The sequence below is a fragment of the Amycolatopsis rubida genome (genome assembly GCF_900115345.1).
GTDB lineage: Bacteria > Actinomycetota > Actinomycetes > Mycobacteriales > Pseudonocardiaceae > Amycolatopsis > Amycolatopsis rubida.
The window spans coordinates 56,533-112,224 of sequence record NZ_FOWC01000001.1 but is presented as its reverse complement, the minus strand read 5'-3'; the positions used below and the strand labels follow the sequence as shown (position 1 = coordinate 112,224).

General features: G+C 68.5%; 63 protein-coding genes (2 of these 63 cut by a window edge). 53 read left to right on the top strand and 10 right to left on the bottom strand.

Annotated elements, in window-relative coordinates:
* Both BM362_RS00600 and BM362_RS00595 read left to right on the top strand, forming a co-directional pair.
* Positions 1–2,814 carry the 3' portion of a DNA-directed RNA polymerase subunit beta' gene (locus BM362_RS00600; protein ID WP_067583634.1) on the top strand. Its footprint begins 1,098 nt before the window's first position, so 2,814 of the gene's 3,912 nt are visible here — the last part of the coding sequence; its start codon lies beyond the left edge, outside the window; it ends in the stop codon at positions 2,812–2,814.
* A 776-nt stretch (positions 2,815–3,590) separates the two neighbouring features.
* On the top strand, positions 3,591–4,229 hold the full coding sequence (locus tag BM362_RS00595; RefSeq protein WP_244287002.1) for a zinc ribbon domain-containing protein: 639 nt from the start codon (positions 3,591–3,593) through the stop codon (positions 4,227–4,229).
* Between the two features lie 4 nt (positions 4,230–4,233).
* Here the strand turns inward: BM362_RS00595 and BM362_RS00590 are convergent, their stop codons facing one another.
* The 5 genes from BM362_RS00590 to BM362_RS00570 form a co-directional block, all read right to left on the bottom strand.
* Positions 4,234–5,733 (bottom strand): hypothetical protein, encoded by a 1,500-nt coding sequence (locus BM362_RS00590; protein ID WP_093571872.1) that lies wholly within the window; start codon positions 5,731–5,733, stop codon positions 4,234–4,236.
* Between the two features lie 11 nt (positions 5,734–5,744).
* Complete coding sequence (locus BM362_RS00585; protein WP_093571871.1) at positions 5,745–7,223, bottom strand: hypothetical protein; 1,479 nt, start codon at positions 7,221–7,223, stop codon at positions 5,745–5,747.
* A 133-nt stretch (positions 7,224–7,356) separates the two neighbouring features.
* Positions 7,357–8,520: a hypothetical protein gene (locus BM362_RS00580; protein ID WP_093571870.1), complete on the bottom strand. Its 1,164-nt coding sequence runs from the start codon at positions 8,518–8,520 to the stop codon at positions 7,357–7,359.
* Positions 8,521–8,533: 13 nt separating this feature from the next.
* Positions 8,534–8,869, bottom strand: a complete 336-nt coding sequence (locus BM362_RS00575; RefSeq protein WP_093571869.1) for a hypothetical protein — start codon at positions 8,867–8,869, stop codon at positions 8,534–8,536.
* Complete coding sequence (locus tag BM362_RS00570) at positions 8,866–9,456, bottom strand: YbaB/EbfC family nucleoid-associated protein (RefSeq protein WP_425285679.1); 591 nt, start codon at positions 9,454–9,456, stop codon at positions 8,866–8,868. Before BM362_RS00570 ends, BM362_RS00575 begins: the two co-directional genes overlap by 4 nt.
* 610 nt (positions 9,457–10,066) lie before the next feature.
* Between BM362_RS00570 and BM362_RS00565 the strand changes: the two genes are divergently transcribed.
* The 5 genes from BM362_RS00565 to BM362_RS00545 all read left to right on the top strand — a co-directional run bounded on the left by BM362_RS00565 (position 10,067) and on the right by BM362_RS00545 (position 14,945).
* A complete protein-coding gene (locus tag BM362_RS00565; protein ID WP_232791708.1) occupies positions 10,067–11,929 on the top strand; it encodes a selenium-binding family protein in 1,863 nt (620 codons plus the stop codon).
* Between the two features lie 98 nt (positions 11,930–12,027).
* Complete coding sequence (locus tag BM362_RS00560; RefSeq protein ID WP_093571868.1) at positions 12,028–13,788, top strand: hypothetical protein; 1,761 nt, start codon at positions 12,028–12,030, stop codon at positions 13,786–13,788.
* A gap of 40 nt (positions 13,789–13,828) precedes the next feature.
* Positions 13,829–14,143, top strand: coding sequence for a hypothetical protein (locus tag BM362_RS00555; protein ID WP_067583657.1), 315 nt, complete (start codon positions 13,829–13,831; stop codon positions 14,141–14,143).
* 18 nt (positions 14,144–14,161) lie between these two features.
* Positions 14,162–14,395, top strand: a complete 234-nt coding sequence (locus tag BM362_RS00550) for a hypothetical protein (protein WP_067583659.1) — start codon at positions 14,162–14,164, stop codon at positions 14,393–14,395.
* 64 nt (positions 14,396–14,459) lie between these two features.
* The gene (locus BM362_RS00545; protein WP_067583662.1) at positions 14,460–14,945 is read left to right on the top strand and encodes an MmpS family transport accessory protein; all 486 of its coding nucleotides are present in this window, start codon (positions 14,460–14,462) and stop codon (positions 14,943–14,945) included.
* On the opposite strand, the gene BM362_RS00540 is transcribed toward BM362_RS00545, so the two are convergent.
* A complete protein-coding gene (locus tag BM362_RS00540; protein WP_425285678.1) occupies positions 14,938–15,417 on the bottom strand; it encodes a GNAT family N-acetyltransferase in 480 nt (159 codons plus the stop codon). The genes BM362_RS00545 and BM362_RS00540 overlap by 8 nt on opposite strands.
* 83 nt (positions 15,418–15,500) lie before the next feature.
* Here BM362_RS00540 and BM362_RS46045 point away from each other — a divergent pair, with 83 nt between their 5' ends.
* The 40 genes from BM362_RS46045 to BM362_RS00345 all read left to right on the top strand — a co-directional run bounded on the left by BM362_RS46045 (position 15,501) and on the right by BM362_RS00345 (position 39,822).
* Positions 15,501–15,653, top strand: coding sequence for a hypothetical protein (locus tag BM362_RS46045; RefSeq protein WP_101436018.1), 153 nt, complete (start codon positions 15,501–15,503; stop codon positions 15,651–15,653).
* A gap of 633 nt (positions 15,654–16,286) precedes the next feature.
* Complete coding sequence (rpsL, locus tag BM362_RS00535) at positions 16,287–16,661, top strand: 30S ribosomal protein S12 (protein WP_003102113.1); 375 nt, start codon at positions 16,287–16,289, stop codon at positions 16,659–16,661.
* A complete protein-coding gene (gene rpsG, locus BM362_RS00530) occupies positions 16,661–17,131 on the top strand; it encodes a 30S ribosomal protein S7 (protein WP_007031033.1) in 471 nt (156 codons plus the stop codon). Before rpsL ends, rpsG begins: the two co-directional genes overlap by 1 nt.
* 75 nt (positions 17,132–17,206) lie before the next feature.
* Positions 17,207–19,306: an elongation factor G gene (gene fusA, locus BM362_RS00525; protein ID WP_067583665.1), complete on the top strand. Its 2,100-nt coding sequence runs from the start codon at positions 17,207–17,209 to the stop codon at positions 19,304–19,306.
* A gap of 127 nt (positions 19,307–19,433) precedes the next feature.
* Entirely contained in the window at positions 19,434–20,627 is a 1,194-nt protein-coding gene (gene tuf, locus BM362_RS00520) for an elongation factor Tu (RefSeq protein WP_037816270.1), read from the top strand.
* Between the two features lie 416 nt (positions 20,628–21,043).
* Complete coding sequence (gene rpsJ / locus BM362_RS00515) at positions 21,044–21,349, top strand: 30S ribosomal protein S10 (RefSeq protein ID WP_003102098.1); 306 nt, start codon at positions 21,044–21,046, stop codon at positions 21,347–21,349.
* Between the two features lie 30 nt (positions 21,350–21,379).
* On the top strand, positions 21,380–22,030 hold the full coding sequence (gene rplC / locus BM362_RS00510; protein ID WP_093571867.1) for a 50S ribosomal protein L3: 651 nt from the start codon (positions 21,380–21,382) through the stop codon (positions 22,028–22,030).
* A gap of 2 nt (positions 22,031–22,032) precedes the next feature.
* Entirely contained in the window at positions 22,033–22,722 is a 690-nt protein-coding gene (rplD, locus tag BM362_RS00505; RefSeq protein WP_067583674.1) for a 50S ribosomal protein L4, read from the top strand.
* Positions 22,719–23,030: a 50S ribosomal protein L23 gene (rplW, locus tag BM362_RS00500; RefSeq protein ID WP_009072304.1), complete on the top strand. Its 312-nt coding sequence runs from the start codon at positions 22,719–22,721 to the stop codon at positions 23,028–23,030. The genes rplD and rplW overlap by 4 nt, the downstream gene beginning before the upstream one ends.
* 15 nt (positions 23,031–23,045) lie before the next feature.
* Positions 23,046–23,879, top strand: a complete 834-nt coding sequence (gene rplB / locus BM362_RS00495) for a 50S ribosomal protein L2 (RefSeq protein WP_037816266.1) — start codon at positions 23,046–23,048, stop codon at positions 23,877–23,879.
* An 18-nt stretch (positions 23,880–23,897) separates the two neighbouring features.
* Positions 23,898–24,179: a 30S ribosomal protein S19 gene (gene rpsS / locus BM362_RS00490; protein ID WP_003102083.1), complete on the top strand. Its 282-nt coding sequence runs from the start codon at positions 23,898–23,900 to the stop codon at positions 24,177–24,179.
* A 28-nt stretch (positions 24,180–24,207) separates the two neighbouring features.
* Positions 24,208–24,621, top strand: a complete 414-nt coding sequence (gene rplV / locus BM362_RS00485) for a 50S ribosomal protein L22 (protein ID WP_067583679.1) — start codon at positions 24,208–24,210, stop codon at positions 24,619–24,621.
* Complete coding sequence (rpsC, locus tag BM362_RS00480; RefSeq protein WP_037816264.1) at positions 24,621–25,466, top strand: 30S ribosomal protein S3; 846 nt, start codon at positions 24,621–24,623, stop codon at positions 25,464–25,466. Before rplV ends, rpsC begins: the two co-directional genes overlap by 1 nt.
* 3 nt (positions 25,467–25,469) lie before the next feature.
* Positions 25,470–25,886: a 50S ribosomal protein L16 gene (gene rplP / locus BM362_RS00475; RefSeq protein ID WP_009072313.1), complete on the top strand. Its 417-nt coding sequence runs from the start codon at positions 25,470–25,472 to the stop codon at positions 25,884–25,886.
* Complete coding sequence (rpmC, locus tag BM362_RS00470; protein ID WP_009072314.1) at positions 25,886–26,131, top strand: 50S ribosomal protein L29; 246 nt, start codon at positions 25,886–25,888, stop codon at positions 26,129–26,131. Before rplP ends, rpmC begins: the two co-directional genes overlap by 1 nt.
* Entirely contained in the window at positions 26,128–26,406 is a 279-nt protein-coding gene (gene rpsQ / locus BM362_RS00465) for a 30S ribosomal protein S17 (RefSeq protein WP_067583685.1), read from the top strand. Before rpmC ends, rpsQ begins: the two co-directional genes overlap by 4 nt.
* A 75-nt stretch (positions 26,407–26,481) precedes the next feature.
* Positions 26,482–26,850 carry a 50S ribosomal protein L14 gene (gene rplN, locus BM362_RS00460; protein WP_004558867.1) on the top strand — a complete coding sequence of 123 codons (369 nt, stop codon included), beginning with the start codon at positions 26,482–26,484 and terminating at the stop codon, positions 26,848–26,850.
* Complete coding sequence (rplX, locus tag BM362_RS00455) at positions 26,850–27,164, top strand: 50S ribosomal protein L24 (protein ID WP_009072317.1); 315 nt, start codon at positions 26,850–26,852, stop codon at positions 27,162–27,164. Before rplN ends, rplX begins: the two co-directional genes overlap by 1 nt.
* Position 27,165: 1 nt before the next feature.
* Entirely contained in the window at positions 27,166–27,729 is a 564-nt protein-coding gene (gene rplE / locus BM362_RS00450) for a 50S ribosomal protein L5 (protein WP_067583688.1), read from the top strand.
* A 1-nt stretch (position 27,730) separates the two neighbouring features.
* Positions 27,731–27,916: a type Z 30S ribosomal protein S14 gene (locus BM362_RS00445; protein WP_009072321.1), complete on the top strand. Its 186-nt coding sequence runs from the start codon at positions 27,731–27,733 to the stop codon at positions 27,914–27,916.
* A gap of 106 nt (positions 27,917–28,022) precedes the next feature.
* Entirely contained in the window at positions 28,023–28,421 is a 399-nt protein-coding gene (gene rpsH / locus BM362_RS00440; protein ID WP_020662789.1) for a 30S ribosomal protein S8, read from the top strand.
* 16 nt (positions 28,422–28,437) lie between these two features.
* Entirely contained in the window at positions 28,438–28,977 is a 540-nt protein-coding gene (gene rplF, locus BM362_RS00435; protein ID WP_067583690.1) for a 50S ribosomal protein L6, read from the top strand.
* Positions 28,977–29,390 (top strand): 50S ribosomal protein L18, encoded by a 414-nt coding sequence (rplR, locus tag BM362_RS00430; protein ID WP_067583692.1) that lies wholly within the window; start codon positions 28,977–28,979, stop codon positions 29,388–29,390. Before rplF ends, rplR begins: the two co-directional genes overlap by 1 nt.
* Before the next feature lie 31 nt (positions 29,391–29,421).
* Positions 29,422–30,069, top strand: coding sequence for a 30S ribosomal protein S5 (gene rpsE / locus BM362_RS00425; protein WP_067583695.1), 648 nt, complete (start codon positions 29,422–29,424; stop codon positions 30,067–30,069).
* A 1-nt stretch (position 30,070) separates the two neighbouring features.
* Positions 30,071–30,256, top strand: coding sequence for a 50S ribosomal protein L30 (gene rpmD, locus BM362_RS00420; RefSeq protein ID WP_004558875.1), 186 nt, complete (start codon positions 30,071–30,073; stop codon positions 30,254–30,256).
* Positions 30,253–30,699 (top strand): 50S ribosomal protein L15, encoded by a 447-nt coding sequence (gene rplO, locus BM362_RS00415; RefSeq protein ID WP_009072329.1) that lies wholly within the window; start codon positions 30,253–30,255, stop codon positions 30,697–30,699. The genes rpmD and rplO overlap by 4 nt, the downstream gene beginning before the upstream one ends.
* Before the next feature lie 690 nt (positions 30,700–31,389).
* Positions 31,390–32,697, top strand: coding sequence for a preprotein translocase subunit SecY (gene secY, locus BM362_RS00410; RefSeq protein ID WP_067587886.1), 1,308 nt, complete (start codon positions 31,390–31,392; stop codon positions 32,695–32,697).
* The gene (locus tag BM362_RS00405) at positions 32,694–33,248 is read left to right on the top strand and encodes an adenylate kinase (RefSeq protein WP_067587888.1); all 555 of its coding nucleotides are present in this window, start codon (positions 32,694–32,696) and stop codon (positions 33,246–33,248) included. Before secY ends, BM362_RS00405 begins: the two co-directional genes overlap by 4 nt.
* Before the next feature lie 44 nt (positions 33,249–33,292).
* A complete protein-coding gene (map, locus tag BM362_RS00400; protein WP_067588151.1) occupies positions 33,293–34,069 on the top strand; it encodes a type I methionyl aminopeptidase in 777 nt (258 codons plus the stop codon).
* Between the two features lie 252 nt (positions 34,070–34,321).
* Entirely contained in the window at positions 34,322–34,543 is a 222-nt protein-coding gene (gene infA, locus BM362_RS00395) for a translation initiation factor IF-1 (RefSeq protein WP_004558881.1), read from the top strand.
* 37 nt (positions 34,544–34,580) lie between these two features.
* Positions 34,581–34,694 carry a 50S ribosomal protein L36 gene (rpmJ, locus tag BM362_RS00390; protein ID WP_004558882.1) on the top strand — a complete coding sequence of 38 codons (114 nt, stop codon included), beginning with the start codon at positions 34,581–34,583 and terminating at the stop codon, positions 34,692–34,694.
* A gap of 198 nt (positions 34,695–34,892) precedes the next feature.
* The gene (rpsM, locus tag BM362_RS00385; protein ID WP_009072337.1) at positions 34,893–35,273 is read left to right on the top strand and encodes a 30S ribosomal protein S13; all 381 of its coding nucleotides are present in this window, start codon (positions 34,893–34,895) and stop codon (positions 35,271–35,273) included.
* A complete protein-coding gene (locus tag BM362_RS00380) occupies positions 35,270–35,455 on the top strand; it encodes a hypothetical protein (RefSeq protein WP_009072338.1) in 186 nt (61 codons plus the stop codon). The genes rpsM and BM362_RS00380 overlap by 4 nt, the downstream gene beginning before the upstream one ends.
* Before the next feature lie 18 nt (positions 35,456–35,473).
* Positions 35,474–35,878 (top strand): 30S ribosomal protein S11, encoded by a 405-nt coding sequence (gene rpsK, locus BM362_RS00375; protein WP_009072340.1) that lies wholly within the window; start codon positions 35,474–35,476, stop codon positions 35,876–35,878.
* Between the two features lie 23 nt (positions 35,879–35,901).
* Entirely contained in the window at positions 35,902–36,507 is a 606-nt protein-coding gene (rpsD, locus tag BM362_RS00370; protein ID WP_067587891.1) for a 30S ribosomal protein S4, read from the top strand.
* 101 nt (positions 36,508–36,608) lie between these two features.
* A complete protein-coding gene (locus tag BM362_RS00365) occupies positions 36,609–37,682 on the top strand; it encodes a DNA-directed RNA polymerase subunit alpha (RefSeq protein WP_009072342.1) in 1,074 nt (357 codons plus the stop codon).
* Between the two features lie 42 nt (positions 37,683–37,724).
* Positions 37,725–38,270: a 50S ribosomal protein L17 gene (rplQ, locus tag BM362_RS00360; RefSeq protein WP_067587894.1), complete on the top strand. Its 546-nt coding sequence runs from the start codon at positions 37,725–37,727 to the stop codon at positions 38,268–38,270.
* Between the two features lie 72 nt (positions 38,271–38,342).
* Complete coding sequence (gene truA, locus BM362_RS00355) at positions 38,343–39,179, top strand: tRNA pseudouridine(38-40) synthase TruA (RefSeq protein WP_093571866.1); 837 nt, start codon at positions 38,343–38,345, stop codon at positions 39,177–39,179.
* 59 nt (positions 39,180–39,238) lie between these two features.
* A complete protein-coding gene (locus tag BM362_RS00350) occupies positions 39,239–39,442 on the top strand; it encodes a CopG family transcriptional regulator (protein ID WP_067587897.1) in 204 nt (67 codons plus the stop codon).
* The gene (locus BM362_RS00345; RefSeq protein ID WP_067587900.1) at positions 39,439–39,822 is read left to right on the top strand and encodes a type II toxin-antitoxin system death-on-curing family toxin; all 384 of its coding nucleotides are present in this window, start codon (positions 39,439–39,441) and stop codon (positions 39,820–39,822) included. The genes BM362_RS00350 and BM362_RS00345 overlap by 4 nt, the downstream gene beginning before the upstream one ends.
* Before the next feature lie 52 nt (positions 39,823–39,874).
* On the opposite strand, the gene BM362_RS00340 is transcribed toward BM362_RS00345, so the two are convergent.
* The gene (locus tag BM362_RS00340; RefSeq protein WP_067587903.1) at positions 39,875–40,594 is read right to left on the bottom strand and encodes a hypothetical protein; all 720 of its coding nucleotides are present in this window, start codon (positions 40,592–40,594) and stop codon (positions 39,875–39,877) included.
* A gap of 82 nt (positions 40,595–40,676) precedes the next feature.
* Complete coding sequence (eccE, locus tag BM362_RS00335; RefSeq protein WP_067587906.1) at positions 40,677–41,909, bottom strand: type VII secretion protein EccE; 1,233 nt, start codon at positions 41,907–41,909, stop codon at positions 40,677–40,679.
* Positions 41,910–42,668: 759 nt separating this feature from the next.
* On the opposite strand from eccE, the gene eccB reads away from it, so the two are divergent.
* From eccB to BM362_RS00315, 3 genes are all read left to right on the top strand, one after another.
* Complete coding sequence (eccB, locus tag BM362_RS00325) at positions 42,669–44,309, top strand: type VII secretion protein EccB (RefSeq protein WP_093571865.1); 1,641 nt, start codon at positions 42,669–42,671, stop codon at positions 44,307–44,309.
* Between the two features lie 91 nt (positions 44,310–44,400).
* Complete coding sequence (locus tag BM362_RS00320; protein WP_161269253.1) at positions 44,401–44,709, top strand: hypothetical protein; 309 nt, start codon at positions 44,401–44,403, stop codon at positions 44,707–44,709.
* Positions 44,706–45,731, top strand: a complete 1,026-nt coding sequence (locus BM362_RS00315; RefSeq protein WP_093571863.1) for a WXG100 family type VII secretion target — start codon at positions 44,706–44,708, stop codon at positions 45,729–45,731. Before BM362_RS00320 ends, BM362_RS00315 begins: the two co-directional genes overlap by 4 nt.
* A 112-nt stretch (positions 45,732–45,843) precedes the next feature.
* Here BM362_RS00315 and BM362_RS00310 read toward each other — a convergent pair whose 3' ends face one another.
* Both BM362_RS00310 and eccD read right to left on the bottom strand, forming a co-directional pair.
* Positions 45,844–47,502 (bottom strand): S8 family serine peptidase, encoded by a 1,659-nt coding sequence (locus tag BM362_RS00310; protein WP_093571862.1) that lies wholly within the window; start codon positions 47,500–47,502, stop codon positions 45,844–45,846.
* Between the two features lie 8 nt (positions 47,503–47,510).
* Positions 47,511–48,911 (bottom strand): type VII secretion integral membrane protein EccD, encoded by a 1,401-nt coding sequence (gene eccD, locus BM362_RS00305; RefSeq protein ID WP_093571861.1) that lies wholly within the window; start codon positions 48,909–48,911, stop codon positions 47,511–47,513.
* A gap of 327 nt (positions 48,912–49,238) precedes the next feature.
* On the opposite strand from eccD, the gene eccCa reads away from it, so the two are divergent.
* The 3 genes in view from eccCa to BM362_RS00290 are tightly spaced (at most 40 nt apart) and all read left to right on the top strand, a layout consistent with a single transcriptional unit that may run on beyond the window.
* On the top strand, positions 49,239–53,255 hold the full coding sequence (gene eccCa / locus BM362_RS00300; RefSeq protein ID WP_093571860.1) for a type VII secretion protein EccCa: 4,017 nt from the start codon (positions 49,239–49,241) through the stop codon (positions 53,253–53,255).
* Between the two features lie 40 nt (positions 53,256–53,295).
* Positions 53,296–55,323, top strand: a complete 2,028-nt coding sequence (locus BM362_RS00295; RefSeq protein ID WP_093571859.1) for a type VII secretion-associated protein — start codon at positions 53,296–53,298, stop codon at positions 55,321–55,323.
* Positions 55,324–55,337: 14 nt separating this feature from the next.
* Positions 55,338–55,692, top strand: the 5' portion of a protein-coding gene (locus tag BM362_RS00290; protein WP_093571858.1) for a hypothetical protein. 5 nt of this gene lie beyond the right edge of the window; 355 of the gene's 360 nt are visible here — the first part of the coding sequence; its start codon is at positions 55,338–55,340; its stop codon lies beyond the right edge, outside the window.

Sequence of the window (55,692 nt, the reverse complement as noted above, 5' to 3'; positions counted from 1 at the left end):
GTCAACAACGAGAAGCGGATGCTGCAGGAGGCCGTCGACGCGCTGTTCGACAACGGCCGCCGCGGGCGTCCGGTCACCGGCCCGGGCAACCGGCCGCTGAAGTCGCTGTCCGACCTGCTGAAGGGCAAGCAGGGCCGGTTCCGGCAGAACCTGCTGGGCAAGCGCGTCGACTACTCGGGTCGTTCGGTCATCATCGTCGGTCCGCAGCTGAAGCTGCACCAGTGCGGTCTGCCGAAGGACATGGCGCTTGAGCTGTTCAAGCCGTTCGTCATGAAGCGGCTGGTCGACCTGAACCACGCGCAGAACATCAAGTCCGCCAAGCGGATGGTGGAGCGGTCGCGGCCGCAGGTGTGGGACGTGCTCGAAGAGGTCATCACCGGCCACCCGGTGATGCTGAACCGCGCACCGACCCTGCACCGGCTGGGCATCCAGGCCTTCGAACCGCAGCTGGTCGAGGGCAAGGCCATCCAGCTGCACCCGCTGGTCTGCGAAGCGTTCAACGCGGACTTCGACGGCGACCAGATGGCGGTGCACCTGCCGCTGTCGGCCGAGGCGCAGGCCGAGGCCCGGATCCTGATGCTGTCGGCGAACAACATCCTGTCGCCGGCCTCGGGCCGTCCGCTCGCCATGCCGCGACTGGACATGGTCACCGGTCTGTTCCACCTGACCCGGCTGAACGAGAACGCCGAGGGCGCGGGCAACGCGTACTCCTCGCCCGCCGAGGCGATCATGGCGTTCGACCTCAAGGCGCTGAGCCTGCACGCCCCGGTCAAGATCCGTGTCACCGACCGTCAGCCGGCGAAGGCCGACGAGGCGCGGCTCGCGGAGGCGGGCTGGGAGCCGGGCAAGGCGTGGCTGGCCGAGACCACCCTGGGCCGCGTGCTGTTCAACGACCTGCTGCCGGCGGACTACCCGTTCATCAACGAGCCGATGCCGAAGAAGCGGCAGGCGGCCATCGTGAACGATCTCGCCGAGCGGTACTCGATGACGCAGGTCGCGCAGACGCTGGACAAGCTCAAGGACGCCGGTTTCTACTGGGCGACCCGCTCGGGCGTCACGGTCGCGATCTCGGACGTGCTGACCCCGGTCGGCAAGAAGGCCATTCTCGACGAGTACGAGGGCAAGGCCGACCAGGTCGAGAAGCGCTACCAGCGCGGTCAGCTGTCCCACGCCGAGCGCAACAACGAGCTCGTCAAGGTGTGGACGCAGGCGACCGAAGAGGTCCACAAGATCATGGAGACGGCGCTGCCGGACGACAACCCGATCGCCATGATCGTGAAGTCGGGCGCGGCGGGCAACATGACCCAGGTCCGTTCGCTGGCCGGCATGCGTGGTCTGGTGTCGAACCCGAAGGGCGAGTACATCCCGCGTCCGATCAAGGCGAACTTCCGTGAGGGCCTGTCGGTGGCGGAGTACTTCATCGCCACGCACGGCGCCCGGAAGGGGCTGGCGGACACGGCGCTGCGTACCGCGGACTCGGGTTACCTGACCCGTCGTCTGGTGGACGTTTCGCAGGACGTCATCGTCCGCGAGGTCGACTGCGGCACCACGCGCGGCATCATGATGCCGATCGGCGAGGACCTCGGCGACGGCAAGGTCGTGCGCGACCAGCACGTCGAGACGTCGGTGTACGCGCGGAACCTCGCGACGGACGCGGTGGACGCCAAGGGCAACGTCGTGCTGAACGCGGGCGACGACATCGGCGACCCGGCGCTGGACAAGCTGATCTCCAGCGGCATCACCAAGGTGAAGGTCCGCTCGGTGCTGACGTGTGAGTCGGCGGTCGGGGTGTGCGCGACCTGCTACGGCCGTTCGATGGCGACGGGCGAGCTCGTCGACGTCGGCGAGGCCGTCGGCATCGTCGCCGCCCAGTCGATCGGTGAGCCGGGCACGCAGCTGACGATGCGTACCTTCCACCAGGGTGGTGTCGCCGGTGACGACATCACGACCGGTCTGCCCCGGGTCACCGAGCTTTTCGAGGCTCGGGTGCCGAAGGGCAAGGCTCCGATCGCGGACGTCGACGGCCGCGTGCGGATCGAGGAGAGCGAGCGGTTCTGGAAGATCACCCTGATCCCGGACGACGGGTCGGAGGAGATCGTCTTCGACAAGCTGTCCAAGCGGCAGCGGCTCGCGAATACCCCGAGCGGCCCGCTGGGCGACGGCGACCACGTTGCGGTCGGCCAGCAGCTGCTTGAGGGCACGCCGGACCCGCACGAGGTCCTGCGCGTCATGGGCCCGCGCGAAGCGCAGATGCACCTCACCGACGAGGTCCAGAAGGTGTACCGGGCGCAGGGTGTGTCGATCCACGACAAGCACATCGAGGTCATCGTGCGGCAGATGCTGCGCCGCGTGACGATCATCGACTCCGGTGCCACGGACTTCCTGCCGGGCGAGCTGCCCGAGCGGACGAAGTTCGAGGCGACGAACCGGGCCGCGGTCGCCGAGGGCGGCGAGCCGGCCTCGGGCCGTCCGGTGCTGATGGGCATCACGAAGGCGTCGCTGACCACGGACTCGTGGCTGTCGGCGGCCTCGTTCCAGGAGACCACGCGAGTCCTGACCGACGCGGCCATCAACGGCCGCTCGGACAAGCTCGTGGGCCTCAAGGAGAACGTCATCATCGGTAAGCTCATCCCGGCCGGTACGGGCATCAACAAGTACCGGAACATCCAGGTGCAGCCGACCGAGGAGGCGCGGGTCGCGGCGTACGCGATCCCGTCCTACGACGACGGTTACTACACCCCGGACGTGTTCGGTTCGGGCACCGGCGCCGCGGTTCCGCTGGACGACTACGACTTCGGTCGCGACTTCCGCTGATCCGCTCCGCTTCGACGAAACGCCTCCGGCTTCGGCCGGGGGCGTTTCGCTGTGCGGGGGTCAGACTGCGGCGAGGACGTCGATCCGCTCCAGGAATTCGGCGATCAGGTCGATGCTGGCCAACAGGGTTTCCGGGGCGAGCTTTTCCCGATATACGGCCATAGCACCAGGCGCGGTCGAGACCGATGAGGTCCGGCAACTGGTCACGATTGCCGAGCAGCCAGTCCACGGTGTCCGGGGTGGCCGCCCGGGCGGCGAACTGCGGTCGCTGGTGAACCCGTTTCGGGCAGCGGACATTCGTCCCAGCGGCCGACCAGGCACCTCGGCGTCAAACGCTTCGTATCGGGCTTTCAGCCCACTCCTGGTTCGCCCGTAGATCCGACCCTCACGGCTCGGATACGCCTTGGCGATCCTCATGCCGGGAATCGACCCGTCTCGACGGAGCACTCGTACTCTCTCGGTTCCCTCGGCGCACATCGATCGCGACGTCGACCGCGGGCGATTCCTTGGCTGGCAGGTGACCGCAGTGCGGCGATCCTGGCTTGCTCCGCTTGTTTCTCTTTCCGGTGCGACCGATACCGGAAGTAGCCGGGAATCCCGAAGATCACCAGCATTCCCGCCGCGAGCTTCAGCATCGCGGACGGTATCCGGCTAAACACGGCAAACCGTAAAAATACCCGGCCGCGCGGCCCTGGTCACGGTCGCGGTGCGTAGCGGGTCCGGAGACGGTACTTGTGCGGTCGTGCGTTGTCTTCGGCTGGCATACCTTCGCGCGCGTGGCTGATGTCGTGCCGTTCACGGACAACTTCTCGGATCTCTCCAATGCCCAGGGCTACCAGTTCGAGTTCCGTTGCGAGCGCTGCGGAAACGGCTACCGGTCGGCGTTCCAGCGGGACGCGATGGAGACCGGGCGCAGCATGTTGCGCGCGGTGGGCTCGTTCTTCGGCGGGACGCTGCAGCAGCTGAGCAGCTCTGCCGACCAGTGGAAGTACGACCGGGCGACGAACTCGTCGGCGAAGGACCGCGCGCTGAGCGCGGCCGTCGAAGAGATCACCCCGCGCTTCCGGCAATGCCGGGGTTGCGGCGACTGGATGTGCGCGGATCAGTGCTGGAACGAGGAAATCGGCCAGTGTCTGCGGTGCTCGCCGAGCGTGGCCGAGGAGGTCTCGCGGGCGCAGGCGGCGGCGCAGCGGGAGCAGATCTGGGACAAGGCGCGCGAGAAGAACTGGACCGAGGACTTGGATCTGGGCACTCGCGCGAAGCTCACGTGCCCGGACTGCGGCCTGAAGGTGGACGGCGGGAAGTTCTGCACCGGATGCGGAAGCTCACTGGCCCCGACTGTCCACTGTGGAGAGTGCGGCAAGGAGTCCAAGGCGGGCGCGGTGTTCTGCGCGGATTGCGGGCACCGGCTCTGAGGTCTCAGACCTTGGCGAGGGTTTCGCGCCTCTTCTTCATCCGGCGGGGGACGCTGGGAAGGTAGGTGCGCTTGATCAGGAAGAGGCCTGGAACAAGCCAGATCAGCGAGCCGAGGAGATCGACGACTGAGAACACCGAGCCGACCTGATAGCCCGGATGCCCCCAGAACGGAGCGACCGCGACCTCGACGACGGTGCCGGGCGCGGGAAGCTCGCTCTTGTTCCAGTCGGCGGTGATCTCGTGGGTGCTGCCGTCCTGCTTGTAGGTCCCCTCGATCTCGGCCCGGTCCTCGGTGCAGGACAGGCCGCCGCTGGTGGTCACGCAGTGCCGGGTACCGCCCTCGCTGACCCGGGTAACGGTCGCTTGCACCTGCGGAGCCAGCCTCGTCAGCACGGAGATCGAGTTGCCTGCCGGTCCGATTCCGATGGCGATCAGGGCGAGCGCGATGAGCGTCCGCGCGGTCAGCGAAATCGAGGTAACCGGCTGCCGGTCCCGGGCGTCGCGCCTGCGGTTCAGCGGCGTGCGGAGGAACCCCCCGCGTTTGCCGATCCACGCGTCGTACGCGGTGTCCGCGCTGGTCGCGACAGAACGGAATTGCCGGTCGTTCGCCCATTTCGCCCAGATCGCCGGAGGGACAGCCGCGGCGAGCAGCGCGAGTTTGCGGGAGTTGTCGAACATCCGGTCTTCGGTCAGCCCGCCGGTGTCGGTGGTCCAGATCGCGTCCTGGCGGAAGGCCACCTGGTGCACGCGGAAGAACCGGTCGTTCAGGAGCAGCTCGCGGACCTCGCCAGTGAGCATCTCCCGGGCGAAGTCCGGGTCCGAGGTATAGACGGAGAACCGGCGGTCGAATTCGGGGTCGGTCTCGAATTCGCGCAGGGTGGTGTCCGGGCGCAGCCAGCTGAACTGGTTGCGGGTGATCCGCATGTCTTCGAGCGGAGTGAAGTGGTCCGGGGCGAAGGCTTTGGTCTTCGGCGAGATGGTCAGCGCGGGCACGTCCGGGACGCGCAGCTCCACGACCGAGCAGATCGAACCGAGCGCTTCGGCCAGCTTCGACTTCCGGCGGAAGTTCTCGTCCCGGTAAGGAGATTCGGTCGAATACTCGATGCCGAGCAGCCGGTGCCCGTGGTGCGTGAACTCGACCGTGGCGCGGCTCGGCCACGGATCGGGATGATCCCGCGGGACGGCGAGTCCGTGCCGGGGAAGAAAACCGAAGCTGGGTTCGCCGCTTGAGTCGACGCGGCTGGCCCAGTGCCGCGAGCGCCAGCCCCGCCAGGTGAGCAGCGCGGCGACGACCAGCGGTACCCCGTACCAGGCCAGCGCGGGCACGGTCAGGCTGGCGGAGAACCAGTAAAGCGTGGTGAGGGAGACAGTGATTCCGCAGAGCAGATGGAAAACCGCCGCCAGGACCGCGCTGCGACGTTCGGCCCAGGCGGCGATCCAGAGCAGCACGAAGGACAGCGCGTAGCCGCCGAAGAAATAGCCAGGGACAATCACGTCCGTCACCCGCTGCCGGGTCAGGCCGTGGCCAGGGCTTCGCGCGTCTTCCGGACCCGGCGCGACGCCCTCGGCCAGTAGGTCACCTTGACGATCAGCAAACCGAACAGCAGCGGGAACAAGCAGGTGAAAATGACTCCCTGCGCGGCGCTGCCGCTCTCGAAGATCGGGCTCCACCACAACGGTCCGAGCTGAACCTTGACGACGTCGCCCACTTCCGGCATTTCTTCGGACCACCGGGTAGTCGAGGTATAGGTGGAGCCGTCGAGCACGTAGGTGCCACGGACCCGAGCGGCGGAGCCCCCGGTGCATTTCCCCGCGCTTCCACGACAGACTGGCGCGGCACCGCGGTCGATCCAGGTGACCTTCAAGTCCACCTCGGTGCCCTGCCCGTTCATGACGAGAAGCGAATTGCTCATCGCGAGGACGGCGCTGACGATCATGACCGCCGCGATCAGGGAGCGCATCGCCAGCGAGGTGGACGTGACCGGCTGCCGGTCCAGCGCTTCCCGGCGGCGGTTCAGCTTGGTCCGGATGAGCCCGGCCCGGTTGCCGTACCATGCGTCGCAGCTTGTTTCGGCACGTGCGGTCACCCGGCGAAATTCAGCTGCTTCGGCGCTGTTCCACAAGCTGGGCGACAGCACCGCAGCGAGCATGGCGAGCCGCCTGCCGTTGCCGAGCATCCGCTCTTCGGTCAGCCCGCCCGATTCCGCGGTCCACATCGCGTCGTGGTCGAACACGACCTCGTGCACCCGGAACCACAGATCGGTCATGATCATCTCGCGGACCTCGCCGGTGAGCACCTGCCGCGCGAACTCCGGGTCGCTGGTGGTCACGGCGAACCGCCGGTCGAAGTCCGGATCCAGGTCGAACGCCGCCAGTTCCTCGCCGGGCTTTGGCGAACCGACCTGGTTGCGGGTGATCTTGGCGTCTTCGAGCGGGGTGAAGTGTTCCGGCTCAAAGGCCCTGGTCCGCGGGCTGATCACCAGCGTCGGCCCGGCGGGGACCCGCACCTCGACGAGAGTGTAGATCCCGTCGACCTGGTTGGCGACCGCATCGAGCACGCCGTCCGGCGCGCCGGACGAGTACTCGACTCCCAGGAATTGGTGCCCCTGGTGGTCGAACTCGACGGTGCGGCGGGTCCGCGGACGGTCCGGCTCGGCGATCGCGACCGTGCGGCCTCGCCGGGGAAGCACGCCGAAGGTCGGTTCCTCGACCGCGCCCAGCCGCCGGATCCAGAACCGCTGCCGGAGAACTCTCCAGGCCGCGAACCCGGCCATCGCGATCGGGATGCACACCCAGCCGATGGCAGGACCGTTGCTCTCGGTCCCCGCGGTCAGCCAGTACAGCGTGGTCCCGAACAGGGCGGCGATGCTGAGCGCTTCGCAGACGACGGTCTTGACCACGCTGCGGCTCTCGAACCGGCTGGCGAGCATCAGCAGGAGCAGCGTCAGGACGTAGCCGCCGACGATGTACCAGGGTTCGAGCAGTGCTGCCATTTTCGCGACTCCTGTACGCTGCTCTTCGGCACCCGGGTGAAGAGATTTCGTGCTCTGGCAGGGCGAGGGTAGTGCGTGCCGAACCGGATCGCGGCCGCGGGCGAGACGGCGCTGGCGACCTCGGCCCGGCCGGTCAGATGTCGAGGTCGTCCTTGGTTTCTTCGATGCTCTGACCGTTGCCGGGATGATCCTGTTTCAGGTTCGTGATCGCCTTGTCGGTCGCCTTGTACACCGACTTGGTGGTGTAGGCCGAGCCCTTCGACAAGTCGCCAGGGGCGACGCCGGTGGTCGCCTTGACTGTCTCGTCGAAAACCTTGCGCGGAACGCTGGTGAAAACGTCCTTCGCCGCTTGGCCGTATGCGGCACCCTGAGCGTTCAGGCCCTTGGCAAAGGCACCGGTGATCGCCTTCTCCTGGCCGGGGGTCATGCCGATCTTGCCTGCCTTGGTGAGCTTCGAGCCCTGCTTGACCAGGTCGTCGCTCCACTTCATGAGGAAGCCCATGAATTTGTCGAGCAGCTTGCCGAGCTTGCCGAGATGTTTGGTGATCTTGCCGAGTGCGCTCGCCGCCTTCGCGACGGATGCGGCCATCGCACCCGCGACCGACGAGCCGAAGCTCACGATCGACGCCGCCAGCGCAGGCAGCCAGATGTAGATGAGCCAGCTGACCAGTTCCGAGATGATCGCCTTGACGACCTCCTCGATGACGGTCATGACCATCGACCACATCTTCAGGGTGTCGGAGACCGACCCCGCGGCCGAGCCGATGCCGTTGATGCCCTGGGCGAACTCGGCCAGGGCCTTCTTGGCTGCCTCGCCGCCTTCGCCTTCCCAGTCCTTGAGGGCCTCGTCTCCGGTCTTGACGAAATCGTCGGCCAGCTTCACGAAACCCGTGCCGATCGAGACGAAGTCCCCTGCCGCCTTCTCCAGCGCGGGCCCGTCGCCGGTCACGAAGTGCAACGCGTCGTTGAGCGGCTGGATCAGGTCCAGCAGCATGTTCAGGCCGTTGCTGACCAGCCAGCCCACCGGGTCGAGCGCGAAGCTCGCCATGTCCATCGTCGCCCCGGCGACAAAACCCGCTCCGTCCTGCAGCAGCTGGCCGCTCGCCGCGGCGACGTCGCCGACGCTGTCAGCCTTGGAGAACTTGTCGTAGGCGTTGGAGATGGTGCTGACGCCTTTGCCGACGAACGGGGTGTGCTCGGTGGACTCCTTGGTCACGCGCAGGCCGTGCTCGAACGCGTTTTCGCCGCGGTGGTCGTCGTGGAGCTTCACCCCGTCGGCAATGCTGTCCTGTCCCATGGTTTCCCCCTGCTCAGCGCGGCCCGTCGATCTTCGTCTCGAATTTGCCGAACCTCATGACTGTGTCTTGTTCGTGGCCGTCGTAGATCTCGGCTGCCTTGCTGACTTTGCCTTGGAAGGATTCGACGCCGCTCTTGAGAAGTTCGAGCAACTCTTTCAGGTCGTCGAGCTTGCCGGTGTAGGTCTGCTTGACCGCCAGCCCGATCAGTCCCCAGGACTTGTCGGTCACGTCGGCGTGGTTGATGAGGTCGCCGAACTTCCCGGCTTCGCCCTTGTACCGGTCGAGCCCCGTGGAGTACTTGGCCAGTGCCGCGGTGTCGACCTTATGACCGCCGTTCGTCGGGCTCATCGGTGGTCCTCCTCGTCGTTGAACAAGTTCTTGAGGAACTGGTCGCCCGCCGAAGCCGAGGGTGGCGCCGGCGGAGGTGCCTGAGGCGTCCGGCGGTCGTCGCGAAGCAGGTCGTTGTTCGCGAAGTCATCGTCGTCCCGGTCCCGTGCTGCCTGCTGCGGCTGCTCCTCCGGCAGATTGGACTCCAGTTCTTCGACAGTGGTTCCCAAACCGGCGGCCTGTGCGTCGAGGACTTGCTCGGACACGTTCAGCCCGAAGGCCGTGCCCACGTGCTCGTCGACGATGCCCGCCTGCTTGCGGGCGGATTCGGCGACCGCCTTGTGCAGGGTCGCCAGGATCGAGGTCGCCAGCTGGTCCGGCTGCTGCCGGAGCGCGTCCGGGGTGAGCCGGAGATCCTTGATCGATCCGCTCGGGCCCGCGACGACGGTGACCGCTCGATCCGGCGACGTTACTTCGGCCTCGAGAGCGTTCAGCTCCTCCTGCATGTCGCCGACCTTCGCGAACTGCGCCTCGGCCTGCTTGAGCTTGGTCTGGAACTTGTCGAACTCCGCGACGAGCCGGTCCATCTCCGCCGACACCGACACCACACCCCTTCCCCTGATCCCTCACGTGATGTGCGGATTATGCCGCTTCTGTCAGGTTCGCGCCGCAGGGTCAGCGAATCCGGCCTGGCCGATTTCACCGGGCCCGGGCTCGAAAGTTCCCGGGATTCGGTCACGAAAAGATAACGAACATATCGGGCGAACAGCCCTGTCCCGGACGCCGAAGCGCCGAACATACTGTGGGCCGAACGGAGCATCGCAGGTCAGCGCCGCCGTTCCAGCGGGGCGCGAGGCGCGGACCGGGCAAGTCGGCCCAGTTCGTGGGATATTCACCCCTTCGGTCGATGTTCTCACGATTGATCACCGCATTGACAGTGCGTGCGGTTCGCCAGAGTATTTCGCGCATGTCCTTTCCGGTTGCCCTGGTGTGGCGCCTGCACGTTGATCTGCGGCAGCAGGCCAGCGCGCTGTGTAGGAATTCCTGACTTTTCTCCCGGCCGCGCTCGGCTGGCTGGTTTCTCTTTCCCCGCAACGGGTTTCGGATGCCCGAAGGGATCAACGTTTTTCTCGTTACGGGCGGGTTTCGGGCTGCCCGCAGAACGGGGAAAGAAGTGCCTTAGCGGGTGCTTCACGGGAACACGAACAAGGAGACACAATGCGATTCAACTCCTCCTCGGGCGCCCCGCCCCGATGGCGGAAAGCGTTGACCGTCGCCGGCGCGGTCGCGCTCGCGATCGGCGCGGTGACCTACACCGGGTCCAGCGCCAGCGCCTACGCCGACGTCCAAGTGGTCACCGACGCCAAAACCGCGTCCGACGGCAAGCAGTACTGGGTGCAGAACCACCTGGTGGGCAAAGACCTTGCCGCGCAAGCGCGGTCCGCGGACGGCACGCCGAAGAAGTGGCTGCTGGTCTGGGCCGGCGACGAGAACATCGCCGACACCGCGGTGAAGGACGTCAAAAACCTGCCTGGCTCGCTCGGCGGCGGACTCGGCAAAGTCAAGAATGCCTTGCCCGGCCCCGATTTCCTCGCGGTGATCGACGCGACGCAGGGCTCGCCGACGTACGGCAAGGTGGTGAACACCGCGACCGTCGGGCCGCTCGTCGAGAACGAGCCGCACCACATGCAGTACGTGTGGCACAAGGGCGACACGATTTACGCCGGTGCGTTGTTCGCCGCGGCGACGTACGCGTTCGACGTCAGTGCGTTGCCGCAGCTGAAACTCAAGGGCATCAGCCTGCCGACACAGACGCTCGGCGGTTCCGTCCCTGACGCGTACTGGGTGCTGAAGGACGGCACCGCGTACGGCACGTACATGGGCGGGCCGGTCGTGCCCGGTCCGTACGCGTACCAGGACGGTTCTACGCAGATCGGCAACGGCTTCGCCGGCAGTCCGGGCGAGGTCGTGCACTTTGACCAGAACGCGCAGGTGCTGTCGCAGAATCCGGCGGCGACCCCGCAGGGCGACAACGCGAAGCTGTGCGACAACCTGCCGCAGCTGGGCAAACCGTCCTGCGCGAACCCGCACGGCGTCCAGGCGCGCGAGGACCTCAACACCCTCGTCACCAGCGACTACGCTGAACCGCGCAACATCATTCTCGACCCGGTGAAGCAGCCGTCGCCGTATCTGCGCCGTCCGACGATCCGCACCTGGGACATTTCCGACCGCAATCACCCGAAGCTGAAGGCGGTGTCCTACCTGCAAGACGGCCCGCGGGCGAACCCGGCGGACCCGCTGCACTCGGAAAGCCGCGCGGTCATGGAGACCACGGTGACGAACCTGCCCGGCCACAAGGGTGCGTTCGCCGAGACGATGCAGGGCGGCGCGATCTTCTACACGCCGGACATCACGGCGAAGGACCCGCACTGGATCGAGGTGTTCGACGACGGCACCGCGGGCAAGCCGATCTACTCGCAGAACGACTCCAACGGCGCCAGCTCCAACGGCGGCTGGCTGCAGACCAGCCCGGACGACCGGTTCCTGTACCACGCGGTGCAGGGCAGGCAGAAGGGCGCGCTCGGCCCGGACGACCCCGGCACCACCGGCGGCGTGTACGTGCTCGACATCCAGAAGCTGGTCGCGGCCGGTGACAAGGTCGAGGACATCAAGGGCCGCGTCGACACCTTGGAGAAGGCGCAGCAGGGCGGCGGGGGAGACCTGCCGACCGTCGTCGGCTCCGCACCGATCAACCCGGGCGTGCCCGGAGCCGGACCGCACTGGGGCGCGTACGACAACTTCGTGCTCGGCCAGGACGGTTTCTACCACGAAACGCAGCAGCCGCAGCACATCGCGGTGTCGAACTACTTCGTCGCCCGGTCCGGTTTGGACGGTGACCACAAGGTCAACCTGCTGAATCTGGCACCGGACGGGAAGGTCGCGGTCGATCAGAACTTCCGCGACGAGTTCACCGGCCAGGTCGGCATCAACTTCAACCGGAAATCGTGGCCGCACGGAGACTTCGGCAACGCCAAGCCGCACTCCGAGCTGTTCGTGGTCGCCGACCAGAACGTGAAGTAACTCCCGCTGGACGCGTGCGGTGAAGGACTCCTTGCGGGAATCAGATTCCCGCAAGGGGCCCTTCCCGGACCAGCCCGGGACAAGTCCGGAAGGTAGCTATGGATCACCACGTCACTCCGGTCGCCACTGGATCGTCCGGTGTGGACAGTGCCGCGCTGGTGCTGCGGCTGATACTGCTGCTGGCGACGGCATTCCTCGCCGGCACCGGGATGCTGCGTCCGCTCGTCGGTCCGTTGCCGCGCAAGCTGTGGCTCACCACCGGCGCGCTGGGGGTGGGCTCGGCGGTGCTGGCCGCGGTGTCGGCGGCGACGGTCGAGGTCAACCTCGTCGCGCTGATCGTGCACATCGTGCTCGCGCTGGCGGTGCCGGTGCTGTTTCGGTGGCCCTCGGCAGGCCGTTGGGCTTCGCTCGCGCTGGTCGTGCTCGTGGTTTTGGAGACCTCCGTCGACGGCACGGGTATCTCCTTCGCCATCGACACTGTGTACGTCGCCGCGGCTGCACTGTGGTTCGGCGTGACGCTGTTGTCGGCGTGGGTGCCGGTGGAGGAGTGGCGGTCGACGCCGTTGCGCGTCGGTCCGCTGTCGGTCAGCCTCGCCGGACTGTTGACGCTCGCGGGCGTCGTGCAGCTCGGTGTCTCCGGAGTTGCCTTCGACCGACGGCTGTACGAAACGCTCTTCGGCATCTCGCTGATCGTGGTGGTCCTGCTGCCCGCGGCGGTCACCGTGGTGTCGGCGATCTTGTTATCCCGCAACGCTTCTATCCGTGGCTACCGCTACGGCGTCGCCGGGGTCGCACTCGGTTTCGTCGCGTGGAGTGCGCTCGCCGCGGTGCCGCAACCGGCGCCGCTGCCCGTGCCCGGAGTACCGCTGCTGGCGGACGCGACCGTCGGCGGTGCGACCGTGCCGGTGCTGGTCAGCCCGCAGCGGCCGGGACGCAACCTCGTGCACTTCCCGGCGAGCGCGGGCACGGATCTGTCCGCTGGAGTCGAGGGTGCGACCGTGACCGCCGCGGCGGCGCGCGCCGGTGCGGAAGGCAGCTGGGCCGAGGTCGAAATTCCGCCCGGACGCAGCACTCTCGTGGTGCACAAGGGCGACGCGACTACCACGGTCGATGTCGACGCGGGCACCGAGGCTGGCCCAGCGGTGCCGGACGCCGACGCACCGGAATGCGCGGAAGCCGCACTCGGCGGTCTGATGGCGGAGAAACGCGACGTGCTCGCCAGCTGCCCGGCGGACGCGTTGTCTCCGGAGGACCGCGGTTCGCTGGTGAAGCTGGTCGAATTCCTCGCCTCGCGGAAACCGTCGGCGATCACGCTGGTCGAGGACAAGTCGCCGCGCGGGGTGCAAGCCGCTCAGCTGGTCCGCGAAACCGCCGCTCGCGCCGGGTTGCCGGTGCGTCCGGACGCGGCGGCGGACACCGCGCTGGTAGTCGTCTCCGGCTGGAGCGACGGGTACCTCGCGATGAGCCGCGCCGCCGAGTCGCAGCGGCTCAAGCCGACCCATCAGTTCGGCCTGTACCTAGCGCCGTGGCTGCTCAACGGACCCATCGTCAACGCCGTGGCCAGTGCGGCCATGCCGCTGCGCTTCGACCCGCGTGACCAGCTCGCGGTCAGCTACGCGGTGGCGGTCGGCAACAGGTTCGGCGGCGAAAGCCCGTCGCTGGGCGGTTTCCGGACCTGGCTCGGTCCACAGTGGACAGCGGTGAACGGCGAGGTGCAGCTGTTCGCGGCCGCGCAGGTCAACGCGATGCCGATGTACCCGAACGAACCGCACGCGCCCGGCATGCAGGCCGTGCGCGACTACGCCGGGCAGTGGATCCCCGACGGAACCATCGTCCCGATCAGCGGCGCGCTCCGCTGACCCCAGTTCCCCGAAGAACCCCGAAGAAAGGAAACCCCTGATGAAACGCACTGCCGCCCGGATCCTCCTGCCGCTCGCCGCGGCCGGGGCGTTCGCCGGATTCGCCGGGGGAGCGGCCGGCGCCGCCACCCAGGACGAATCCGCCGCCGCTCAGCCCGCTGGCCTGCCTTCCCTGCCGACCGGTGGCTTGCCGTCCCTCCCGGGCCTGCCCGGACTCCCCGGCGCACCGACCGGCGGCAGCCCGTCGATCTGGGTCGTCCCCGGCCTCGACGCGGGCAGCCTCCTCGGCCCGACCACCCAGGCCCCGGCCCAGCTCCTCGCGCCGGTGTTCAACCTCGTCACCGCCGTTTCCTGAGCACTGAAGGAGAAAGTCATGAAGAAGACAGTCGTCCGCGCCGTCGCCGCTGCCGCGCTCGCCGGAGCCGCGGTACTCGGCGCCGCCGCTCCCGCGCTGGCCGCCACGCAGGACCAGCCCGGTGTCACCGTCGTCGACGAACCGGACACGTCGAATCTGAACAACATCTGGACGTTCGCGCCGCTGGGCGTGCCCGTGCTGGGCCTGATCCAGTCGCTCAACGGCGTCCCCGGCCGGATCCTGCCCGGCTGACCCGGCTCCGCCGGTGGTTCCCCTCGTCCCCGGGAACCACCGGCGGCCCTCGGAAAGAAGGAACATGGACAGACAGCTGATCGGCCGGCTCGCGATCGCCGGGATCGCAGTGGCCGCCGTTGCCGCGGCAGTAGTGATCCTCGGCGACGACCCCGCGCCCACCCCGGTCGCGGTCTCCGCGCCGACGGCCGCCGTGCCGCAGCGCGCCCCGGATCGCACAGTCACCCGCACCCTGGCCCCGACGACGTCCACCGCGCCGGTCGCGCCCGCTCCGTCCAGCTGGCAGATCACCTACGAACTCGCCGGCTCCGGCACCGCCACCGTGGTTTACGACGACAACGGCCTCGGCCTGGTGCACCAGGAACTGTCCGTGCCCCTGCCCTGGCGCAAGACCCTGACCTGGCCGAAGACCGCCGTCGCGCCGACCGTGCAGCTGATGGGCCAGTCAGGCGGCCCGGTCGAATGCCGGATCTCGGTGAACGGCGTGCTGGCACGGTCCGTGAAAGCCGCCGACGGCGAGGTCGCCAGCTGCGCGGGACGGCTCAGCTGAGGTCTTTCGAGAACCAGTGCTCGGCGTACTGGTCGTCGTTGAACGCCTCGACCTCCGCGTAGCCCATCGACGCGTACAGGGCGCGGGCTTCGACCAGGTCGTCCCGCGTATCGAGCCGCATCCGGACCGAGCCCAGCCGCTTCGCCACCGCTTCGGCCGCCGCGACGATCAGCTTGCCGCCGCCGTGCCCGCGATGCTCCGGGCGCACGTACACCTTGGTCAGCGCGCTCAGCCCCGGCTCGACCATCCGGACCCCGGCGCAACCGGCCGGTTTCCCGTCCCGGCAGGCCAGAACGAACGCGCCGTCCGGCGCGACGAGGCCGTCGCTCGGCTCGTCGGCCAGCGCCTCGTCCACCTCGGCGCCGGTGGCCGGACGGCCGTAGTACCGCGACGCCAGCTCGTCCATGTACTCGCGCAGGATCCCCGCCGCGGTGGGGTGTTCGGCCGGGAATTCGCTGATCTTCCAGTCCACGTCCCTCATCTTGGGGAGTCCGTCCACCGATTTCCCCGGCAGGTACCGTGCAGACCGGCAGGGGAACCGAACGAGGAGGCGACATGGACGGCAGCGAGAACGTCGACCAGCCGGGGGACAAGAAGACCGGCGGCAGCCATGCCGCGCCGGAGGGGGCTGGAGTGCACCCGCTGATCGATCTGTCGCGCGACCCTAACCCGGGCAAGCCCGACCACGCGAAGCCGGACGAGGACTGAACCCCGGCCCGGCCCGGCGGGTGCACACCGCCGGACCGGGTTTCGCGGTTCCGCCCCGGTGAGGTGATTGTCACCCCGGGGACGAGGTCCATTGTGGAACAGCCGGCGGCTCTTCTCCTTGCCGCCGAAGAGTTTCTCTCGCGTTTTTCACGCGGCCGCGAGCCCCGCCGGTGCGAACGCAGGTCTGCGGGGGCGGAGAAGCGGGTCCATCTGGTGGTCGCCGCGTCCCGGCAGGCGAACCGAGTGTGCTCTGACCGCGGGAACCCCTCCGGGAATAGCGTCCCGGAGCCCCGTGTTCTGCATGACGGGAAGTCCCGCGCGGCACCGTCCCAGTGCCCCGATCTGGGGTTACGATGACCGGTCGGCGACCGTAGCGACCCCCCGCCCGGACCGCTCCGCGAGTGGACGGGTATCTTTGGAGACCGTGCCCGGCAGGCGTCGGGCCGCTCCGCGTGCCGTTGGGCATGAGCGGGGTGCTTTTGCACCCGGTTCACCGGCCTCGCCACGTGGGGTTCCGACGGAAAATCCCTCCGGGAAGTTACCGGTCGCGAGACCGTGACGCGGGCCGACACGCCCGACCGCGGGGACCGGTGAAGACACGAAGAAGCAAGATCACGACAGGAAGCTGGTCCATTGCCCACGATCCAGCAGCTGGTCCGCAAGGGCCGCCAGGACAAGGCTGCCAAGCAGAAGACCGCGGCCCTCAAGGGGAGCCCGCAGCGTCGTGGCGTGTGCACTCGCGTGTACACCACGACCCCGAAGAAGCCGAACTCGGCCCTGCGCAAGGTTGCTCGTGTGAAGCTGACCAGCGGTATCGAGGTCACCGCGTACATCCCGGGCGAAGGCCACAACCTCCAGGAGCACTCCATGGTGCTCGTGCGCGGTGGCCGGGTTAAGGACCTGCCGGGTGTTCGCTACAAGATCATCCGCGGTTCGCTCGACACCCAGGGTGTGAAGAACCGTAAGCAGGCGCGCAGCCGGTACGGCGCGAAGAAGGAGAAGAGCTAATGCCTCGCAAGGGTCCGGCGCCGAAGCGGCCGCTGATCTCCGACCCCGTCTACGCCTCCCCGCTGGTCACCCAGCTGGTGAACAAGGTGCTGAAGGACGGCAAGCGGTCCCTGGCCGAGCGCATTGTCTACGGCGCTCTCGAAGGCGCTCGCGAGAAGACGGGCACCGACCCGGTCGTCACGCTGAAGCGCGCGCTCGACAACGTGAAGCCCACCATCGAGGTGAAGAGCCGCCGCGTCGGTGGTGCCACCTACCAGGTGCCGATCGAGGTCAAGCCCGGCCGCTCCACCACGCTGGCGCTGCGCTGGCTGGTCTCCTTCTCGCAGGCCCGCCGCGAGAAGACGATGATCGAGCGGCTGCAGAACGAGCTGCTGGACGCGAGCAACGGCCTTGGCGCCAGCGTCAAGCGTCGCGAAGACACGCACAAGATGGCCGAGTCCAACAAGGCCTTCGCGCACTACCGCTGGTAAGTAGTCCGGTGCCGCCGCCCGGTCCTTCGGGTCGAGCCATGCCGGGCCCCACGTTCGAGACAGGGGAACATTCTCGTGGCACGTGAAGTGCTGACCGACCTCAACAAGGTCCGCAACATCGGCATCATGGCGCACATCGACGCCGGTAAGACCACCACCACCGAGCGGATCCTGTTCTACACCGGGATCAACTACAAGCTCGGCGAAGTCCACGACGGCGCCGCCACGATGGACTGGATGGAGGAGGAGCAGAAGCGGGGTATCACCATCACCTCGGCTGCGACCACCACCTTCTGGAACGACTATCAGATCAACCTGATCGACACCCCCGGGCACGTCGACTTCACCGTCGAGGTGGAGCGCAACCTGCGGGTGCTCGACGGCGCGGTCGCCGTCTTCGACGGCAAGGAAGGCGTCGAGCCGCAGTCCGAGCAGGTCTGGCGGCAGGCGGACAAGTACGACGTCCCGCGCATCTGCTTCGTCAACAAGATGGACAAGCTGGGTGCGGACTTCTACTACACCCTGAAGACCATCTCGGACCGTCTCGGCGTCCGGCCGCTGGCCATCCAGCTGCCGATCGGCGCGGAGAACGACTTCGAGGGCGTCATCGACCTGGTCCGGATGAAGGCACTGGTCTGGAAGGGCGAGGTCCAGAAGGGCGAGGACTACGCCGTCGAGGACATCCCGGCCGAGCTGGCCGACCGCGCGGCCGAGTACCGCGAGAAGCTGATCGAGGCCGTCGCCGAGACCGACGACGCGCTGATGGAGAAGTTCCTTGAGGGCGAGGAGCTGACCCAGGACGAGATCAAGGGCGGCATCCGCCACCTGGTCGTCACCCGCGAGGCGTTCCCGGTCCTGGCCGGCTCCGCGTTCAAGAACAAGGGCGTGCAGCCGATGCTGGACGCGGTCATCGACTACCTGCCGTCCCCGCTGGACGTGCCGCCGGTCGAGGGCACGCTGCCGGACGGCGAGACCCCGGTCACCCGGCACGCGACGACCGAGGAGCCGTTCTCCGCGCTCGCGTTCAAGATCGCCGCGCACCCGTTCTTCGGGAAGCTGACCTACATCCGGGTCTACTCGGGCAAGGTCGCCTCCGGTGCCCAGGTCGTCAACGCGACCAAGGAGCGCAAGGAGCGCATCGGGAAGATCTTCCAGATGCACTCCAACAAGGAGAACCCGGTCGACGAGGCCCTGGCCGGTCACATCTACGCGGTCATCGGCCTGAAGGACACCACCACCGGTGACACCCTCGCCGACGCGCAGAACCCGGTCGTCCTTGAGTCGATGACCTTCCCGGACCCGGTTATCCGGGTGGCCATCGAGCCGAAGACCAAGGCCGACCAGGAGAAGCTGTCCCTGGCGATCCAGAAGCTCGCCGAGGAGGACCCGACTTTCCAGGTCCAGCTCGACGAGGAGACCGGTCAGACGATCATCGCCGGCATGGGCGAGCTCCACCTCGAGGTGCTCGTCAACCGGATGAAGTCCGACTACAAGGTCGAGGCGAACATCGGCAAGCCGCAGGTCGCCTACCGCGAGACCATCAAGAAGACCGTGGACAAGCTCGACTACGTCCACAAGAAGCAGACCGGTGGTTCCGGCCAGTTCGCGAAGGTCATCGTGAAGCTGGAGCCGCTCGAGCGCACCGACGGTGCTCTCTACGAGTTCGACAACAAGGTCACCGGTGGCCGCGTGCCGCGGGAGTACATCCCGTCGGTCGACGCGGGCGCACAGGACGCCATGCAGTACGGCGTGCTGGCCGGCTACCCGCTCGTCGGGTTGAAGTTCACCTTGTTGGATGGCGCGTACCACGAGGTCGACTCTTCCGAAATGGCGTTCAAGATCGCCGGTTCCATGGCGATGAAGGAAGCCGCCCGGAAGGCGGGCCCGGTCATCCTCGAGCCGATGATGGCCGTCGAGGTCACGACTCCCGAGGACTACATGGGTGACGTGATCGGCGACCTCAACTCCCGCCGTGGCCAGATCCAGGCCATGGAGGAGCGCGCCGGTACCCGTGTCGTGAAGGCACTGGTCCCGCTGTCGGAGATGTTCGGCTACGTCGGCGACCTGCGGTCCCGTACCCAGGGCCGGGCGAACTACTCCATGGTGTTCGACTCCTACGCCGAGGTTCCCGCGAACGTCGCGAAGGAAATCATCGCGAAGGCGACGGGGGAGTAATCCCCTCCGCTCGCGGGCATTAAGGGACTCTCCTGAACGTCCGCAGCAACGACGAAGGAACATTCGCAGGGCGGCAGCCACGCTGCCCCGCGAGCACAAAGCAAATCCAGTCCAGGAGGACATTCCAGTGGCGAAGGCGAAGTTCGAGCGGAGCAAGCCGCACGTCAACATCGGCACCATCGGTCACGTCGACCACGGCAAGACCACGCTGACCGCGGCGATCACCAAGGTTCTGCACGACGCGTACCCGGAGCTGAACGAAGCCCGTGCGTTCGACCAGATCGACAACGCGCCGGAAGAGAAGCAGCGCGGTATCACGATCAACATCTCGCACGTCGAGTACCAGACCGAGAAGCGTCACTACGCGCACGTGGACGCCCCCGGTCACGCTGACTACATCAAGAACATGATCACCGGTGCCGCGCAGATGGACGGCGCGATCCTGGTGGTCGCGGCCACCGACGGCCCGATGCCGCAGACCCGCGAGCACGTGCTGCTGGCCCGCCAGGTCGGCGTGCCCTACATCGTCGTGGCGCTGAACAAGGCCGACATGGTCGACGACGAGGAAATCCTCGAGCTCGTCGAGCTGGAGGTCCGCGAGCTGCTGTCCTCGCAGGAGTTCCCGGGCGACGACGCGCCGGTCGTGCGCGTCTCCGGCCTCAAGGCCCTTGAGGGCGACCAGAAGTGGGCCGACGCCGTGCTTGAGCTGATGCACGCCGTCGACGACAACGTGCCGGACCCGGTGCGCGAGCTCGAGAAGCCCTTCCTGATGCCGATCGAGGACGTCTTCACGATCACCGGCCGCGGCACCGTCGTGACCGGTCGCGTGGAGCGCGGCCAGGTCAACGTCAACGAAGAGGTCGAGATCGTGGGTATCCGCGAGAAGTCGACCAAGACCACCGTCACCGGTGTCGAGATGTTCCGCAAGCTGCTCGACTCGGGCCAGGCGGGCGACAACGTCGGCCTCCTGCTGCGCGGCATCAAGCGCGAGGACGTCGAGCGCGGCCAGGTCGTCGTGAAGCCGGGCACCACCACCCCGCACACCGAGTTCGAGGGCCGGGTCTACATCCTGTCCAAGGACGAGGGCGGTCGGCACACCCCGTTCTTCAACAACTACCGCCCGCAGTTCTACTTCCGCACCACGGACGTGACCGGCGTCGTGACCCTTCCCGAGGGCACCGAGATGGTCATGCCGGGCGACAACACGGACATCAGCGTCGTGCTGATCCAGCCGGTCGCCATGGACGAGGGTCTGCGCTTCGCCATCCGCGAGGGTGGCCGGACCGTCGGCGCGGGCCAGGTTACCAAGATCAACAAGTGACGTCGGCGCCCTGAACTCGGGTCACTACACCCCCGAGTTCAGGGCGTCAACTCACGTGTGCGACACTATTCAGGTTGCTCGTCCTGGGGCGGCCGAATCCTGATCGATTTTCCATCGACTGGGTTCCGGCCGCCCTGGTATGAGTGGCCACGGTCCGTGGAGCTCGTCCTTCGGGTGAGGCTAGCGGGCAAGGCCGGTAGGGACGACGCGGTGCTGGTTACAGGACTGTCGGCCCGCGGCCTCCTCACGTAGAGGAAGACCAGGCAAGACGACGATCCTTAGGGATCCGTCTGTGCGGCGGGCGCGACACGCCCGACCGCGTGGACCGGGGACAGGGCCGTTGAACTGCTGAAACCCGGGCTCCGGCCCAGGTTGACGAGACAAAGCGGCACGAGACGACAAGGAACGCAGCCACCATGGCGGGACAGAAGATCCGCATCCGGCTCAAGGCCTACGACCACGAGGCGATCGACACCTCGGCGCGCAAGATCGTGGAAACGGTCACGCGCACCGGTGCCCGTGTTGTCGGGCCGGTGCCGCTGCCTACCGAGAAGAACGTTTACTGCGTCATCCGCTCGCCGCACAAGTACAAGGACTCGCGCGAGCACTTCGAGATGCGCACGCACAAGCGTCTGATCGACATCCTCGACCCGACGCCGAAGACGGTGGACGCGCTCATGCGCATCGACCTCCCGGCGAGCGTCGACGTCAACATCCAGTAAGCGTTGGGCGAGCGGCGGAGATAAGAACTCATGTCTGACAGGCAAATGAAGGGCATCCTGGGCACCAAGCTCGGCATGACCCAGGTCTTCGACGAGCAGAACCGGGTCGTCCCGGTCACTGTCGTCAAGGCCGGTCCGAACGTGGTGACCCAGGTCCGGACCACCGACAAGGACGGCTACGTGGCCGTGCAGCTGGCGTTCGGCGCGGTCGACCCGCGCAAGGTGAACAAGCCGCGCACCGGTCACTTCGAGAAGGCTGGCGTGACGCCGCGCCGGCACCTCGCCGAGCTGCGCACCACCGACGCGGACACCTACGAGGTCGGCCAGGAGATCACCGCCGAGGTGTTCGAGGCCGGGACTTCGGTCGACGTGACCGGTACCAGCAAGGGCAAGGGCTACGCGGGTGTCATGAAGCGCCACGGCTTCAAGGGCCAGGGCGCGAGCCACGGTGCGCAGGCTGTGCACCGCAAGCCGGGTTCCATCGGCGGCTGCGCCACGCCCGGCCGCGTGTTCAAGGGTCTGCGGATGGCGGGCCGGATGGGTAGCGACCGGGTCACCACGCAGGGCCTGACCGTGCACGCGGTGCGTGCCGAGGACGGCCTGCTGCTGATCAAGGGCGCGGTGCCCGGTCCCAAGGGCGGCCTGCTGTTCGTGCGCAGTGCCGCGAAGGGTGGAAACTGACGATGACGAACGTCGAGCTGAAGACTCCGGCCGGTAAAGCCGACGGCACCGTCGAGCTCCCCGGGGAGATCTTCGACGTGCAGGCCAACGTCGCGCTGATGCACCAGGTCGTGGTGGGCCAGCTGGCCGCCGCGCGCCAGGGCACGCACGACACGAAGACCCGCGGTGAGGTCTCCGGTGGCGGCAAGAAGCCGTACCGGCAGAAGGGCACCGGTCGCGCCCGCCAGGGTTCGACCCGCGCGCCGCAGTTCGCCGGCGGTGGCGTCGTGCACGGTCCCACGCCGCGCGACTACACCCAGCGCACCCCGAAGAAGATGAAGGCCGCCGCTCTGCGCGGCGCCCTCTCCGACCGGGCGCGCGCCGGCCAGCTGCACCTCGTGACGGAACTGGTTGTCGGCGAGAAGCCCTCGACCAAGACCGTCAAGACGGCGATCGCCGCGGTGACTCAGGCCAAGCGCGTTCTCGTGGTTCTGCACCGCGACGAAGAGCTCGCCTGGGTGTCCGCGCGGAACCTGCCGTACGTGCACCTGATCTGGGCTGACCAGCTCAACACCTACGACGTCCTGGTCAACGACGACGTCGTGTTCACCAAGGCCGCTTACGACGCGTTCGTCGCAGGCCCCGTCCGCGGGAAGGCCGTCAAGGCCCTCGCGCGTTCGAGCGAGGTTTCGGAAGGGAGTGACGAGAAGTGAGCTCGGTCGCCATTCCGGACCCCCGCGACATCCTGCTCGCGCCGGTGATCTCCGAGAAGTCCTACGGACTGCTCGAGGACCACAAGTACACGTTCATCGTCCGTCCGGACGCCAACAAGACCCAGATCAAGATCGCGGTCGAGAAGGTGTTCGGCGTGAAGGTCGTCAGCGTCAACACGGCCAACCGCCAGGGCAAGCGGAAGCGGACTCGTACCGGCTTCGGCAAGCGCAAGGACACCAAGCGCGCCATCGTGACTCTTTCGCCTGAGAGCAAGGCGATCGAGATCTTCGGCGGACCCACCGCGTAAAGGACTGAGCTGACAATGGGCATCCGCAAGTACAAGCCGACGACCCCGGGTCGTCGCGGTTCGAGCGTCTCGGACTTCGCCGAGATCACCCGGTCCACGCCGGAGAAGTCGCTGCTGCGTCCGCTGAGCAAGACCGGCGGCCGCAACGCCTCGGGCAAGATCACCACCCGGCACAAGGGCGGTGGCCACAAGCGCGCCTACCGCGTGATCGACTTCCGTCGGCACGACAAGGACGGCGTGCCGGCCAAGGTCGCGCACATCGAGTACGACCCCAACCGCACCGCGCGCATCGCGCTGCTGCACTACGCCGACGGCGAGAAGCGCTACATCATCGCGCCGGAGAAGCTGAAGCAGGGCGACACGGTTGAGAACGGCCCCCGCGCCGACATCAAGCCGGGCAACAACCTGCCGCTGCGCAACATCCCGGTCGGCACCGTGATCCACGCGATCGAGCTCCGCCCCGGCGGCGGCGCGAAGATGGCCCGGTCCGCCGGCGCCCGCGTGCAGCTCGTCGCCAAGGACGGTCCCTACGCCCAGCTGCGTCTCCCCTCGGGCGAGATCCGCAACGTGGACGTGCGCAACCGCGCGACCGTCGGCGAGGTCGGCAACTCGGAGCACTCGAACATCAACTGGGGCAAGGCGGGTCGTAACCGCTGGCGCGGCAAGCGCCCGACTGTCCGTGGTGTCGTGATGAACCCGGTCGACCACCCGCACGGCGGTGGCGAGGGCAAGACCTCCGGTGGCCGTCACCCGGTGAACCCGAACGGCAAGCCCGAAGGCCGCACCCGCAAGAGCAAGCCGTCCGACAAACTGATCGTCCGCCGCCGGCGTACCGGCAAGAAGCGCTGAGCAGGGAGGTAGAAGCACATGCCACGCAGCCTTAAGAAGGGCCCGTTCGTGGACGACCACCTGCTCAAGAAGGTGGACGCTCTCAACGAATCGGGCAAGAAGACCGTGATCAAGACCTGGTCGCGGCGCTCCACGATCATCCCGGACTTCCTGGGTCACACGATCGCGGTGCACGACGGCCGCAAGCACGTCCCGGTGTTCGTCACCGAGGCGATGGTGGGTCACAAGCTGGGCGAGTTCGCCCCGACGCGGACCTTCAAGGGCCACATCAAGGACGACCGCAAGTCGCGCCGCCGCTGAGCGGGCCAGAGAAAGTTAAGGGAAGCAGATGAACGCCCAGTCAAACGCCACGGCCGCAGCCGAAGAGCTGCCTACGGCCGTCGCGCGGGCTCGTTTCGTCCGGGACGCGCCGATGAAGGTGCGCCGGGTGATCGAGCTCGTCAAGGGTCGTAGCGTCAGCGAGGCCTTGGCCGTGCTCCGGTTCGCGCCGCAGGCTGCGAGCGAGCAGCTCGCGAAGGTCATCGCCAGCGCGGCGGCCAACGCCGAGAACAACCTCCAGCTGGACCCGGAGACGCTCTGGATCAAGTCCGCGACCGCCGACGAGGGCCCGACCCTCAAGCGCATCCGTCCGCGTGCCCAGGGCCGTGCGTACCGGATCCGCAAGCGCACCAGCCACATCACCGTGGTGGTCGAGTCGCGGCCTGCGGAGAAGAAGAGCAACAAGAAGGCAGGTGGCCGGTAGTGGGCCAGAAGATCAACCCGCACGGCTTCCGCCTGGGTATCACCACCGACTGGAAGTCGCGCTGGTACGCCGACAAGCAGTACGCGGAGTACGTGGCCGAGGACGTCAAGATCCGCAAGCTGCTCTCCACCGGCATGGAGCGCGCCGGCATCTCCAAGGTCGAGATCGAGCGCACCCGTGACCGTGTCCGCGTCGACATCCACACCGCCCGGCCGGGCATCGTCATCGGCCGTCGCGGCGCGGAGGCCGACCGGATCCGCGGCGCGCTGGAGAAGCTGACCAAGAAGCAGGTCCAGCTGAACATCCTCGAGGTGAAGAACCCCGAGGCCGACGCGCAACTGGTCGCCCAGGGTGTCGCGGAGCAGCTGAGCAACCGCGTGGCGTTCCGCCGCGCGATGCGCAAGGCGATCCAGACCTCCATGCGCTCGCCGCAGGTCAAGGGCATCCGCGTGCAGTGCGGCGGTCGTCTCGGCGGTGCCGAGATGTCCCGTTCCGAGCACTACCGCGACGGCCGGGTCCCGCTGCACACGCTGCGCGCTGACATCGACTACGGCTTCTTCGAGGCCAAGACGACGTTCGGCCGCATCGGCGTGAAGGTGTGGATCTACAAGGGCGAGCTGGTCGGCGGCCTGAAGGCGCGCGCCGAGCGTGACGCCGCCGCGTCGGCCGCGGACCGCGCGCCGCGCCGCGACCGCGGCGACCGGCCGTCCCGCCCGCGCCGTTCCGGCGCGTCGGGCACGACCGCGACGTCGACCGAAGCCGGTCGCGCCGCTGCCGCCGCGAAGAGCGACAACGCGACCGAAGCGGCCCCGGCCGCCGAGACCGCAGAAAAGACGGAGGGCTGAGACGTGCTCATCCCGCGCAGGGTCAAGCACCGCAAGCAGCACTCCCCGAAGCGCCACGGCGCCGCCAAGGGCGGTACCAAGGTCAACTTCGGCGAGTACGGCATCCAGGCGCTTGAGCACAGCTACGTGACGAACCGGCAGATCGAGTCCGCTCGTATCGCCATGACCCGTCACATCAAGCGTGGCGGCAAGGTGTGGACGACGATCTACCCGGACCGCCCGCTGACCAAGAAGCCGGCGGAAACCCGCATGGGTTCCGGCAAGGGTTCGCCCGAGTGGTGGATCGCCAACGTGAAGCCGGGCCGCGTGATGTTCGAGATCAGCTTCCCGAACGAGGAGACCGCCCGCGAGGCGCTCCGCCGCGCGATCCACAAGCTGCCCATGAAGTGCCGCATCGTGACCCGGGAAGGTGAGTTCTGATGGCTAACGGAGCCGCACAGGCATCCGAGCTGCGTGAGCTCACCGCCGAAGAGCTCGTGCTGCGTCTGAAGGAATACAAGGAGGAGCTGTTCAACCTCCGCTTCCAGATGGCGACCGGGCAGCTGGACAACAACCGTCGGCTGCGCACCGTCCGCACGGACATCGCGCGGATCTACACGGTCATGCGCGAGCGCGAGCTCGGGCTTTCCGTGGCTCCCGACGCCGAAAGTGAAGGTGCCGCATGAGCGAGGCTGCCACCGAGAAGACCGTCCGGAACTACCGCAAGGTCCGCGAGGGTTACGTCGTCTCGGACAAGATGGACAAGACGATCGTGGTCGAGCTTGAGGACCGCAAGAAGCACCCGCGCTACTCGAAGGTTCTCCGCAGCACCACCAAGGTCAAGGTGCACGACGAGAACAACGAGGCGGGCGTGGGCGACCGGGTCACGCTGATGGAGACCCGGCCGCTGTCGGCGACCAAGCGCTGGCGTCTGGTGCAGGTCGTGGAGAAGGCCAAGTAAGCAGGGCTCCTCGGAGTCCTTGGTTCCGCAAGGCTCGCCGGAAGGCGAGAACCAGCGCGACATACAGGAGTTGACGTGATCCAGCAGGAGTCGCGGCTTCGGGTTGCCGACAACACGGGCGCGAAGGAAATCCTTTGCATCCGCGTGCTCGGCGGATCCGGGCGGCGCTACGCCGGCATCGGCGACATCATCGTCGCCACCGTGAAGGACGCCATCCCGGCCGCCGGGGTGAAGAAGGGCGATGTCGTCAAGGCGGTCATCGTCCGCACGGTGAAGGAGCGCCGTCGTCCGGACGGTTCCTACATCCGGTTCGACGAGAACGCCGCCGTGCTCATCAAGAACGACAACGAGCCCCGGGGCACCCGCATCTTCGGCCCGGTGGGCCGCGAGCTGCGCGACCGAAAGTTCATGAAGATCATTTCGCTCGCGCCGGAGGTGCTGTGATGAAGGTGAAGAAGGGCGACACGGTCGTCGTTATCGCCGGCAAGGACAAGGGTGCCAAGGGCAAGGTCATCCAGGCCTACCCGGACCGCGAGCGCGTTCTGGTCGAGGGTGTCAACCGGATCAAGAAGCACACCCGGATCACCCAGACCCAGCGCGGCGCGCAGTCCGGCGGCATCGTGACCCAGGAAGCGCCCATCCACGTCTCGAACGTGATGGTCGTGGACTCGGACGGCAAGCCGACCCGGGTGGGCTACCGCATCGGCGAGGACGGCAAGAAGGTCCGGGTCTCGCGCCGGAACGGCAAGGACATCTGACATGACCACCGCAGAGAAGATCGTGCCGCGTCTGAAGACCCGGTACCGCGAAGAGATCAAGGGCGAGCTCCAGAAGGAGTTCTCCATCGCCAACGTGCACCAGATTCCCGGCGTCGTGAAGATCGTCGTGAACATGGGTGTCGGGGACGCCGCCAGGGACAGCAAGCTGATCGACGGCGCGGTCCGCGACCTCGCCCTGATCACCGGGCAGAAGCCGGAGATCCGCAAGGCCCGCAAGTCCATCGCGCAGTTCAAGCTGCGCGAGGGCCAGCCGATCGGCGCGCGCGTCACGCTGCGCGGCGACCGGATGTGGGAGTTCCTCGACCGGCTGCTGACCATCGCGCTGCCCCGCATCCGCGACTTCCGCGGGCTTTCGCCCAAGCAGTTCGACGGCAACGGCAACTACACGTTCGGTCTCAACGAGCAGTCGATGTTCCACGAGATCAACCCGGACGACATCGACCGCCCCCGTGGCATGGACGTCACCGTCGTCACCACCGCCACCACCGACGACGAGGGCCGGGCGCTGCTGCGCAAGCTCGGTTTCCCGTTCAAGGAGAACTGAGATGGCCAAGAAAGCGCTGATCAGCAAGGCTTCGAAGAAGCCGAAGTTCGCGGTGCGCGCCTACACCCGGTGCAACCGGTGCGGTCGTCCGCACTCGGTGTACCGCAAGTTCGGCCTGTGCCGGATCTGCCTCCGGGAGATGGCGCACGCTGGCGAACTGCCCGGTGTTCACAAGTCCAGCTGGTAAGGCTCGAAACTCTATTCCCAGTTCGCCACAGGCCCCGCCGACCCGGCCGGAGACCGCTCCGGCCGGGCGAGGCGGGGAACCAGGCGAGAAAGGTTGACAGGTCACCATGACGATGACCGACCCGATCGCAGACTTCTTGACCCGTCTGCGCAACGCGAACTCGGCGTACCACGACGAGGTCGTGCTTCCGCACTCGAAGATCAAGGCGAACATCGCCGAGATCCTCAAGCGCGAGGGCTACATCGCGAGCTACCGCGACGAGCCGGGCGAGAAGCACAAGAACCTGGTCGTCGAGCTGAAGTACGGCCCCAACCGCGAGCGGAGCATCGCCGGCCTTCGCCGCGTCTCCAAGCCGGGTCTGCGGGTCTACGCAAAATCGACCGAACTGCCGTCCGTTCTGGGTGGCCTCGGCGTCGCGATCATCTCGACGTCCGGCGGCCTGCAGACCGACCGGCAGGCCAAGCGCAACAACGTGGGCGGCGAAGTCCTCGCCTACGTCTGGTAAGGAAGGGGGCACAGACATGTCACGCATCGGAAAGCTGCCGGTCGCCGTCCCCTCCGGGGTCGAGGTGACCATCGACGGCCAGCACGTCAAGGTCAAGGGGCCGAAGGGCACCCTGGAGCACACTGTCGCCGAGCCGATCGTCGTCGAGCGCGACGAGGACGGCGTCCTCCTGGTGAAGCGCCCGGACGACGAGCGCACGAGCCGCGCCCTGCACGGCCTCACCCGCACGCTGGTGAACAACCTCGTGGTGGGCGTGACCGAGGGCTACGAGAAGAAGCTCGAGATCCACGGCGTCGGTTACCGCGTGCAGGCCAAGGGCTCGGACCTCGAGTTCGCCCTCGGCTACAGCCACCCGGTCAAGATCGAGGCTCCGGAAGGCATCACCTTCAAGGTGGAGTCGCCGACCCGGTTCTCGGTGTCCGGCATCGACAAGCAGAAGGTCGGCCAGACCGCCGCGGTCATCCGCAAGCTGCGCCGCCCGGACCCGTACAAGGGCAAGGGCCTGCGGTACGAGGGTGAGAAGATCCGCCGCAAGGTCGGAAAGACGGGTAAGTGATGAGCGACACGACTACCACTGCGTCCTCGGCGCGCAAGCGCGGCATCGGCAAGGACATCTCGACCCGCCGCCGCGTCGCCAAGGCCCGTCGGCACTTCCGCCTCCGCAAGAAGATCAGCGGGACGCCGGTGCGTCCGCGCATGGTCGTCAAGCGGTCCTCGCGGCACATCACCGTGCAGGTGATCGACGACCTCGCCGGTCACACGCTGGCGTCGGCGTCCACCCTCGAAACCGACCTCCGGTCGTTCGAGGGCGACAAGAAGGCCAAGGCCGCGAAGGTCGGCGAACTGGTGGCTTCGCGCGCCAAGGACGCCGGCATCGAAGCCGTGGTGTTCGACCGTGGCGGCAACGCCTACCACGGCCGCATCGCCGCGCTTGCCGACGCCGCCCGTGAGGCGGGGTTGAAGTTCTGATGCACATGCTCGTGAATGGAAGGAAAGCCTGATGCCGGGACGTACACGGCAATTCGGCGGCGGCCAGGGCGGACCGGGCGGTCAGGGCGGCAACGACCGCAACGACCGCCGCGGTGGCGGCCGGGACCGGCGCGACGGCGGCCGTGGCGGGGCCGGCCAGGACAAGACCCCGCACCTTGAGAAGGTCGTGACGATCAACCGCGTCGCCAAGGTCGTCAAGGGCGGTCGTCGCTTCAGCTTCACCGCTCTGGTGGTCGTCGGCGACGGCGACGGCCAGGTCGGCGTCGGCTACGGCAAGGCCAAGGAAGTTCCCGCGGCCATCGCCAAGGGCGTCGAGGAAGCGAAGAAGAACTTCTTCCGCGTTCCGCGCGTCGCCGGCACCATTCCGCACCCGATTCAGGGTGAGGAAGCCGCCGGAGTCGTGCTGCTCCGTCCCGCCTCCGCTGGTACCGGCGTCATCGCCGGCGGCCCGGTGCGCGCGGTGCTGGAGTGCGCGGGCGTCCACGACGTGCTGTCGAAGTCGCTCGGCTCCGACAACGCCATCAACATCGTGCACGCGACCGTGGCGGCCCTGAAGGGGCTGCAGCGTCCGGAGGAGGTGGCCGCTCGCCGCGGTCTGCCGCTCGAGGACGTCGCCCCGGCCCGGATGCTGCGCCAGCGTGCCGGCCAGGGGGTCTGACATGGCTCAGCTCAAGGTCACTCAGGTCAAGAGCAAGATCGGCACGAAGCACGCTCACCGCGAGTCGCTGCGCACCCTCGGGCTGCGCAAGATCCGCCAGAGCGTCGTGCGTGAGGACACCCCCCAGGTGCGCGGCCTGATCCACACCGTCCGCCACCTGGTGGAGGTCGAGGAGGTCCAGGCATGACCGCCATCAAGATCCACCACCTTCGTCCGGCTCCTGGCGCCAAGCGCGACAAGATCCGCGTCGGCCGTGGTGAGGGTTCGAAGGGCAAGACCGCGGGTCGCGGTACGAAGGGCACCAAGGCCCGGAAGAACGTGCCCGCCGGGTTCGAGGGTGGGCAGATGCCCATCCACATGCGGCTGCCGAAGCTGCGTGGGTTCAAGAACCGGTTCCGCACCGAGTACCAGCCGGTGAACGTGGGCGACATCGCCCGGGTGTTCGCCGACGGCGGCAAGGTCGGTCCGGAAGAGCTGGCCGCGAACGGTCTCGTTCGCAAGGGCAAGCTCGTCAAGGTTCTCGGCAACGGGGACCTGAACGGGGTCAAGCTTGAGCTGACCGCGCACGCGTTCTCCGGCTCTGCCAAGGAGAAGATCGAGGCTGCTGGTGGTTCGGCCACCGTCAGCTGATCTGCTTGCGTTTGAGAACGGGCCCGTCCGGCTTTCTTGCCGGGCGGGTCCGTTTTGTTTTGGCTCGTCGCCTGGGGGCGACATTGGCCTGGTTGCTGGTGTGGGGCACCCCGAAGGTTGATTGTGCTGACGGTCTGGGGTTGCTTGTCAAGGCGGGAAAGATGCCTTGACAAGCAACCCCAGACCGCAGGGAGGCTTCGTATCGGGGTGCGGGGGAGGGGCTGGGTGTCTCGATGGTGGGTGCGTCGGCTGCGGTTTGTGGGTGGGGCTTCTTGAGGGAACCCGCGTTCGTGAAGGGGCCCCCTCGCGGGCCGGTGGGGGGCGTGAGGGGAACCCTGCGGGAATCAGAGTCAATGAGGGTGGCCTCACGGACTTCGGGTCAATGAGGGTGTCGTTTTCCGTGCTGTTGTGGGAAAGCCCGCCGAACGGCGCGGGCCGAACAGGTGATCATCTGTGCTCCGACCGGCCCTACCTGCGGCTCTTCAGTGCGGGACTGGCGCGCACTGAGACGTAAAACGCACACGCGCTGCGGACGCCCCATGCGAAGCTGTTAGAGTCGGCGGCACGTTTCCGGGCCTGTTTGCCCTGAAGCGTTCCTGGCTTGCCAGTGAGTCAGACATCCCGCCGGTCTCGTACCGGCCAAGCCGATCGTCGGTTGGGACGACCGACGACGCCGAGGAGGTCCCCCGCGTGCTCAGCGCATTCCGCTCGGCTCTCGCGACGCCGGATCTACGCAAGAAGATCCTGTTCACGCTAGCCATCGTCGCGGTCTACCGGATCGGTGCAACCATCCCGGCTCCGGGGGTCTCGTTCGCCGCCGTGCAGGCCTGTACCGCACAGGCCGACCAGCAGGGCGTGTACCAGCTGCTCAACCTCTTCAGCGGCGGTGCGCTGCTGCAGCTGTCGCTGTTCGCGACGGGCATCATGCCCTACATCACCGCGAGCATCATCGTTCAGCTGCTCACCGTGGTCATCCCGCGGTTCGAGGAGCTGAAGAAGGAAGGCCAGTCCGGCCAGAACAAGCTGACCCAGTACACCCGGTACCTGACGATCGCGCTGGCGATCCTGCAGGCCACCGGCGTGGTCGCGCTTGCTGACCGCGGCACCCTGTTCCAGGGCTGCTCGCAGCCGATCATCCCGGACAACAGCATCTACTCGCTGACGCTGATCGTGGTCACCATGACCGCGGGCACCGCGGTGATGATGTGGCTGGGCGAGCTGATCACCGAGCGCGGTGTCGGCAACGGCATGTCGGTGCTGATCTTCCTGAACATCGCGGCCCGCATCCCGGCCGAGGGCGCCAACATCATCAGCAACGGCGGCGGCGTCGCGCTGGTCGTGGTTCTCGCGTTCGGCCTGGTGATCATCGCCAGCGTCATCTTCGTCGAGCAGGGCCAGCGCCGGATCCCGGTGCAGTACGCCAAGCGCATGGTCGGCCGCCGGATGTACGGCGGCACCTCGACCTACCTGCCGATCAAGGTGAACCAGGCCGGTGTCATCCCGGTCATCTTCGCCTCGTCGCTGCTGTACCTGCCGCAGCTGCTCAGTCAGCTGATCGGCGACCCGAACAGCAACGCGGGCTGGCAGTCGTTCATTCAGAACTACCTGGTCAACCAGAGCAGCTGGGTGCACATCCTGCTCTACTTCCTGTTGATCATCTTCTTCACCTACTTCTACATCACGATCACGTTCAACGTGGACGAGCGTGCGGAAGAGATGAAGAAGTTCGGCGGCTTCATCCCGGGCATCCGGCCCGGCCGTCCCACCGCCGAGTATCTCAGCTTCGTGCTGGGCCGGATCACTCTTCCCGGTTCGCTGTACCTGGGCATCATCGCGATCCTCCCGAACTTCTTCCTGTCCCTCACCGGCAGCGGGAACAACCAGAACTTCCCGTTCGGTGGCACGGCTGTGCTGATCATGGTCGGTGTCGGGCTCGACACCGTGAAGCAGATCGAAAGCCAGCTGATGCAGCGCAACTACGAAGGGTTCTTGAAGTGACGCGACTGGTTCTCGTCGGACCGCCCGGCGCGGGCAAAGGCACGCAGGCGGTTGCCCTGTCCGAGCAGCTGCGGATCCCGCACATCTCGACCGGCGACCTTTTCCGGGCGCACGTCGGCCAGGAGACTCCGCTCGGCCAGGAGGCCAAGCGGTACCTGGACTCGGGCGAACTGGTGCCGGACTCGGTGACCAACGAAATGGTCCGCGAGCGGCTGACCGAACCGGACGCGAAGGCAGGCTTCCTGCTCGACGGGTTCCCGCGCAACACCAAGCAGGCCGAGGTCCTCGGCGAAATGCTGAGCGAGGCTGACACCAAGCTCGACGCGGTCATCCAGCTCGACGTGGCCGAGGACGTCGTCGTCGGCAGGCTCATGTCGCGCGGCCGTTCGGACGACACCGAGGACGTCATCCGCCGCCGCCAGCAGGTGTACGTGTCGGAGACCGCGCCGCTGCTGGAGTACTACGCCGACATCCTGGTGAAGGTCGACGGCGTCGGCGAGGTGCAGGAGATCTCGGACCGCGTGCTGAAAGCGCTGCGCGACCGCACGTGAATCTCGGAGGGTTGCGTGTTCTGCAAGTGCTCCGCCGCGGGCGCATGATCGAGGTCAAGACCCGCGGCGAGCTGGAGGCCATGCGGGCGGCCGGTCTCGTCGTCGCCCGCACCCTGGCCGCCGTGCGCGAACTCGCGCGGCCCGGGGTCAGCACGGCCGAGCTCGACGAACTGGCCGAGCAGACGATCCGCGACGCCGGCGCGGTGCCCTCGTTCAAGGGCTACCACGGGTTCCCGGCGTCGATCTGCGCGTCAGTGAACGAGCAGATCGTGCACGGCATCCCGTCGGACAAGCAGGTACTCGCCGACGGGGACCTGATCTCGGTCGACTGCGGCGCGATTCTCGACGGCTGGCACGGCGACTCCGCGGTGACGCTGGAGATCGGCGAGGCCAGCGAAAAGGACCGCGAGCTGTCGGCGGCCACCAAGCGTGCCATGTGGGCGGGCATCGAGGCTGTCCGCGCGGGCTCCCGGCTCACCGACATCTCGTTCGCCGTGCAGACCGCCGCCCGCCAGGCGGGCGAGGACGACGGCCGCGAGTACGGCGAGATTCTTGAGTACGGCGGCCACGGCATCGGCCGCCAGATGCACATGGAGCCGTTCCTGCCGAACGTCGGCAAACCCGGCAAGGGCCCGCGGCTCAAGCCTGGCATGGCGCTCGCGGTCGAGCCCATGCTGACCGGTGGCAGCGGCGAAACCCTCGAACTGGAAGACGGCTGGACGGTCGTCACCGTCGACGGTTCGCGCGCCGCGCACTGGGAGCACACCGTCGCCATCACCGAGGACGGTCCCTGGGTGCTCACCCTGCCCGAAGACTCGTGAGTGTTCATCCCGGTTAGCACCGGGATCGCCACTCACAAGGCTGTACTTACCCCCCGGCCGCCGGGCTATCGCACGGCTTGCGTACACTGTCAAGTCGGCGCGCTCATGCGCCGGTTCCAGCATGCTCGTGAATTCTCGCGAACCTCATGGACCCGGGGCCGAGTGTGGCCGAGCACCACCCAGTAAGCAAGGACTCGAGCTCAAAACCGATCACGCTGTGCACGTCACGCGTGCTCAGGGATTGCGGAGGACATGGCTAAGAAAGACGGGGCCATCGAGGTCGAAGGCCGCGTGGTCGAGCCGCTCCCCAACGCGATGTTCCGCGTCGAGTTGGAGAACGGCCACAAGGTCCTGGCACACATCAGCGGCAAGATGCGGCAGCACTACATCCGCATCCTGCCCGAAGACAGGGTTGTCGTGGAGCTGTCGCCCTACGACCTCTCCCGTGGTCGCATCGTCTACCGCTACAAGTGATCACGCCAGAGCCGAGCAGAGCAGGAAGCAGGAAGACGTGAAGGTCCAGCCGAGCGTCAAGAAGATCTGCGACAAGTGCAAGGTGATCCGCCGTCACGGCCGGATCATGGTGATCTGCGAGAACCTGCGTCACAAGCAGCGTCAGGGCTGAGAACCGCACTGCAGCAGGCCGCTTGACGGCTAACCCACCCTCCCCGTACCTGCCGGGTCGCGAAAGCGGCCCGGCGCACCCCCGGACTTCAGGCCGGGGCCGGGACACCCGGGGCGCAAGCCACGGGCACGACAGGCGAGTCGGTTCCGGAACCGGACGGGGAGCAGACCTGAAGACGAACCCGAAGAAGGAGCACCAGTGGCACGACTCGCTGGCGTCGACCTCCCCCGCGAGAAGCGGTTGGAGATCGCGCTGACTTACATCTACGGGATCGGCCGTACCCGCTCGAAGCAGATGATCGCTGCTGCCGAGCTGAACGCCGACACCCGCGTCAAGGACCTCAGCGACGAGGATCTCGTCAAGCTGAAGGACTACATCGACGAAAACTTCAAGGTCGAGGGTGACCTTCGCCGTGAGGTGAACGCCGACATCCGGCGCAAGATCGAGATCGGGACCTACCAGGGTCTGCGCTGGCGTCGCGGTCTGCCGGTGCGCGGTCAGCGCACCAAGACCAACGCCCGCACCCGCAAGGGCCCGAAGAAGACGGTCGCCGGCAAGAAGAAGGCTGGCAAGAAGTGAGCACCCAGGGCAAGAAGGTCGTTCGCATGGGCGGTTCCGTCCGTCGTTCCACGGCTTGTGTCTCGCCCAAGGCGCTCTACGCCCGCCCGATGGCGCTGCGGAACCTCTACACCGACGCGGGTTCCATCATCCGCCGCGGGCAGCAGGAAGCCGTCGCCGCTCACCAAGAGAACGCGCGCTAACAGGAGAACCCTCAGAACATGCCACCCAAGAGCCGCACTGCGGGGGCCAAGAAGGTCCGCCGCAAGGAAAAGAAGAATGTCGCGCACGGTCACGCGCACATCAAGAGCACCTTCAACAACACCATCGTCTCGATCACGGACCCGACCGGTGCCGTGATCGCGTGGGCCTCCAGCGGCCACGTGGGCTTCAAGGGCTCGCGCAAGTCGACTCCGTTCGCCGCGCAGATGGCCGCCGAGAACGCTGCCCGCAAGGCCGCCGAACACGGCATGAAGAAGGTCGACGTTTTCGTGAAGGGCCCGGGTTCGGGCCGCGAGACGGCGATCCGCTCGCTGCAGGCGGCCGGCCTCGAGGTCGGCACCATCCAGGACGTGACCCCGCAGCCTCACAACGGCTGCCGCCCGCCCAAGCGGCGCCGGGTCTGAGGAACGGGGAGGAGTACTAAGAAATGGCTCGTTACACCGGCCCCGCGACGCGTATTTCGCGTCGCCTCAAGGTTGACCTCATCGGCGGCGACCAGGCGTTCGAACGTCGCCCCTACCCGCCGGGCCAGCACGGCCGCGGGCGCATCAAGGAGTCCGAGTACCTCCTGCAGTCGCAGGAGAAGCAGAAGGCTCGCTACACCTACGGCGTTCTCGAGCGCCAGTTCGTCCGGTACTACAAGGAAGCCGTCCGGCGTCCTGGCAAGACCGGTGAGAACCTGCTGCAGATCCTCGAGTCCCGGCTGGACAACGTGATCTACCGCGCCGGCATCGCCCGCACCCGCCGTCAGGCGCGGCAGCTGGTGAGCCACGGCCACTTCCTGGTCAACGGCGTCAAGGTCAACGTGCCGTCCTACCAGGTCACCAAGTGGGACATCATCGACGTGCGGCCGAAGTCGATGGGCATGCTGCCCTTCGTCGCGGCCAAGGAGTCCTTCGGCGAGCGTCCGATCCCGGCCTGGCTGCAGGTCGTCCAGTCGAACCTCCGCGTGCTGGTCCACCAGCTGCCGGAGCGCGCGCAGATCGACGTTCCGGTTCAGGAACAGCTGATCGTCGAGCTTTACTCGAAGTAGTCCGGCACTGTCGGACCCGGCGGCGGCGCCCGGAGTGCGCCGCCGCCACGCCATCCCTTCGACGTCATATGGCGGGCGTCGTCTGGAAAGGAAACGAAGAAATGCTGATTTCCCAGCGGCCGGCTCTCGGCGAAGAGACGGTCAACGAGACCCGCTCCCGGTTCACCATCGAACCGCTGGAGCCCGGCTTCGGCTACACGCTCGGCAACTCGCTGCGGCGCACGCTGCTGTCGTCCATCCCGGGCGCGGCCGTGACGAGCATCCGCATCGACGGCGTGCTGCACGAATTCACCACCGTTCCCGGGGTGAAGGAAGACGTCACCGACATCATCCTGAACCTGAAGGAACTGGTCGTGTCCTCGGAAGAGGACGAGCCGGTCACCATGTACCTGCGCAAGCAGGGCCCGGGTGAGGTCACGGCTGCCGACATCGTGCCGCCCGCGGGCGTCACCGTGCACAACCCGGATCTGCACATCGCGTCGCTGAACGGCAAGGGCAAGCTCGAGATCGAGCTCGTCGTCGAGCGCGGCCGCGGTTACGTTCCGGCCCTGCAGAACAAGCAGGCGGGCGCGGAGATCGGCCGGATCCCGGTCGACTCGATCTACTCGCCGGTGCTGAAGGTGACCTACAAGGTCGAGGCCACCCGTGTCGAGCAGCGCACCGACTTCGACAAGCTGATCCTGGACGTCGAGACCAAGCCGTCGATCACCGCGCGCGACGCGGTGGCCTCGGCCGGCAAGACGCTGGTGGAGCTGTTCGGTCTCGCTCGCGAGCTGAACGTCGACGCCGAGGGCATCGAGATCGGCCCGTCGCCGCAGGAGGCGGACACCATCGCCGCCTACGCGATGCCGATCGAGGACCTGGACCTCACCGTCCGGTCGTACAACTGCCTGAAGCGCGAAGGCATCCACACCGTGGGCGAGCTGGTCTCGCGCAGCGAGGCGGACCTTCTCGACATCCGCAACTTCGGCGCCAAGTCGATCGACGAGGTCAAGCTGAAGCTCGTCGGCCTCGGCCTCGCGCTGAAGGACAGCCCGCCCGGGTTCGACCCGTCCGCGGCTGCCACCAGCTACGACGGCGAAGGCTGGTCGGAAGGGGTCGCCGGCATCGGCGGCGGGATTTCGGACGACGGCCACGACGATGGCCAGGACTACGCAGAGACCGAGCAGCTCTGAGGCCTCGTGCCCGGACGCTGTGAGCTGAACTAGGAGAAAGTCATGCCCACCCCTACCAAGGGAGCCCGGCTCGGCGGGTCTGCCGCGCACGAGCGGCTGATCCTGGCCAACCTGGCCACTCAGCTGTTCGAGCACGGCAAGATCACGACGACCGAGGCTAAGGCCAAGCGGGTCCGCCCGCTGGCCGAGAAGCTGATCACCAAGGCGAAGCGGGGCGACCTGCACAACCGTCGCCTGGTGCAGAAGGTCGTCCGGGACAAGGACGTCGTGCACAAGCTGTTCGCCGAGATCGGCCCGCACTTCGCGGAGCGCGCCGGCGGGTACACCCGCATCACCAAGACGATGCCGCGCAAGGGCGACAACGCCGCCATGGCCGTCATCGAACTGGTCGCGGAGAAGACCGTGACCTCCGAGGCCGAGCGGGCCCGCAAGACCAAGTTCGCCAAGGACGAGGTCGCCGCCGCTCCGGTCGCCGAGGAAGCCGCTGAGGCTCCCGCCGCGACCGAAGAGGCCCCGGCTGCCGAAGAGGCCGCCCCGGCTGCGGACGAGGCCGGTGCCTCCGACGAGGCCGACGCCAAGAAGGACTGAGTCCTGCCGGCACTGTCTCCATCGGACGAGCCCGCCGCTCCCCACGGGGAGGGCGGGCTCGTTCGTCTGCGCTTGGACGTGAGCTACGACGGCACGGACTTCTCCGGCTGGGCCCGCCAGCCCGGCCGCCGCACCGTGCAGGCTGAACTGGAGCAGGCGCTGCGGCGTCAGCCGCCGGGGGAGTCGGTGCCGAAGTCCGTGGTCGTCGCGGGCCGCACGGACGCCGGGGTGCACGCGACGGGTCAGGTCGTGCACGTCGACGTGGTCCCGTTCGCACCCGGTGCGCCGGGCCGGATTCCCGTGGACGAACAGGGAATCCCGGACCTGACGCGCATGCGCGGCCGCTGGAACAAACTTTTGCCCGCCGATGCGCGGGTCTTGAACGCACGTGTGGCCCCGGAGGGTTTCGACGCCCGGTTCTCGGCCATCCGCCGGCACTACCGTTACCGCGTCTCCGATGCTCCGTGGGGCGTCGACCCGTTGCGCCGCAACGACACTCTGGCCTGGGGCCGTCCACTGTCGACAGAGCGGATGAACGCCGCCGCCGCGGAACTGCTGGGGCTGCAGGATTTCGCGGCGTACTGCAAACAGCGCGAGGGTGGCACGACGATCCGTGAGCTGCAGCGTCTGGAATGGACGCGGATCGACGAGCATCTGCTGGAAGTCCGGGTCAGCGCGGACGCGTTTTGCCATTCGATGGTCCGCAGCCTGGTCGGGGTACTGCTGCTCGTGGGGGACGGGCGGCGCGGAACCGGGTGGCCCGGCGAGGTGCTGGCGAGCGGGACGCGGGACAGCGCGGTCGCCCCGGCGCACGGATTGACGTTGACGGCGGTGGATTATCCGCCGGATGAGCTGCTGGCCGCGAGGGCGGAGCAGACTCGGAACGTGCGGTCGTCGACCGAGTTTTAGGCCGGGCCGGTCGAAAAAGAGCAGGTCGTTGATGATACCACTCTGGTATCATCAACGTCATGGCGATGACTTTGCGGTTGAACGACGAGGTGGAGCGTGCGCTCGCGTTGCTTTCCGAAGCGGACGGGGTGAGCAAGCACGAAGCGGTGGTGCGGGCGATCACGGACGCCGCGGCCCGTCGGGTCCGGGACGACCGGGTTCACGAGCTTTCCCTCGAAGGCCGTTCCCGCTACGCCGCCCTGCTTGATCGCCTGGCGCAGTGAAAATCGAGTACCTGACGCTGGACGACCTGCTCCTGCTGTCGGCCGACCTGCGGGTGCCCGGGATACGCGATCTGGGGCTGCTCGACGCGGCGGCGCACCGGCCGCAGTCCTCGCTGATGGGACAGGACGCTTATCCGGACCTGCACGAGAAAGCCGCGGTGCTGCTGGAATCCATCGTCCGGAATCACCCGCTGGTCGACGGGAACAAGCGACTGGGCTGGATGTCGGTGTACGTCTTCTACGGGCTGAACGGTTTCGACCTGGACGCGCCGGAGGACGAGGCGTACGACCTGGTGATCGCGACCGCGACCGGGACATTGCCGTACCAGTCGGTGGCTGCGCGCCTTGCGGAGTGGGCCGGCGCCGTCGTCAAACTGTGAAAAGGCCTCCTCGCGGAATCCCGCGAGGAGGCCTTCACCGTGCTGGCCGTTCTCAGTCGCCGCGGCGAACCGGTCCGAGCAACTGCTGTTCCTTCTGTGTTGTGACCAGCCGCAGCGGACGCCACAGGTTCGTGCCCAGCGCCACGACCTGGTCGTCCTTCAGCGTGGTCAGCTGGCGCATCATCTGCGGCGGCAGCCGCCAGATCCGGGCCGCCAGTTCGGCCTGTCCGGCGGGCAGCCGCTGCATCAGGACGAGGTCCGCGGCGTTCGCCGTCGTGCCCGCCTGCGGATGCAGGTAGGGCAGCACGTACACCGTGGTCTGCCAGGGCGACCGGGGCGGGAACAGGTCCTGCGGGGTCGGTCCGCCGTCGGTCACGACGAGCAGCGGGGCGTCCTCGGACGGGCGTGGCAGTTCGACCGGCGAGAGCCTGCGGATCTGCACCAGCGGCGACGGGCGTCCGTCGCGGCTTCCGGCGGCCTGCTGCAGCACCTGCCACGCCGCGGGACGTCCGGTGGCGACGACCACCCACGCACCTGTCGCCATCGCGCGCATTGCGACCTGGCGGGCCAGGTAGAGGCCGCCGACGAGCACGATGCGGGTCGGCTGGGAGCGCAGTGCGGAGACGGTCAGCGGTTCGCCCTTGAGGCCGGAACCGAGGACGACGCCGCCGCGGTCGCCGGACGGGCTGATCGCGTCGAGCATGGCCGGGTCGACGGTGAACTCCGGGGCGACGCCGGTGTTCTGCCCAGCGTCGCGGACACGGGTACTCATGCCGCCGCCTCCTTGCGGAGCTTCACGCTGGTTGCCCGGGAGGCAATGGCGTGACTAACGATGATTCGCTTGCCAGCGGCGCTCATGCCGTCCCTCCGATCGGCAGCGTCGCGGAGAACGCCGAGACCTGCATGCCCTTCATCGGGGTCAGGTCGACGTCCAGCCGCTCCGCGATGCTCTGCAGCCGCTGGTCGGCGGCGTCCAGCTCGCGCGGGTTGCGGGCGCTCAGCCGTACCACGCCGCGCAGGCCGATGCGGCCCTCGTCCGCCGAGGGCGAGATCGCCATGGCGACCGTCGCGGACAGCGCGCGCACGCTGGCCAGCCCGTTGAGGCTGCCGCTGATCTTGCCCTTGGGCCAGCCGGTGATCGCGTAGCTGGAGTGCCCGATGCCCGCCGCGGTGACGCCGGTCCAGCTCTCTTGCAGGCCGACCTTCTCGTTCGAACCGGCGACCGCGGTGAGCTCGGCCGCCGAGATGCTGGCGCGCAGCAGCTCGTCCGGGTCCAACGGCCGGGTCGGCACGCCTTGGGACTCCAGTGCGTTGCGCACCCGCGACAGCGCGCCGATCATCGCCCGGTGCGCGCCGACGACGCCGCCGCCGCGTTCCCGGATCGCCTCCGGGCAGCGCCGCGGGTCGAGCCGGACCGCGATCCACGTGGTCCGCCGGGCGGCCGCGGGCAGCGGGCCGAGCACCTCGAGATACGAGCTGAGCGCCGGGGCGTCCGCGGGCATCGCGGCCGAACCCGGGTAGCTGTGCCAGATCATCTGGATGGAGTCCAGCAGCACGCCGCGGTCTTCCAGGCACGGCGCGAGCGCGGACAGCGGAAGGCTGGGCGCGCCGCCCGCCTGGGAGATCATCGCCGGCATCGGCTCGACGAGCAGGACCGCGGTCCACGTCCCGTCGTTCCAGGCGATGCCGACCTCCTGCCGTTCGTGGTCGACGGCGTGCGCCACCACGAGGTCCGGCACGGCCAGCCGCAGCAGGCTGACGCGTGCGTCCTCCGGGCCGGTGACCGCGCTTTCCTCGGCGAGTTCCTCGATGCTGGTCGGCGGCGGAGGGGTCGCCACGCGGCCGTGCGAGCGGAACCGGTACCGCAGCGTCAGCGCGAGCCACTGGGTGAACCAGCGCCCGCCCACGCGCAGGAAGGCGAGGATCAGGCCGAGCGCCGCGACGCCGATCGCGACGTACTTGAGCTGCATGTTGATCGCCAGCAGCACGAGTCCGATCGCGACGCCGACTTCCAGCACGACCAGGTTGACCACGGGCAGCGGGCCGAGCGAGATGCCGCCGGAGCGCCGCCGCGAGGGCGGGGCCATCCGGAGCGCGGTCGCGGTGGCGCCGCCGGTCGGTGCGGGTTCGCTGTTGTCCGGGCCGCCGCCGCTGTTCGGGCCGCCAGGGCCGCCGGGACCTCCCGGTCCGCCGGGGCCACCGCCGCCGGGGCCACCGCCGCCGGGACCTCCCGGTCCGCCGGGACCCCCGGGGCCACCAGGTCCGCCGGGACCGTTGCCTCCGGGACCGCCAGGACGCGGACCGGTAGGCCCGCCGCCGCCCGGACGTCCAGTCCTCGGGCCGGTGGGACCGCCCGGCCCACCCGGCCCGACCGGACCAGCCGGTCCGCCGGGCTTGGGCCCGCCAGGTCCGCCGGGCCTACCGGGCTTGGGTCCGCCCGGGCCAGGAGCGCCAGGAGCCCCGGGCATGCCGGGCTGGGGAACACCGGGTCCGGGAGTGACCGGTCCGCCGGGGCGTCCGGGACCGCCAGGTCCGCCGGGAGCGGGAGTGCGAGGGGGGATGCCGGGTCCGCCGGGAGCCGCGCCGGGGCCGCCGGTTCTTCCGGGCCGCTGCGGCGGGCCCGGGGGACGTCCCCCGGGAGGCGGCGGCCCCTGCGGACCAGGCGGACGTGGAGGCGTGCTGACGGACATCCGCGCGTTCTCTTCCCCTCGTGAGTGCTGCGTACCCGGAAAGCCGGTCCCGGGATGCCTGACCCTAACCGGAGTTGGTAGAAACCCCACACCAGACGGTCCCCGTACGGCTATCCTGCGGAACCGTACCGCGACGGGGAGGACTGTAGGTCGAGAATGCCATCAACACCCACGACTAAGTCTCAGGTTCAGGCATACAAGTTCGTCCTGCGCCGGATGCAGTCCGCACTGGTCCGCCGCGACGCGGTGATGTTGCACGACCCGATGCGCTCCCATGGGCGCGCGACCGCGGTCGGCGTGATCCTCGGCGTGCTCGGCGCCGTCGTCTTCGTGCTGTGGGGCCTGTTGAGCCCCGCGCCGTCTGTGCCCTCTTCGGACAACATCGTGATCGGGGAGCAGTCCGGCACCGTGTATGTCGTCACGGGGAACCCGGCGCGGCTGATCCCGACGTTCAACCTCGCGTCGGCGCGGCTGATCCTCATGGCGCAGAAACAGCAGGGCGGACAGGGACAGCAAGGCGGACAGGGACAGCAGGGCGGCCAGCAGCAGGCGGCCGAGGTGAAGAACCCGACTGTCGTCTCGGATGAACAGTTGAAGAACATGCCGCGCGAGAAGCTCACCGGCATCCCGGACGGCCCGCAGCTGATCCCGTCGGCGGACCAGCGGACCACCCCCAACTGGGCGGTGTGCGACGAGGTCGTGCTCGACCCGTCGCTGCCGCAGCCGGACTCGGTCGGCAAGACCAACACCGACGTGATCGCCGGCATCGACAAGCTCGGCGGCGAACTGCAGGAGAACCAGGCGCTGCTCGGCGACGCCGGCAACGGCAAGACCTATCTCATCTACCGGCTGCCCGCGACGCAGAGCCACCCGAACGCGAACACCGTGCGCGCGGAGGTGCCGTCCGGCTCCAACGACCCGGTGCGGTCCGCACTGCACCTGCCGACGAAGTCGCGCAAGGTGTCGCAGGCCCTCCTGAACGCGATCCCCGAGGTCACCAAGCTGACGCCGCCGCCGGTGGCCGGCGAGGGCACGACGCCGCCGAGCAGCTTCGACGGCCTGACCGTCGGCAGCGTCTTCTCGACCCAGCCTTCCGGCGGCGCGCTGGAGTTCTGGCTCATCGCCAAGAGCGGCATCCAGAAGGTGTCGCCCGCCGTCGCGGACATCGTGCGCACGGCCAAGAGCGGCGGTTCGGCCATCACGCCGACCCTGACTCTCGACAAGATCAACAACGTTAAGGTGCTGCAGCCGGGCGACCCCGACTACGTGCAGGTCGACACCTATCCGAAGGTCGTCCCGACCGTCCTCGACGCCGCGCAGGGCTCCCCGGTGGCGTGCCTCGGCTGGTCGCTCAGCGCCGACGGCTCCCAGGCGCACACCTCGGTCTACATCAACAAGCAGATCCCGGTGGAGAAGAACGCCGACGGCACCTCGAAGATCATCAGCGTCAGCAACACCGGCCCGAACGGCGTGCCGATCACCGGCTTCTACATGCCGACCGGGTACGGCGCGGTGGTGCAGTCGGCCACCGAATCGGAGAAGACCTTCGGCAAGGGCCCGATCCAGCTGATCTCCGACCGCGGTATCCGCTACGGCGTGCCGGACGCGGCGACCGCGGAGGAGCTGGGGCTGAACAACCGGCTGCCCGCGCCGGAGTCGATCATCGGGCTCCTGCCGACCGGGGCGTCGCTGAACGTGCAGAACGTGATGAAGCAGTTCGATTCGGTCCCGATCGACCCGAACGCGGGCTCGTACAAACCGCAGGCGGCCGGACAGCAGCAACCGGCCGGGAACTGACGGCGGGCTCCGTCCGTCACACTCGGACACGCACCGGGTGAGCGGAGGGTTGAACGTGGCAGCGCCGGGAAGCAGTCCGGGAACAAGCGCCGTGCGCATCGACGGCGCGGTCGTCGGCGGCTATGCGGCGAAAGTCGCGCGGGCGGCCGACGAACTGGAGACCGCCGCGGGCGAGGTGGGCTCGGGCGCGACCACCGCCGAGGCGTACGGCGAGGTGGCCGCGCAGCTGGGCGTGCCGGAGTCGTACGCACATGCCTCGCAGGCGTTGCGCGGCCAGCTCACCGCCGGGGTGGCCGCGCTCCGGTCGGTCGCCGCGGCGCTGGAGCAGCTCACCACCGGCCACGCCGAGCGGGACGCCGACGCGGCCGAGCGGATCGAGCGCGCCGGGAGGATCTCGTGACGGAGCCGTCGCTGGCGTACGTGACCGAGCTCGCCCGCGAACTGGGCGTGACCGATCCGGTCGCCGCCTACTACCGGCCGCTCACCGGCCGCTGGGAGGAACTGGACGCGGAGGCCGAGAGCCTGCGCGCCGCGGCCCGCACGGCGGCAAGGGCGTCCACGGACCTCGCGGAGGATCTCGGCCGGATCGACGCGTCGTGGACCGGCCCCGACGCGGACGCGTTTGTCGCCTACCTCGGTGAAATCCGCGCGGCGAGCGAGGGAGCGGAGGACGCGCTCGACGCGCTCGCCGACTCGATCGACCAGCTCACCGAATCGCTGCGCAAGATCACCGGCGCGGCGGAAGAGGTGCTGGTCGACGCGGCTGATCTGCTGTCCGAATCGGCGATGCTGCCCAAGGGCGGCGCTTCCCGGGCGCGGTCGCAGATGCGGGAGACCGAGCAGTCGCTGAAGTCCTTGCACGAGACCGCGGAGGACGTCCTGCGCGAGTTCGGCCGGTTGTGCGCCGGAGTGGACGCACCGGCCGGGAGTCCGTCGAGCATCGAACTGCGGCACCACTATCCGGCGCAGCAGTTCCGGCTGCACGACGCCGACGCCCCCGCGGGAACCGGCCCGGCTGCCGCTGAAGAGCCCGCAGTGGCCTCTTCAGCGTCCTCTTCGGACGATTCGGTGAGCCCGTCCGCCGCGGAGAATTCCCACCAGGGCAAGGAAACCGCCGCCGACCCGCGGCTGGAGCAAGACCAGGCGGGCATCCCGCCCGTCGAGCCGGTCGCTCCGGCCGCGCAGCCCGCGGCGGCGAACCAGGGCTCGGGCACGTCGATGATGCCGATGATGGGCTTCGCCGGAATGGGCGGCGGAGGCGGTGGCGGCGGCAGTGCGCAGCACAAGCCGCGGCAGCGCACGGCGGCGAAGACGTCCGAGATCTTCGGCGAGCCCGCGCAGGTGACTCCGCCGGTGATCGGTCAGGACCCGCCCGCGCGGCGGCCGGCAAAGGACGGGAAGCCGCCGAAAACCGGCAAGTGACACAGGGGCCAGGTCGGGGGTCGTGGGTGTTTGCGCCGGTGAGAACCGGCACGCGGCAAAAAGGGCCGCCCCCGCGCAGAACGCGGACAGCGGCCCTCTTTCGTCCCGGAAGCTATCTCGTCGAGGGCGACGACCTGGAGCGGTTCCGCCGGATCGTGTGCACCACGAACAGCGTGATCAGCAGCGCCGCCACCCCGCCGCCGGTGCCGGCCAGCGCGACGATCATCGGGGTCGAGCTGATGCCGTCGGCAGGCGGCAGCTTGGCCTCCTGCACCACCGGCTTCGGCAGCGAGAGGTTGCCGGTGTCGCCCGGCAGGTTCGCGGTGAGCGCGGCCACCGGGTCGATCACGCCGTAGCCGACGAAGTTGTCGCGCCCGCCAGGAGCGGCCGGATGCTGCGCGGTCGCCTTGAGCCGCTTGACCACGTCGCTTGCCTTCATGTTCGGGAACATCGAACGGACCAGCGCGGCGACGCCAGCCACGTACGGGGCGGCGAAGCTGGTGCCCTGGATCGGCGACGGGTTGCCGTTCGAGATGGTGAGGTTCGCGAGTCCGCTGGAGTGCTCCGCCGGGTCGAGCGACACGATCTTGGTGCCCGGCGCGGCGACGCCGACCCACGGGCCGTGCACGCTGAACGGCGCGACGCCGCCGTCCTCCTGGATGGCCCCTACGGACAGCACGTCGTCGGAGAACCACGGCGGGGTGACGATCGACTTCGGCTTGTTCGGGTCGGCCTGGTCGTTCTGCGGGCAGTTTTCCGAGACGTTGCCCGCGGCCGCGACGACCACGATGTCGTTTTCGGCCGCGTAGTGCACCGCGGCCTGTACCTTGCGCTCGCCGTCCTGGATGTCGCCGGGCGCGGTGCCCGCGCGGCAGTGGTCGACCGACATGTTGATCACGCCGGCCCGGTGGCTGTCGGCGATGCCGCGGATGATCTGCGCGAGCGTGTTCAGCGTGCCCGCGGTGCCTTCCTTCTGCAGTTGCCGGTTGTCGCCCTTGTCGTCCTGCTGGGGCGCGGTGCCGCTTCCGCTGCCGGTGCCGCCGCCCGAGGACGGGGGCAGCTGGCTGTTGCCGCTGTCCGCCGGGGGCTGCTGGCTCTCGCCGCCCGAGGGCGGCGCGCCGGTCCCGCCGGAGGGGGGAGCCGGGGGCTGCTGCGGGCTGTCGTCCTTGGCGTAGTTCTCGCTCAGCTGCCGGTAGGACACGATGCGCGCGTCCGGGGCCACGCCGATGAAGCCGACCTTCGGGTTCTGCGGGTTGCCCGCGATGATCCCGGCGACCTCGGTGCCGTGGCCGTCGCAGTCCTGCAGGCCCGGGGCAGCGCCGTTGTCCGGGGTGGCGACGTAGTCCCCGCCGCTTTCCACCCGGTTCTGGAACCACGGGTGCTGCGTGACGCCGGTGTCGATCACGGCGACCTTCTGGCTGCCGCCGACCGATCCGGTCGCCGCGCGGACGATCTGCTGCGCTTTCTCCAGCTGCAGGTATTCCTGGCCCCAGGGGCGGAAGTTGATCTCGACGTTCTGCCCGAGACTGCGCTGCACACAGTCGTTTTTCTTCTTGTACGTGGTGTCCGGGCGGCCGCTGTCCGCGGGCGGCGCGTCGCCGGGACCCAGCGGCGGCGGAGTGGCCCAGGTGCCCGCGGGCGCGTCCGCCGTCTGCGCCGACGCCGGAGCGGCGGCGAACGGCGACATCAGGCCGAGCCCGGCGGCGAACAACGCCACCCCGGCCCGGCCGGGAACGCCGAGCCTGCGGGGGAAGGAACGTCGGGAGCCCATCGCGCGGCTCACTTGAGGTTGAGGTGGCGCAGCGTCGAGTAGAGGTCCATCACGCCGAGGGCGAGCGGCAGCACCACGGCGATGCAGATCGCCTCGATGATTTCCACGGTGCGCCGCAGCGGCGGCGAGAACCGCTGGTCCGGGAAGATCACGCCGACCACGAGAGCGGCCGCGGCGATCAGGATCAGCGCGCCGAAGACGTACAGCAGCCGCTGCTCCGCGGTGGCGGAGAAGAACAGCCAGCCGAGCAGGATGCCCGCCGCGGCGACCATGCCGGTGGTGAGCAGCGCGATGGCCTGCGCGCCGTTGGCGTAGGCGCGGGCGCGCAGCAGCAGGACCAGCGTGGCGACGACGCCGAGGATGATGCCGAAGGCGTTCGGCGCGGTGGCCGCGAGGATCGCCGCGCCGGCCGTGGTGGCGCCGCAGCCGATCATCAGGCCGGTCATGTAGTCGTGCGCGATCGCGGTGCGCTGCTCGATCGCCTTGTAGTCCGGGAAGCCGGTGTCTTCCTTCAGTTCCTCGGCGGTGCTCGGCACGTACGGCAGCGGCAGCTTGGCGAGCCAGATGGTGGCGCGCGGCAGGAACGAGATGCAGCCCAGCGCGACGGCGACAGTGCCTGCCGCGACCGACGCGGTGTCGGCGCTGGTCACGAGCGTCGCGACGAGGAAGGAGAGCGCGCCGAACAGGCCTGCGGTCGCGGTGGCGATGAACACCCGGATGCCCGCACTGACCACGAGGATGCAGACCGCCGAGACGATCAGCACCAGCACGGCGCCGAGCAGCAGGTTCGCCCGGACCGACAACCCGGGCACGATGTAGAACCCGCTCACGAAGGCCAGCGGAAGGCCGCCAGCGGCGGCGATCAGCACGCCGGTGGCCTCGGCCTGGTAGGCCTTGGTGAGCGTGGCGCCGATCGCGACGCAGGCGATCGCGCCGAGGCCGCCGGCGATTGCCGGGCCGAGCGCGGAACCGCCGTAGAGGGAACCGCTGAAGAACAGGGCCAGGGCGGAGAAGAACAGGGCAAGCCCGCCGGCAGTGTGGCCGAACCGGCGCGCGGTTTCCTTCGTCCACGGGCGGAAGGTGTCCGGGTCGGCCTCCGCGATGGCGTCGACCACGTCGTCGTACATCGGCGGCGGCGGGTTCTCGTTCCGCTTGCGCAGCTGCAGCAGCTCGCCGTCGACCACGCCGAGGGACGCGAGCGTCCGGCTCGGGTCGAGCGGGGCGTCGCCGAGCTTGGCCAGCGCCCACCCGCCGTGCCGGGCCCCGCCGTCCGGAGTGACCTCCTTGGCCATCTCCAGAAGCATGGGCAGCAGGTCGGCCACCGCCACGTCGGCCGGAAGCGCGACGTCGATGCGTGTCGTCGGTGCGACCACCGTGACCCTGCTGAATACCGTCGTGCCCGTTGCCACTAGATCCCCCGCTCTGAAGAGTCAGCTCCCGGGGGAACTTATACCGAACCTGGTGGCAGGTTTCAGCGCGTCTCCGCAAATCATCGGCGAAAGTACCCGCCCAGGCCGGGTGCGGCCATTCCGGCCAGCGGGTTCGTCCGCCTGGCCCGATAACTGTCGGTGGTGGTCCCTACACTCGGGCGCACGGGGAGGACGGGTCCCGCCGGGGCCCGGGGAGGGGTGTGAGATGCCGATCCTGGAGTTGGCCGGATTTCCGGGACGACGTTCGATAGGTTGTCCCGCGCACCCGGGTGCAGGCGTCGAGCAGGAATAGAGGGGTCCTTCGAGATGAGCACGCTGCAGTTCAAGAAGTCGCCGCGGCTGGCCGCACCGCGCCCGCCCGGCGGCGAGGTGCATCTCGAGCCGCCGCCCGAGGTGCCCCGCACGATCCCGGGAAACATCGTCGCGAAGGCGATTCCGGGCGTGATGATCTTCGCGTCGCTCGGGATGATGGTTTTCATGTTCACCATGGGCGGGAAAAACCCGACCACGATCATGATGAGCGGCATGATGCTGATGGGCACCGTCGGCATGCTCGCCGGAGGCGGCGGCAAGGGCGGTGGCCAGAAGAAGGCCGAGATGGACGAGGACCGCAAGGACTATCTGCGGTATCTCGGCCAGATGCGCGACCGTGCCCGCGAGGCGATGGTCGACCAGCGCGCCGCGCTGGAATGGGTGCACCCGGATCCGCAGTCGCTGTGGTCGCTGGCGGCCAGCCGCCGGATGTGGGAGCGCAGGCAGAACGACCAGGACTTCCTGCACCTGCGCGTCGGCCGGAGCTCGCACCGCCTCGCCACCCGGCTGGTCCCGCCCCAGACCGGCCCGGTGGACGAACTGGAGCCGATCGCCACCCTCGCGCTGCGCCGGTTCGTGCGCGCGCATTCGATCGTGCCGGACCTGCCCACCCAGATCACCCTTCGCGGGTTCGCGGCGGTCAGCATGCAGGGCGAGCGGCACCGCACCCGGGCGCTGACCCGCGCGATGCTGGCCCAGCTGGTCGCTTTCCACAGCCCGGACGACGTGATGATCGCGGTCGCCACCGCGGGCCGGGCGAAGGAGGAGTGGGAGTGGGCGAAGTGGCTCCCGCACGCTCAGCACCCCACGCTGTCGGACGGGATCGGCCAGCTGCGCATGATGGCGGGCTCGCTCAAGCAGATCGAGGACTGGCTGGACGAGGAGCTGCGGGACCGGCAGCGGTTCTCCCGGAACGCCACGCCCGCGCCGGACCAGCCGCACATCGTGATCATCGTCGACGACGCCGAGGTCACCCGCGAGGAGCAGATCATCCTCGAGGAGGGCCTGGTCGGCGTCACCCTGGTCGACCTTTCCGACTCGATCGGCAACCTCGCCGCGCGGCGCGGGCTGCGGCTGGTGGTCGAGGAGGACCGGCTCGGGGCGCGCAGCGCGGGCGGGGTCGAGTGGTTCGGCCGTCCGGACTCGCTGTCGGTGGTGGAGGTCGAGGCGCTGGCCCGGCTGATCGCGCCGTACCGCGTCGGCGGGGGCGGCGGAGCGGACGTCAGCGAGGAAGAGCCGCTGCTGTCCAACCCGTCGTTGCTGGAACTGCTCGGCATCCCGGGCGACCCGATGACGTTCGACGTCCAGCAGGCGTGGCGGCCTCGGCCGATCCGCGACCGCTACCGCGTCCCGTTCGGCGTCGGCGAGTACGGCCAGCCGGTGGAACTGGACATCAAGGAGGCCGCGGCCGAGGGCATGGGCCCGCACGGCCTGTGCATCGGAGCGACCGGTTCCGGTAAGTCGGAGTTCCTCCGCACGCTGGTGCTGGGCATGCTGGCCACGCACTCGTCGAGCACGCTGAACTTCGTTCTCGTCGACTTCAAGGGTGGCGCGACGTTCCTGGGGCTGGACAAGGCTCCGCACGTGTCCGCGGTCATCACCAACCTCGCGGACGAGGTCACGCTGGTCGACCGCATGAAGGACGCGCTGGCGGGCGAGATGAACCGCCGCCAGGAAGCGCTGAAGAACGGCGGCAACTTCAAGAACGTCTGGGAGTACGAGAAGGCCCGCGAGAACGGCGCCGACCTCGACCCGCTGCCCGCGCTGTTCATCGTCTGCGACGAGTTCTCCGAACTGCTGGCCGCGAAGCCGGACTTCATCGACCTGTTCGTCGCCATCGGCCGGCTGGGCCGGTCGCTGCAGATGCACATGCTGCTGGCGTCGCAGCGGCTGGAAGAGGGCAAGCTGCGCGGCCTCGACTCGCACCTGTCCTACCGGATCGGCCTGAAGACGTTCTCCGCGGCGGAGTCGCGCGCGGCGATCGGTGTGCCGGACGCGTTCGAGCTGCCGTCGGTGCCCGGTGGCGGTTACCTGAAGTACGACACCTCGACCCTGGTGCGGTTCAAGGCTTCCTACGTTTCGGGCCCGTACCGGCCGGCGGGCATCAAGGCGGCCGGGCCGGCGGCGACGGTGGTGCGCGCGGACAAGCGGCCGCAGCTGTTCGTGCCGGACTTCGTGGAACTGCCGAAGGAACCCGAGCCGGAACCGGTCGTGCAGGAGGAGGAGGCTCCGAAGCAGCGGGAGTCCGAGGAGGCGGTCGAGCCGAGCGAGCTGGACGTCATCGTCAGCCGCCTGATCGGGCAGGGCCCGCCGGCGCACGAGGTGTGGCTGCCGCCGTTGAACGAGCCGAACTCGCTCGACACGATGCTGCCGAACCTCAACCCCACCGACGACCGCGGCCTGTCCCCGGTCGGATTCTTCGGCAACGGCAGGCTGCAGGTGCCGATGGGCATCGTCGACCGGCCCTACGAGCAGCGGCGCGACTTCTTGTGGGCGGACTTCGCCGGTGCGCAGGGCCACGGTGTCATCGCGGGCGGTCCGCAGTCGGGCAAGTCGACCATGCTGCGAACGCTGATCATGTCGATGGCGCTCACCCACACCCCCGAGGAAGCGCAGTTCTACTGCCTCGACCTCGGTGGCGGTACCCTCGCCGGTCTCGCGGACCTGCCGCACGTCGGCGGGGTCGCGGTGGCCCGGCGCGAGCCGGACAAGGCCCGCCGGATCGTGGCCGAGCTGACCACGCTGCTGACCGAGCGCGAAGGCCGGTTCGGGGCGCTGGGCGTCGACTCGATGACGGAGTTCCGCAACCGGAAGCGCCGCGGCGAGATCACGCCGGAGCAGGACCCGTTCGGCGACGCGTTCCTGATCGTGGACAACTGGCGGGCGCTGCGCGACGACTTCGAGGAGCTGGAGACGTCGATCACGCGGCTGGCCACGCAGGGTCTCGCCTACGGCGTGCACGTGATCATCTCGGCGAACCGGTGGGCCGACCTCCGGCCGGCGATCAAGGACATGCTCGGCACGCGGTTCGAGCTGCGCCTCGGCGACCCGACGGAGTCCGAAATGGACCGCCGGATCGCGGTCAACGTCCCGGCCGGGCGGCCGGGACGCGGGCTCACCCGCGACAAGCTGCACCTGCTCACCGGCCTGCCGCGGATCGACGGGTCGAGCGATCCGGAGACGGTCGCGGCAGGCGTCGCGGACGCGGTCGCGAAGATCCGCGGCGCGTGGCGCGGCCGGGTGGCTCCGCAGGTGCGCCTGCTGCCGGAGATGATCACCTACGAAGAGGTCCTGCGGATCGACCAGAAGCGGGACAGCAAGCTCGTCCCGATCGGCGTCAACGAGGAAGACCTGCAGCCGATCTACCTGGACTTCGACGCGGACCCGCACTTCTTCGCGTTCGCCGACGGCGAGTCCGGCAAGACGAACCTGCTGCGGCAGATCGCGCGCGGCATCACCGAGCGCTACACGCCGCAGGAGGCCGTGATCCTGCTGGTCGACTACCGGCGCACGATGCTCGGGTTCCTTGAGGGCGATTCGCTGCTCGGCTACGCCGTGTCGTCGGCGCAGCTGGACAGCATGGTCCAGGACGTGCACGGGTCGATGACGCGGCGGCTGCCGGGTCCGGACGTCACCCAGGAACAGCTGAAGACCCGGTCCTGGTGGACCGGTCCGGAGCTGTTCGTCCTGGTCGACGACTACGACCTGGTGGCGACGCAGTCCACCAACCCGCTCAAGCCGCTGTCGGAGTTCCTCGCCCAGGCCAAGGACGTCGGCCTGCACTTGATCGTGGTCCGGCGCACCGGTGGTGCGTCGCGGGCGGCGTACGACCCGGTCATCGGCAAGCTCAAGGAACTCGCCGCCACCGGCATGGTGATGAACGGTTCCCGCGACGAGGGCAACCTGATCGGCAACATCCGGCCGAGCGCCATGCCGCCGGGCCGGGGCAACATGCTCAGCCGCAAGAACGGCAAGCAGCTCGTGCAGGTGTCGTGGATCCAGCCCGACTGACCGACCGGGGGGCCGTCGCGGTTGACGGAAGGGGTGCCCGGTGACGGTGCGGGTCGCGGTCGACTTCGGGACTTCGAGCACCTGTGTCGTCGTGTCGGTCAACGGCCGCGAACCGCAGGTCGTGGTGATCGACGGGCAGCCGCTGATGTCCTCGGCGGTGTACGCGGCGTCCGACGGCACCCTGTTCGTCGGCCAGGAGGCCGAGCGGCAGGCGGCCGTCGACCCGTCGCGGTACGAGCCGAATCCGAAGCGGCGGATCGACGAGGGCGATCTGCTGCTCGGCGATTCGGTACTGCGGGTCATCGACGTCGTGCACGCGGTGCTGGACCGGGCGGTCGCCGAGGCCCGGCGCGTCGCGGGCGACGTCGAGGTGGACCTGCTGGTGCTCACTCACCCGGCGGACTGGGGCGCGATCCGCACCCGGCTGCTGCGCCAGGCCGCGGGCAGGCTGGCGCGCGAGGTGGCGCTGGTGCCGGAACCGGTGGCCGCGGCGGTCTACCACGCGGCCACCTTCGCCCCGGAGGTCTCGCCGAGCGGTCGGACGGTCGAGTTCTCCGGCCGTCCTGGCGACGCATTGGCGGTGCTCGATCTCGGCGGCGGCACGGTCGACGTCAGCGTCGTCCAGCGGTCGCCGGAGGCCGCGCGCGCGGCCCGGGTGCCGGGTGCGCCGCCGCAGCGGGGCGGGTTCCAGGTGCTGGCCACGCGAGGCGACCCGAGTTTCGGCGGGGCCGACATCGACCAGGCGTTGCTGGAGCACGTCGGGTCGCTGGTGTCCGGCACGGATCCGCAGGCGTGGCAGCAGCTCGTCGAGGGCCGAGAGCTGGCTGAGCGCCGGCGGCGCCGGGTGCTGCGCCAGGACGTCCGCGGCGCGAAAGAAACGTTGTCGCGGCACACGTACACCGATGTGCCGTTGCCGCCGCCGTTCGCGGACGCGCACGTGACGCGGGTGGACCTGGAACGGCTGATCGGGGCTCCGCTCGGCCGGGTGGTCGAGCTGACCAGTGCCGCGATCGCGGACTCCGGCCTGCGCCCGAAGCAGCTCGCGGCGATTTTCCTCGTCGGCGGTTCGAGCCGGATCCCGATGATCTCCCGGCTCGTGCACGAGCGCACCGGCGTGGTGCCGACGAGCCTGGACCAGCCGGAGACGGTCGTGGCACGCGGCGCGCTCCGTGCGGTGCTGCTGGAACCGGACCGCACCGGTGTGCTGCCCGGTTCGTCGATCCCGGGGCAATCCGAGCACCGCACCGAGATCGTCCGCGGAGACGCGCCGATCCGCCGCGGCCCGCCGCCGGCGCCGAACGCACTGAACGCGCCGCCGCGGAACGCTCCGGCGCAGCCGTTGCCGCCGCGCGGGTTCTCGCCCGCCGATCCGGCCAGGGGACCGCAAAGCGCGCCGTTCGGCGTCGCGGCGTCCGCCGGTCCGAGTCCATTGCAGACCGGACCGGGCAAGAACTCCTTGGGGCAGAACGGTTCCGCGAACGGAGTGTTCGCCGTTCCCGGAGCGGACGCGTCCGGCGAAGCCGTGGGCAAGTCGAAGAAACGTCTGTGGCTGATCACCGCGGCAGTGGCGGTCGTGGCGCTGATCGCGGGCGGAGCCGGGTACTTCGTCAGCAGCGGGGACAACGCGGATCAAGGCCGCTCGTTCTCCCAATACGACTTCAGCCTCGTCGCGCCGAACGACTGGATCCAGACCACCGACGAGGTCGCGGACCGGCAGGTCATCCTGCACCCGCAGGACGCCGACCGAGGCAACGATCTCGTGCTCGCGCAGGAGTTCGTCATGGACTACGACGCGACGGCCGATCGGCAGAAACTCGTCGAAGCTTTGCGGTCCGGGGTCAGCGGAAACGCGAACTACACTGCGTTCAGCCCCGATCTGACCTACGGTGGCCGGAACGTGATCGGCTATGTCGAGAGCAAACCGGAACGGATCACCGTCCGCTGGTATGTGGTCGTGCAGGGGCGGATCCGGGTGCATGTCGGCTGCCAGTACCAATCGCCCGCGGTGCGGCAGCGCGTCGACGCCGCGTGCGAGCAGGTGGTGCGCACGGTGAAGATCACCAGCTGAAGGAGCGAGCGCCTGTGCCGTCCGAACCGGAATCCGCGCCGGCGGCCTTCACCCGGGCGGGACAGGACGCCGTCACCTTCTCGCGCCGCGTCGCGGGCACCGCGCTCGCGCGCAGCGAACGGCACCGCAATGAGAACCGGGAATTGCTGAAGGAGTTCGGCAGGCGGCGGTTTTCCGGTGCCGCGGAACCCCCGCCGTCCGCGTTGCGCGGGGCCGCCCGCCGGTTCCGTGCGGCTCGCGGATTGCCGATGCCCGCTGAGCCCGTCGTACCCGAGCCGGTTCCCGTTCGTCCCGAGATTTCGCCCGAACAGACACGGACGAGTGAAGAAGACGAGGACTTTTCGCAGTCGCGAATCATGAGCCGGGACC

Bases quoted from the DNA above. Each gene is read 5' to 3' on its own strand.
- BM362_RS00585 (WP_093571871.1), bottom strand. From the start codon at position 7,223: ATGGCAGCACTGCTCGAACCCTGGTACATCGTCGGCGGCTACGTCCTG.
- BM362_RS00580 (WP_093571870.1), bottom strand. From the start codon at position 8,520: ATGGGACAGGACAGCATTGCCGACGGGGTGAAGCTCCACGACGACCAC.
- BM362_RS00575 (WP_093571869.1), bottom strand. From the start codon at position 8,869: ATGAGCCCGACGAACGGCGGTCATAAGGTCGACACCGCGGCACTGGCC.
- BM362_RS00565 (WP_232791708.1), top strand. From the start codon at position 10,067: ATGCGATTCAACTCCTCCTCGGGCGCCCCGCCCCGATGGCGGAAAGCG.
- BM362_RS00560 (WP_093571868.1), top strand. From the start codon at position 12,028: ATGGATCACCACGTCACTCCGGTCGCCACTGGATCGTCCGGTGTGGAC.
- BM362_RS00555 (WP_067583657.1), top strand. From the start codon at position 13,829: ATGAAACGCACTGCCGCCCGGATCCTCCTGCCGCTCGCCGCGGCCGGG.
- BM362_RS00550 (WP_067583659.1), top strand. From the start codon at position 14,162: ATGAAGAAGACAGTCGTCCGCGCCGTCGCCGCTGCCGCGCTCGCCGGA.
- BM362_RS00545 (WP_067583662.1), top strand. From the start codon at position 14,460: ATGGACAGACAGCTGATCGGCCGGCTCGCGATCGCCGGGATCGCAGTG.
- BM362_RS46045 (WP_101436018.1), top strand. From the start codon at position 15,501: ATGGACGGCAGCGAGAACGTCGACCAGCCGGGGGACAAGAAGACCGGC.
- rpsG (WP_007031033.1), top strand. From the start codon at position 16,661: ATGCCTCGCAAGGGTCCGGCGCCGAAGCGGCCGCTGATCTCCGACCCC.
- rpsJ (WP_003102098.1), top strand. From the start codon at position 21,044: ATGGCGGGACAGAAGATCCGCATCCGGCTCAAGGCCTACGACCACGAG.
- rplC (WP_093571867.1), top strand. From the start codon at position 21,380: ATGTCTGACAGGCAAATGAAGGGCATCCTGGGCACCAAGCTCGGCATG.
- rplD (WP_067583674.1), top strand. From the start codon at position 22,033: ATGACGAACGTCGAGCTGAAGACTCCGGCCGGTAAAGCCGACGGCACC.
- rplB (WP_037816266.1), top strand. From the start codon at position 23,046: ATGGGCATCCGCAAGTACAAGCCGACGACCCCGGGTCGTCGCGGTTCG.
- rpsS (WP_003102083.1), top strand. From the start codon at position 23,898: ATGCCACGCAGCCTTAAGAAGGGCCCGTTCGTGGACGACCACCTGCTC.
- rplV (WP_067583679.1), top strand. From the start codon at position 24,208: ATGAACGCCCAGTCAAACGCCACGGCCGCAGCCGAAGAGCTGCCTACG.
- rpmC (WP_009072314.1), top strand. From the start codon at position 25,886: ATGGCTAACGGAGCCGCACAGGCATCCGAGCTGCGTGAGCTCACCGCC.
- rpsQ (WP_067583685.1), top strand. From the start codon at position 26,128: ATGAGCGAGGCTGCCACCGAGAAGACCGTCCGGAACTACCGCAAGGTC.
- rplX (WP_009072317.1), top strand. From the start codon at position 26,850: ATGAAGGTGAAGAAGGGCGACACGGTCGTCGTTATCGCCGGCAAGGAC.
- rplE (WP_067583688.1), top strand. From the start codon at position 27,166: ATGACCACCGCAGAGAAGATCGTGCCGCGTCTGAAGACCCGGTACCGC.
- BM362_RS00445 (WP_009072321.1), top strand. From the start codon at position 27,731: ATGGCCAAGAAAGCGCTGATCAGCAAGGCTTCGAAGAAGCCGAAGTTC.
- rpsH (WP_020662789.1), top strand. From the start codon at position 28,023: ATGACGATGACCGACCCGATCGCAGACTTCTTGACCCGTCTGCGCAAC.
- rplF (WP_067583690.1), top strand. From the start codon at position 28,438: ATGTCACGCATCGGAAAGCTGCCGGTCGCCGTCCCCTCCGGGGTCGAG.
- rplR (WP_067583692.1), top strand. From the start codon at position 28,977: ATGAGCGACACGACTACCACTGCGTCCTCGGCGCGCAAGCGCGGCATC.
- rpsE (WP_067583695.1), top strand. From the start codon at position 29,422: ATGCCGGGACGTACACGGCAATTCGGCGGCGGCCAGGGCGGACCGGGC.
- rpmD (WP_004558875.1), top strand. From the start codon at position 30,071: ATGGCTCAGCTCAAGGTCACTCAGGTCAAGAGCAAGATCGGCACGAAG.
- rplO (WP_009072329.1), top strand. From the start codon at position 30,253: ATGACCGCCATCAAGATCCACCACCTTCGTCCGGCTCCTGGCGCCAAG.
- map (WP_067588151.1), top strand. From the start codon at position 33,293: ATGATCGAGGTCAAGACCCGCGGCGAGCTGGAGGCCATGCGGGCGGCC.
- infA (WP_004558881.1), top strand. From the start codon at position 34,322: ATGGCTAAGAAAGACGGGGCCATCGAGGTCGAAGGCCGCGTGGTCGAG.
- rpsK (WP_009072340.1), top strand. From the start codon at position 35,474: ATGCCACCCAAGAGCCGCACTGCGGGGGCCAAGAAGGTCCGCCGCAAG.
- rpsD (WP_067587891.1), top strand. From the start codon at position 35,902: ATGGCTCGTTACACCGGCCCCGCGACGCGTATTTCGCGTCGCCTCAAG.
- BM362_RS00365 (WP_009072342.1), top strand. From the start codon at position 36,609: ATGCTGATTTCCCAGCGGCCGGCTCTCGGCGAAGAGACGGTCAACGAG.
- rplQ (WP_067587894.1), top strand. From the start codon at position 37,725: ATGCCCACCCCTACCAAGGGAGCCCGGCTCGGCGGGTCTGCCGCGCAC.
- BM362_RS00350 (WP_067587897.1), top strand. From the start codon at position 39,239: ATGGCGATGACTTTGCGGTTGAACGACGAGGTGGAGCGTGCGCTCGCG.
- BM362_RS00340 (WP_067587903.1), bottom strand. From the start codon at position 40,594: ATGAGTACCCGTGTCCGCGACGCTGGGCAGAACACCGGCGTCGCCCCG.
- eccE (WP_067587906.1), bottom strand. From the start codon at position 41,909: ATGGCCCCGCCCTCGCGGCGGCGCTCCGGCGGCATCTCGCTCGGCCCG.
- eccB (WP_093571865.1), top strand. From the start codon at position 42,669: ATGCCATCAACACCCACGACTAAGTCTCAGGTTCAGGCATACAAGTTC.
- BM362_RS00310 (WP_093571862.1), bottom strand. From the start codon at position 47,502: ATGGGCTCCCGACGTTCCTTCCCCCGCAGGCTCGGCGTTCCCGGCCGG.
- eccCa (WP_093571860.1), top strand. From the start codon at position 49,239: ATGAGCACGCTGCAGTTCAAGAAGTCGCCGCGGCTGGCCGCACCGCGC.